The following is a 57,671-nucleotide window of genomic DNA, read 5'->3' as shown; positions in this document are numbered from 1 at the left end:
AAAGCGACTTATTTTACAGCAGGCTATCTTACACAAAGTACACCGACGTCAAAATGTGCTCGCGCTTAATGGCTGAAGCTGCAGGTGTCGATACTTGTAATGCCACTGGCTTCGCGGGGAGTTTAACACCGCTTCGTGTGCCGCCTGAAAAAAGCTATATCGCAACGCTTGGTATGACACTCTTTAACGACACAATTGATACGGGTTTTACTTACAAAAAGCACTCTGAGAAACATCATCCAGGTGGTTTTTTGGCAGGGACTGGGGTAACTGCACTTGAGTATATTCCAGCAGGCTATCAGCTCGACTTTTACCTTGATTATATCTTTAGCGACAGCATCAAAGGCAACCTAGCGATCACCAACTTGACCGATCAGTATAAGGTTTCAACCGGCTCAATCGTTGCGATGCCTGAACCTGGCCAAACCATTTCAATTGGCTTAGAACTCAAACTTTAATAAACACTTACGCGCTGTACTTTTGCTTAAAGACAGCGCTATATTTTTACATCACCTTGGAGCATCAATGACTACCGTTACCTCTGCACCTTCTCGAGCGCAAAACTTAAAACATGCAACTGCAGATACCCACGACAATGTAGACAAATCTATTATGGCGCAAGACCCATTCGCCAATACACAAAGCTATCTCGATTTCTTACGACTACAGTTTTATTTTTTAAAAGATGTGAGCGCCCTATATGAACATCCAGGGTTGTTAGCGCTTATTCCTGATTTGGCCGCGCGTCGCCGCTTAGGTTTGCTTGAACAAGACTTTATCGACCTTGAAACCACCATCCCTGATCCCTATTTAAGGCCAGAAGTAAGCAGCAATACCGATGTCGCTTCGGCACTCGGCTGGCTATATGTAGTCGAGGGCTCAAAGGTAGGTGCAGCCATGCTGGGTAAACAAGTTGGGGCCAAGCTCAATTTTGATGCGCAGCACGGCGCTCGATATCTAGCAGGTCCAGGAGCTGGTCGCGGCAGCGCTTGGCGAGAGCTTGTGCAAATCATAGACTCAATTGAACTAAGCGAAAAGCAAGAACAGGCGCTAATTGAAGGTGCTCGCCAGGCATTCACCCGTTTCCAAGCATTTCAGGCACACGTTTATTCATGATGTTTAAAGCCGCCTTAGCCAACTATAAAAAAATAGCCCTACTGCTATGCGGATACCTATTTGTAGCCCTCGGTGTTATTGGTATTGTTTTGCCCGTCATGCCAACCACTGTATTTTTTATTCTGGCTTTGGCGTGCTTTTCAAAAGCTTCTCCTAAGCTGGCCTTGTGGCTGCTAAATCACCCAAGGTTCGGCGCTTCATTAACGCAATGGAAGCAATATAAGGTTATTCCACTTAAGGCCAAAATCATGGCAACAGTGGGCATGGCTGCAAGTTATGCTTTACTTATTTTGCTCTCCCCAGCGGCTTGGCTGGCCTGTGTAGTTGGCAGTATAAAGATCGCAGTGATGTCTTATATTTATTCCAGACCATCAAAGCGTTACTAAGTAACCTGTGCTTCGGATAATTAATGCCTTTCTAGCAAACAGTTTTAGCGCTAACTGCGTTAAAAACTTCTTATCTAGAGTAACTAAATAGCAAAGTTTCCACCTTGCCTACATGGATGCAGATACCTTGGCGATTGCAGGACGCGTTAGAGGGTGTTATCGACAAGGTTTCTCGCCTCAAAATAGATTACTAAATTCAGCGAATTGGCACTATTTGCAAGCCAAGTTTTACTCTATATTACGCCGTGTTCTAGACGCTTAATTAAACTTGAAACCTGCGCAACACCTTCATTGTTCACAAATAGGCTAAGCGGTTTTCTTCCGTTAAGCCATATCGCTGGATTATTCACAAAGAAGATAACAGAATCCCAATCTCCTTCGAAAAGCGTCAAAGCTTCATCAAGCACCATTATCATCTTATAAAAACGCTGGCTCTGTGAGCGAGAAAACTTATTATTCTGCGCGATTTCTATCAAACTTGATGGTGATATACCCATCGCCTTCGCTAAATCAAACTTATCAAGCTTTAGCGATAAGGCAAGATCGGTAAAAATGGAGAACGGAATACTGTCTTCCAGACGTTTGTTGGGATTCACTTCGCTCGTTAAGCCAATCTCATTTAATATTGTTTGGAAACTATTTGTTGCTGGACTACGATGCTGCATATACACCCCAAATCAAATAATGCGGATGAATATAACAGAAATATTAACAAGCACAACCCATTCTTTAACCAATATTATGCAATAGAACAAACTAAATTACACTTCCGATAATACTAAGATTGTTATTCCAAAGTTTCAATAGCGCATACTATCCATATGTCTTTTAAGAATAAGCAACATGACTAAATATAAAGTTAATTTAGAGAACGCCTCACAATTTAAATCGCTCCACGAGAGTGGCTAGGCGATGCGAGAAGCTACTGAGCGACTCGCTGCCTTTCGCCAAGCTTTGCATCGCCTGAGCATTATCGTTTGCGGTACTTTGCGCATCTAGCATCACCTGCTCAATTTGCTGACAATCCGTCGCTTGGTGATCAGCTGCTTGGCTCACTTCTTCACTTAACTGCGTAACCTGTAAAATAGCGTTGGCAATTTCATCCATGGCACTGGCTAGTGCCTCACTTTGTTTAACACATGAGGCAACATCACGCTGGCCGGAATTGATGGCCTCAGAGGCGGTATGTGTATCTTGTCTCAGTGCTGCGATCATTTGGTTAATTTCGTTGGTCGACTCTTGCGTCCTAGACGCAAGCGTTCTAACCTCATCGGCGACTACAGCAAACCCTCTCCCCTGCTCACCAGCTCGAGCCGCTTCTATTGCTGCGTTTAACGCCAACAGATTGGTTTGCTCAGCGATAGAAACAATGGTGTCCAAGATACTACCGATGTTCTCGCTATGTGTGGTCAACTTGGTCATGCTCTCTACCGCTTCACTCATACGAGTGCTGAGCGATAGAATATGTTGTTTGTTGTCTTGAGTGTATTTACTGACCTCTGTTTTATGCTGGTTAGCGGTATGGATGCTCGCGAGGCTTTCTGACGAACGCTCGGAAACCGCCAAAGCGCTAGCTGAAATACTTTGCGCTAAGCGATTGGCATTATCCATGCGGCGCATTTGCTCGGTCGCATTATTGGCTATTTGTTTACTTTCGCTTAATGATGATTCCGATAGTCCTTCTAACTCATGAACTTGGTTATTGATTGACTCTAGCAAAGCACGAAGATTGTCTTTAACCTGATTGATATTATCAATTAACTGACCAAATTCATCATCACTGCGCTTACTCATTTGTTTCGAAAAGTCTCCAGCAGCAAGGTATTTGAGCATTTTATTCACCGCAGCCAACGGCCCAAGCATTGCTCGGCTGGTTGAAACCGAGATAAACGCACCTAAAGCAATAAAGACAATTACCAATAAAATGGCGGTATTTTGCGCTCGCTCGATAAGGGTTTCAGCATTATTTTGAGAACGATTAAACGCCGCATTAGCGCTTTGCTGCATTTTCTCAAGCTCAGTTAAAATGGCAAACGCATGCTGCTCTGACTGCTTGTATAACATCGCCGCTTGTTGCTGCTGACGCAGTTTCTCTTGTACCGCAACATAAAGATGACCAGGCTCACCCAGCTTTTCTCTGAGCTTAGTCATACCCTCACTAAACTGATTTAACAAATCATCTGCATCCATGCCATAGGCTTGGCGCTTCAAAAACGTTAAGTTATTTTCAATATTATCTAACAAGAACAGCATGTCTTGCTGATGTTGCTCTACTTGCTCGAGGGTTAATCCGCTGATCCGCTGACTGTTGTTTTCCAAGGTAAACAACATGTCGTCAATACGAACGCCGGTGCCGACCATTTCTTCCAACTGCCGTGTTTTGTCTGTCTCGATTAACTCAAGATCCAGCATGGCATTGCTGGCCTGTTCTTTATCCTGTTTCAGTGCTTGATATTGTGATTGGATCCGTTGCTGCGCTTGTACAACATCAGCCTTGGCCTGCAACATTTGTTCTGCGGCACGACTGAGCTGCTCACCCAGCGCCAGAGTTTGCTTTAATGGTGTGACAAATTCAGGCATGGCTTGCGTCAATGACGTTAAGTGTTGCTGACGCTCAACATACAGTTGCTGCTGTGTGGTAAATTGCTGTCGAGCCCGATTAATATCTTGCTCGCTTTCGAGGGTATAAGCTTGGGAAATCAATTTGCTGAGCTTAAGCTGCTCAAGTTGCAAGGCGTCAGCACTGCGCTGAATAGGCAAAGTGACTTGCCCCATATTTTGATTAGCTGACTTTATTTGCGCCAATGCTAAATAGGCAAGCACGCACGCAAGTAACAGCAGCACGCCTAATGCACTAAAGCCTAAAGTAATTTTTTGTTTTATTGTTAGTTTACTTAGCATAATGTCATTGCTCTATTTTGAGTAAACAAACTATGTTACAAACGAGATAAAAAACCAAGTAAATACTCTAAAAATTACCAACATACCTTTTAAAAAGGTAGCCTCAAATTTGCGGTTTTGCTTACTTAGTTTTTGATTTTATTTTTAGTTTTAGCGATCATAACAGTTAGAAGATGTATTATTTAAGAGCATAACAAGATGAGAGAAACCGCAATCAACGAAGCAAAGACCTTATGCCAAAGCCATAAGAGCGCATTTTTATCTACCTTCTCTAACAATCAAAAAGGCTTTCCTTTTTCTTCTATCGCTCAATATGTTTTTCTTGAAGATAATCACTTTTACTTCTTTATTAGTGATATCGCCCAGCACACCAAGAATTTAGCCAAACACCCAGCACTTTCGTTTATGGTGCTTGGTGATGGCGCGGTTGAAGATGTTGAAAATCCGCGAGTTACTATTCTTGGGCATGCACACAAACTACCAAGAGTGGATAGCGAAAACCTGATTGCACAATTCGTAATAAAGCACGAAAAAGCTCAGCAATATGCCATGCTCGGTGATTTTCACCTATGGCGAATTGAAGTGGCTAGGGTTCGATATGTAGGCGGTTTTGGCCGTGCATTTTGGCTAGAAAAGCAGGAGTGGTACTAAACTGCAAAAGCGTGTTCATACTCGCTTTCTCGTCCATGCGGTTGCGATTGATTGGTCATGTCAGCCAAGGTTTTGCGCCAGAAACCGCACGAACTTTCAATCTTATCTTGCATACGCACTTTCCAACGGCCTTTGTATACCGACCAAATGTGTGCCATAAACTCAGTGGCGTAACGCTTTCTGCGCTCGGCAGGAGTAATATAAAGCGCACTGACTTCAAACTCTCGGCGGTTTGAAATACCAATTACGGTAAAGCCAACCAGCTTACCATCTGCATAAAAAAGATAGGCGATATTGGTTGCGCTACACAGTTCAAACGAGCCCACTTGCTTTTGATAATGACTCGCTTCTAGCAAATGTGTAAAAGTCTGCTCACTGTATTTATCAACTCGAATTAACTCTAGTTCAACCACTTTTTTAATCTCCCGCTTGGTGTACGGTTGATCATGCTTAAAGTTTGTGGGCGAATTGTGAAGTTTAAAAAAAACACCAATAAAGTATTTTAACAATTTAATTTTATTTGAATTTTAGCGGCTTGACCTTTAACCAAATTTCCAGCGCAATCACCTTTTCACTTGGCGAGCCTTCATTTTCTTGTGAAATTACTTCCGGATAATGTTCTATTAAGGGCGCATCTTCTGGCTCGTATCCGCTTTGTGGCAGCCACTTGGCGAAAATATCTAATTGGAAACTCAACAAGTCTTTAATTGCTCCACGGTAATCAAAAATTGCGTATATTCCCGCGCTGAGCACATTGAATTTATATGGCCGAGTCACCGCAGATTTTAACTCATCGTTAATCACAATTGCGCCATCGTAACGCGCTTTATCTAGTGGCGTAAAAACGGGATTATCATGACCAAAACCAAACTTTTGTACTTGGCTATAATCCAGTCCGTGTGCACTAGCCCACGCCGCAAGCTGCTGCCAACAGGCGCTTATTCCTTGCAATTGGTAGCCTTGTGACGCGCGTAATGTACATAAGGATAGCTGTGAAATAGAGTGTAGTTTAACCGGCTGAATAACACTGTGTCGCTCAGCTCTTAATGCGTGTATCCGGGTTAGTTGTGTCGTGTTAAGTGTCGGCTCAATGTTATTTTTTGCCACCAGCTTACGTAGTTGTTCTGTTTTTCGCACACTTGAAGGAGTCACACCAAAGTGCTCTTTAAATGCTCGCGAAAAGTTTGCACTGCCAGAAAAACCAAACTGTAGCGCAATATCTGTCACACTGTACTCTTCGGCTAGCAACAGCATATTGGCCGCGCGCTCCAACCTCACGCGATTAGTGTACTGGCTCAAAGATTCACCAATCACAGCTGCAAAAATGCGCTGGAAATGAAACTTAGAAAAATGGCTCAGGCTCGCCGCTTGCTGTAATGAAAGCGGCGACTCTGGATTGCTATGCACCCATTCAATGACAGGTTGTAACCGCCCTAAATATATCTCTTCAGCGCTTAACTTTTGCTCAGTTGATTGATGCAAGCTGTATCTCTCCCGATTGGCTCTTAGCTTGTTGATAGTGCCGCCAACACAGTATAAGTGTTAACCCTGCCGCTATAAAATCGGCCCCTACAAGTGCCATAAATACACCATTTAAGCCAAAGTAGTGCGGTGCAATAACGATTAATGGAACTAGAATAAACATCACCTTCAAGGCGCTGTAAAAACAAGCGCGTTTGGCATCACCTTTTGCTTGATAAAATCCAGATGCTAAAATTACCACGCCAAATAGCGGCATCCCCCAAAGGGCTGAGCGAAAAACGCGCTCTCCTATTTCGAGAAATTCACTCGCTTCGGTAAACAGGCTCAGCCATAGCCTCGGCAATCCCATCAACCCTAGCGTCAATAACAGCACAAATCCTGTCATACCTAAAAAAGCAATACGCGTACACGCTCTTACTCGCCCACTATGTCCTGCCGCTAAGTTATAGCCGACGATAGTTTGAAATGCGATCAACATTGCAATCGCGGGTAGAATTGCGAAATTAATAATACGTCCCAGCATGCCGTGGGCTACTACCCAATTTTCGTTTGCAAAAGACAACAGCTGCCAGTTAACCACCGCAGTTTGCACGCCAAGGCAAAATTGCGTGATTAAGATAGGCATACCGATTGCGAGGATCGGTAGCCAAGCACGAGGTTTCCAACACACCTTAATCGCAAGCAAGTCAGTACGCTTTCTTTTGAGCTGAAGCGCAATAACCAAAGCCCCCAATTGAGCTGCGATTGTCGCATATGCCGCACCTGCAACCCCCAAACCAAATTGCGCGATAAATAGATAATCAAGCAGTATATTGAGTACAGCTGAGACTAATAACAACAGCATCATCAACTGCGGTTTACCCTGACCACGGAACATATCAGCCACAATAGGTAATAAAACTCCGGTAATGGCACAAAAATATAACGGCTGTATGTAGCTAAGCGCATCCTTTACAAAAACCGCTTCCACTTGCAAAAGTGATAAGAGCTCAAGTGGATAAAGCCAACCAAGTACCAAGAATATCACGCTAACTATACCGCCAATTATCAGTCCATGACCGATAACCTCCGCGGCTTTATCCATTTGCTTTGCACCGATTAATCTTGTAATTGTGGCCGCCATACCTGCAGATACCATAGCGGTTAGCGCTATCATTAACACTTGCAGCGGGTAAACCATGGCCACAGCGCCAAATGCCATCTCTGACACATAGCGACTAATAAACCAGCCGTCGACCAAGGCATATAAACCCACAACGAGTAAACCGATACAAATGGGAATACAGGTTCGAATAAACAGCGCTAATATGGGCATCTCGGCGAGCTGCACAAGCCCTAATTGATTTTTATCTTTCATGTAAACTAATCCTCAGTTGCCATAACATGGCAAGGTAAAACTACTTATATGGAGAGGTTACAAATTCCAAACAAAGATAAATATTCAAATATTGCGAAGTTGATGAAATTGACGCACAAAAACCGGCATAACAAAAATCCCGCTACGATAACATTCTTTTACAACTCTATTTTGTTCCTAAGTTAGTATATTTTGTAACCTCTACTTCTTTGATTCACTTTTGAAAGGATTTTACTATGCGTTTAGGATTAACTATTGCAGTTGCAACTATTACCCTACTAACTGGTTGCGGTGGCTCTTCAACTGACTCACAAGACCAAGCACCACCACCCAAAACGGTCACGCCACCACCCACTCCCACAGAAAACAAACTCAATATCACGGCACTGGACCAAAACAATCATGTTTACTCGAGCAACTTGGGTTACACCACGACTTTGGAGCGCGTCTTCAACTTAAAAGACAACAAACTATTAGTGCTCGGAGAAACATCAAGTGTTGAAGAACTAGGTAATAAAGAAGGTTTTTATGCGATCACGAACCTAGATGGCCAAACTTATCAATATGAACAAACGCAAGAAGGATTTGTTGATGCCTGTGTTTTTGACTCAGGAGAATACGCCATAGGCCGATTTAAACGTGAAGATACTGATCAGTTCAGTGTACAACTTGAACGCTACGATGGCTCTGGGACTTTGCTACAAAGTGCTAAAATGAAGGCGTTATCAATGGACGTTAAATATGATATCCCAGCTGATAAGAGTGCTTGGCTTAAAAAGCCATTCACTATTATTCCGACAGACAATCCATTGAGTGAAATTCCATACACGCAAACTAGCATTACATGGTGGCGCTTTAACAATGTAAAATTCTCCTGCCATGACAACAACTTGTACGTCAGTTATAACAACGGAGGTCAAAAGATTGCGAAATACGACGTAAACCTCCAACTTAAGTGGCAAAAGCTGATTGATATTCGTTACTGGGCTAACAGCTCGCGTGCTTCTGAAGCAATTGAAATGGCGCTCTCTGAGAACGGATTCTTATACACAGTGCAAAATATTAGTACTGATGCAATTCCTGCCTACAATCATAAATTTTCGACCAACCATGCGATACCCGATAACACGGATCAAAGTGCGATGCACATGATTGTAAAAACCTTTAATGTAGACGGTGAACAACTCAATGAACAATTTATCAGTGATACTGACTCATCGTTAGTAGAGGATGTTCAAGTACATCAAGACAGTGTATTTGTTGGTGTATCGGCACGTCGCAGCAAAACGGGTAGAACAAGATATTCAAGCGAATGGGATATTGGTTTAGTAAAAGTTTACCATGGTGAAAGGGCTGCCGAGCGTTATTGGTATGACTTAGATAAAGAAGATGTGCTACGTGGAGTAAAGATCAGCAACGGCACATTATTTGTGTACGGCCATACTGGTGGTGTACAAGTGGACACAAATAGCTGGGTTGAACATAGCAAGGCGTTTATTGGGGAAATCAACATTGAAAACCTAGCCGATATTGCTGTTGAAACCACTAGCACCGCACGTTCCGCCAGTTTCCAAGACTTAACCATTCAAAATGGCGTGTTAAGCGCTGTGGGACTTGAGAATGCGCCCATGACACATTCGACCGATATCTCTATGGCGGGTTTGTTGATTAAAAAAACACTTAACGATTAAACCTGACAAGTGGTGGTAACGACCAAATTATCACCACTTATTATTAGCGCGAAAGCAAAGTAATCACAGCTTGAGCCCCTTTATTGTCCGGTAAATTCGCTAAATGCAACTCCCCTTGCTGAATACGAATAAGCTCCCTGCTCAACACCAAGCCGATACCTGAGCCATTTGGTTTAGTGGAATAAAATGGTACGAAAAGGTTATCTGGATTGGCGATACCAGCGCCGTTATCTGCTAGGGTAAAGCGCCAATTTTTTGGTTTATCTAGGGTTAGCGTTATGCCATCATTCCCCGCAGATTGATTTGCTTGCTCAGCATTATTGACAAGGTTGATCATAGCCTGCGTTAGCTGATCTTCATCACAATAAACCAAGCCCTTATTAAGCGCCTTTATCTCAACACCGGGAAATAAAGCTTGCCAGCGCGATACCAGCAACTCTACCTCAATGCTTTGCATATCAACGGGTGGAAGCTGCGCTACTTGTGCGTAGTTTGCAACAAATTGCTGTAAATGTGCGGCACGACTTTCTATTACCCCGAGCATAGTTTGCTGCATCTCAGGTGAAATGATATTGCCATCTTGTTGTAGGGATTGCGCCATTGAGTAGACCGGAGTTAAGGCGTTTCGCACTTCATGGTTAAGCACCGATAGTAGCTTTTGCCATACCTGCTTTTCATTATCTCGCAGCGCTTGCTCCACCGAGAAAAACACCAATAATTGATAGGCTCGCTGCCCCCGATATAGTTTATGAGCCGCAATGCTAAATCGAGAGATGTGCTTCGTATGCTGCCATTGCTCATCTACATACTGAAGCGCCAGAGCTTTAGCATGTGCACCATGTAACACCTGCTCTGGATACACTGTGTTCATGGCATGATTGGCAAAATATACATGATGATGCGCATCAAGTAGCACAATTGGCAGGGTGAGTTCGCTAATAAAATTAAATACAAAAGCTTCATTCTGACCATATTCTTGACGCTTTTGCTGTAATCGCGTGGCAGCTTCTTTGAGCTCGGCCTTGAGCAATTCAACCCGGCCCTTGCGGTATTGCGCTAACTGCCATACACCAAACTCTTCGTTGGTCACACCGTCCAACTGGACAGCCAAATTTTCAAGCACCTGCATTACTGCCCGATAGCCGTAACTCAGTGCGAATACAGAGGGGATCAGCACACCGAGCAACAAAGTGATTGCACTTAACAGCGTAAGCTCAAAATAGTAGATCATCCCAAGCGCGAGCATAGCAAGTGTAATTATAGGTATCGCAAAGCCCACCAGTAACTTGTGCTCAAGTGATGCCAGCTTAGCCATCAAGCTCTGCCTTTGGGCTAATATCATGCTTTTCTAGGCGTCGATAAATTGCAGATTTACTCAAGCCCAAAAACTCTCCAGCGGCCACTACATTGCCATCGAAATGGCGGATCGCTCTTGCAATCATGCGTTTTTCGGCTTCTTCAAGGCTCAAAAGTGGGATCTCTTGCTCTGGTACACCTTCCTCAAGCTCAATATCATCCGCAGTTATCTCAGGCTGAAGTCCTAAGATCACTGCTCGTTCAATGACATGAGATAGCTCACGAATATTGCCAGGCCAGCTGTAACTTAATAATTTGTCTAGCGCCGCAGCAGTTAGCGTGCGCTCCCGTCCGGTATCATTACCATGGCACCTAGTGTGTTTCGTTAAAAAATGGGCAGCTAAGTTTGGCAGCTCTGCTAATCTCGCTCTGAGTGGCGGTACCTTTAGCACCACCGTATTTAAGCGATAAAGTAAGTCCTGACGAAACTGCCCTGCGTTAATCGCTTCTGACAAATCCGTATTAGTGGCAGAAACAATCCGCGCGTTACTGCGGCGTGTTTCAGAATCTCCCACGACTTCATATTCACCCGTTTCGAGCACGCGTAATAGCTTGCCCTGAAGTGACAACGGCAAACTGCCGATTTCATCTAAAAACAAAGTGCCATTTTCAGCCATTTCAAACCGTCCAGTGCGGTTTGCTTTTGCATCGGTAAATGCGCCTTTGCGATGGCCAAATAACTCACTTTCAAATAATTCCGTTGGAATAGCGGCCATATTCACGCTCACAAAAGCGTGCTCAGAGCGACCGCTATTATCATGAATATATTTAGCCAACTGACTTTTTCCGCAGCCATTTTCTCCCAAAATAAGTACGTTGGCATTGGTTTTTGCAACGCGCTGAGCTTGCTGAAATAACTGAGTGGTTGCGTTATTGTCTGTGTGTGGTTCATGTGATGACGATAGCGCTTCAGCACTTTTGGTGTAGCGTCTAACGGTGTTCAGCAGTCGCTGGTTTTGCCAAGGTTTTTCAATGAGGTCACATGCGCCCAACTGCATTGCTTGGACCGCAAGTTCAACCTTGGCCCACGCAGTAATAACAACTACGGGCACACTCATTTGCGCTTGTCTCAGCCAACTAAGAAATTGCAGCCCTTCTTTTCCTGAGGTGGTATCTCTATTGAAGTTCATATCAAGCAAAATAAGCGCAACGGGCTGCTGCGATAGAATAGCTTTAGCTTCATCAGGGTGTGCAGCTTCAAGGCTCATAAAACCATGACTTTGTAGCACTATGGTGGCTGACATTCGCACGTCAGGGTTGTCGTCGATGATTAAAACTGGCGTCATCACTTCCTACTTATATTCTGTTTGGGCTTACGCCCAAACTTTAATGTTTTAATGCTCGCATTGGTGTCGAGTTTATTAACTGTCTCATTGGGTAAATCGCCGTGGCTAACGCAAAAGCCAACATGGTAACAATCACTACAAACAACCAGCTAGATTTTGCCAACAACCAATCTGACGAAACACTCATATAAAATCCCGCAACAACCATAATGGCAGCCAACATCGCCACTAGCATCGGCGCGATGGTATCTGACAATAACAACCGATATAAGCGGTGTCTTTTGGCACCAAGTGCCATTCGCATCCCAAACTCGTAGCGTCTTTGTTGAAAGCTATAGTTAAGCACGCCATATATGCCCACCCCAGATAACAATAAACAAAAACCACAAAGCGCAAAGCTTAGCAATAAAGTCAAACGCTCCAAATAGGTAATGCTTTGATATGTCTTTGTTAAGTTTGAAAAACGCCATATTCCCGCCTGACCATTCACGGTGCTGATGGCATTTTGGATCTGAGCGCGAGTAAGTGATGCTCCCGTCTCCATTTCTATCATAAATGGATAACCCAAAGGCAGCGCAGGTAGCCAAACCGCTTTACCTTGAAGCTCATGATGACGTTTAGGATGGTTGAAGTTTTTTGAAATGCCTACGATTTCAGCAGGTACATCTGGGTTAAAAATAAAATACGTTTCACCAATCACATCACCGCCCGGTTTTAACGCCTGTGCCGCGGCTGAAGAGACAATAGCCTCTTCCTTTTCGCCTCGAATTGCAGCCTCGCTAAACGTGCGTCCTGCAACGAGTTCAAGCCCAGTTAATGCAAAATAATCCGCCCCAACGTTACCTCTAACCATGCTCGGTGTCCATTCACCCGCCATATCCTGCATAGCAACCACAGGGACATCGCTTTGTAATGGACTTTCTCCATGGGCGACGCCTAACACGCCCTGAATGTTAGCCAACGCGAGTTTGAATCCTTCAATATTGGCGTAACGCGCGGGAAATGGAGTGGGATCTGCGGGAATATGCAGCATCACGCTATACATATTGTCCAACTTTGTTCCGAGCGGTCTAAGCAAGGTATCGGCGCTTTTACATAGCACTAAGGTCGCCCCAAGCACCAGCACAGTGGTAAAAAACAGCTGTACCGCAACCAGTGTTTTTGTCGTCGTTGTGCGTACCGCTTTTACGCTACCCTTACCTGACGACTGCATGCTTTGCTTAAGTTGGCTAAAATCAATCATGCGTGAGGTGACAAACGCAAACAATAAAGCTAATAACAGTACGGTTAGGATAGCACTGAGCAGCACCGTGGTATCTAAGCTTAAAGTGTCAATCAGCGGCAAATAACCACTGGTGAGCGATTTAACTAACCTCAGCTCCCACGCGGCGATAAATAACCCCACCAGCACAGCGCTTGACACCAATAACAGCGCTTCTAGTAAGATTCCACGAAACAACAGCTTACGCTTTGCACCGAGCATAGCTTGTAAGGCCAGTTGCTGCTGGATGGTGTGAGCTCGAGAGATAAACAAATTACTTACATTAAAAATTGCGATGAGTACCAAGCATGACACACTCAACAATACGATAATGGCAAGCTTGTCATGTCCCGCCAGTTCTACGTCACGGTAGGAACGTACTATAGGTTCAATATCAAGTAACGCTTCGTCAGCCGATTTCCATTCGCTTTGGTACAGTTTAACAGTTTGATATAGCTGCTCTGCGAGGATATCCTGATCACTACTGGCTGGTAATATCGCCAGTAACTTCAAGTTATTTAGTCTGCTACTCCACGGATGATATTCGCCGCGCTGATCACCAAAAAATCGCTCGTCTTCTGAAAAACTAAGCCACAGCGCCCCATTTCCTTCACTTAAAAAGTAAGGATCAACATGCGTACGTGCAGCAACACCGACAATAGTGTACAGTCTGCCAACAATCCGCAGACTCTCCCCAAGCACCTTGTCATCACCATCGAAGTATTGTTGCCAAAGTTTATAGGAAATAATGACCTCTGGATTTTTCTGGCTAATGCTTTTCGTCGGCGTTAGGTATCGCCCCAGTGCTAGCGGCATTTTCACCATACTAAAATAATCCGAACTTGCAAAAGTCAGCGTAAGCTTTGGCCTGCCAGCTAGATTTTCAACCACATCGGAAAAGCTACTGATCAAAGCTCGCTTTTCATACATGGAGGGACTCTGATACCAGTTCAGCATATTTTGAAAGCTTTGCAGCCCTTCAGACATCCTATCTTGGTATACGTTTTTTTGTTCTACTACCACAAATCTTGATTCATCTTCAATCTCAAGCGGCTTAATAAAAAAGCCACTAAATAGACTCAATGCGACAAAAAAACAGCTTAACGCGAGTGCCAACGTCAGTACTAATGTGATACAAAAATTCGGCACCTGAAGCAAACTTTTAATTGCCAGCCCTAGTTGACGCCGAAATTGCAAAAACCCCATTACACCACCTCCGCAGCACAAATATCACGTTTTGCAACGCTTGATGAAACCTGTACCCCATCTAAAAGCTGAATTTGTCGCTTGGCATAACCTGCATAGCGAATATCGTGCGTCACCATGCAAATGGTTGTGCCTTGTCTGTTTAACTCCCCCAGCAAGGCCATTACCGCATCACCATTTTTAGAATCGAGGTTTCCAGTTGGTTCATCAACTAATAAGATACTTGGCTCGCCTGCAAGCGCACGCGCAATAGCCACTCGCTGCTGCTGTCCACCAGATAGTTGGTTTGGTTTATGTTTTGCTCGGTGGGACATTTCAACTTGCTTAAGTGCGCCCATCACACGGCGCTCAATTTCGTCAGTCGCAAGCGCAGGCTCACGATATTGAAGCGGTAAAGCCACATTATCAAATACCGTTAACCCATCGAGTAGATTAAATGACTGAAAGACAAAACCGATATGCAAATTACGGAGCTCTGCTTGCGTGTCTGCGTCTAGCGTACTGGTTTCTATATCTTGGATGCGATAGCTGCCCGAAGTGATGTCATCTAATAGTCCAAGAATGCTCAATAGAGTGGATTTTCCCGATCCTGACGGACCAGTTATCGCAACGTAATCGCCCCTTTCAATTTCAAGGTTAATGTTGCTAATGGCGTGAGTTTCAACATCCTCGCCAAAGAACACTTTGCTCACTTGATGTAATGCCAAAATTGTCTTGTCCATTTGTTCTTCCTTTACCGATTGAGTGATTTAATTGTTATTTTTTCTAGGTGCTGGTAGTCAGACATTTCTGACACCACCACTTGCTCACCGGATAAACCGCCTTCAAGTACTTCTATGGCATTGCCGGCTAGTTTACCAAACTTAAAACTTTTTTTGATAAGCATGTTGTTTTGTTTATCTAAAACGAATAATTGACTATGAGATTGTGGAGTTACACGCGGTGGCTTAATCAGTGAAAGTGCGGCGGTCTTTTTTGCTGTAAAAATTTGCCCTTCAACAGTCAAAAGTGGGCGAGCATTGCTTGGCAGCTCTCCAAGTAATGTCAGTTCTATCGCAATACGCCCGTCTTGTACGATGGGTACAATGCGGCTAACCTTTGCCTCAACCTGACCAACAAAGGTGTCTATTAGCGCTCGTTGACCTAAGATAATCTCGCTTGCTTCTCGCTCTGGCACCAGTAAGTCGGCTACCAAAGTTCGCTCACTGCCCACCACGGCTAGCGCCTGTCCGCGTGTAATTGCTTGACCTTGACTGACATGTACTTGCTGCAACATGCCGCTGATCCCCGCTGTAACTTGTAATTGCTCCACCGCCTGAAGCGCGACCTGATAGCTCAGCTCATATTCTTTTAATAGCTCTAGCTCAATCTCAATTCTTTGCTTGTGTAAAGCACTGGTTTGGCTAAGTTGCTGCTGAGCAAGTTTTACTCGCTCGCTTAACTGGGCGACCGTTAAGATTGAGCGCTGATGATCTAAGCTTGAAACTATGCCTTGAGTGACTAATTGGCGCTCAGCCTGCTCTCGCAATTTGGCATTTTCAAGCTCACTGCTGAGTAGGGTATTTTGTCCTTTTAATACTAATCGCTCACTTTCTTGGCTTAGCCTTAATGCTTCAACATTGGCTTTTTGCCTAGCGAGTACCAGTCTTTCTCGGTGGAGTTGCTGAGTTAACTCAGGATTGGTTAACTGTAGAATAACGGTGTCTGGCTCTACCCTGCTGCCAGGAAGATGCAGTACGGTTTCAACTTGCGCTGCAAATGCAGTTGTGATCTCTCTACTGATCTTTGAGCGTAATCGGCCATAGCCTTTAACACTAAATTCTATTGTCCCGGATTGAATAGAGGCAAACTTGAGTGTTTCAACATCTAACTGATGCCTGTCCGGTAAGAACAACATACCAAAGAGTATAATTAGGGTGACAGTCACAATTAATCGCCACCTAAAAGCCTTGACAGGTGGTTTTGTCAGAGTCGTTTTAATATCCATCGCTTCACTGTATTAATTTTTTATACGTAAAAGCGACATCTATGCCAAAGTTAACCTATTGATTTATTGTATTTTTTAATTTTTTGTTTGTGTTTCTTTCCCAACAGTGGGACTGTGACAGAGCTTTTCTGGGAATTTTTGAAGTAAATAATGAATTGGAAGTCTAGAAAGTAACTCTTAGTTACGCTTTAACTTGATCATAGTTAGAGGTGTACAACCGATGTAAGCTGCGCACCTATGATAGGTCGCGAAGTTTACAGCAAACTAGAGTGTCTTCCAGATCAAGATATTGTCCCCGCGTCTAACACAACGCTGCACGACATCGCCGATATAGTGTTTTGCGCCTTCAGAGAATTGTTTATCTGCGTAGTAGCAAAACTTTGTTGAGTCGTAAGTTTTTGCTTGTTTGTTATTTACTTCAACATTATTCGCTTCAGCAGCAATTGAAAAAACAGGTGCTAATAGCAAAACTGAAAAAATATATTTTATCATTTTAATTTCCTTTTTATTCAGCCCACAAAGCCTATGGGGTGTTTCATTTACATGTTAAGACGGGTATATCAACCGCAACAGCCAAGCTCTTATTACATTTCAACCTGCTCAGAAATTACCTAAAACAACTTAAAAGCAATAAAAACTGACTAATTTTAAATCGTACCTATTTCAATTCCAATGTCAATTATTTAACACCGACCACCGAATTCTAAAACTCTATAGAAGTCTGTAAGTATGATGCTAATCATATTAGCACTGGCCCTATTGAACTATATTTTATGTCTATATACGTGGAGGTATTCTTAGACTCTAATACTATAATCGCCAAATTGCTTTAAAGGTTTTACTCGCCAAATAGAAAAATAACAGCGGCATCAATACTAACTTCAGTACCAAAAGCGATACCACGTTTAAGAAGTCTATAAAAAGTGACTCAGCAGCATCGAGCATATCGCTAATACCACTAGAAACCGCTTTAATTGCTCGGCTTAGCGTCCCCTCATTGCTACCGTGAAGCTGCTCATTGAGCTTTTCGATTGCGTGTTGATGTTGATCTTTCTCTCTATTGATAAGCGCTATTTGAGTGTCGAGTTTTGTTTTATCGCTGGCCAATCGCTGCTGCTTTTCAATCAATGGTTTTGCCTCTTCACTTTTGGTAAATGTTAGCCACTCGGATAAACTTCGGTTCGCTTGAACCGCTTCAATATCACCTTCCAACGCGGTAATTTCAGCATGTAGCTCGGTCGCTTCACCATGAAGACGGATCTGTTGTTTCGTCAATAGCGCTATTTGCTCACTATGGCTTTGCTTTTGACTGGCGATTTGAGCCTTTATTTTTACACTTTGTGTGCTGGTCTTTGTAGCTTGAGATTGAAAGAGGTCAACACTGCTCGACACCACTTCACTTTGTTTATTTATTTCTTGGTCCAGTAACAGTTGACTAGTGAGACCCGTCGATAGAATTACAAACGGAACCACAAAACGGATCAGTAGCATCGTGGCTAATATTTTAGTCCTTACCGTTTGCCAAAGTCCTAGATAGCAACACACGAAATACCCAATTACGGTGACGGTAAAAGCAACACTGAATAAAATATGAGTGGAAATAGTGTAGAGAATACGTTGTATAAACAAAGAGCCAATGGCTAGTTGCATCACATCAGAAATGTATTCGGCTAAATCATTGATAGGATCGAGTAGCTGCGCAGGCTGAATGCTTGCAACACCAATCCCAACCTCGGCAGATTGCAGCAAAGAAATAGCGCCATTTACCGTACGTGCTGAAGCATAGACAAGCGAAGACTGCAGTAGCGCATCATCAATAAAGGCCATCATGGCGGTATTAAACTCTGGCAACCAACTTATTACCACAAGGATGGCTAACAGAAAATATAACGCTATTTTTCCACTTTTTGTTTGCATATCAGCCTCAGCCTTTTAGCAGTTTTATTAAGCTTTATTCGCTTGCCCTAACACGGTAATAGTGCGCTCAATAAAACGGGTAAGCGCCCGCTCTGGAAGAAAAGGTTGTCGCCCTTCAAGATTAAACTGCGCTAATAAGCGCTTGATCTTAGCATCGTTCTTTATTTGCTCAACCGACTTACCCGCCTGATTCAAAATTTTAACCCGCTCAACCCAAGCGAATGTTTGAATTCTATGTTGTTCGAGTTCTCTTTTCGATGTAGGTTTGCCATGACCTGGCACTATCAACGTATTTTGATCGCCAATCGACAAAATCAAATCGACCGCTTTATTAAAACCCGTTAAGCCCCCGGCATAAAATGTTGGATGCCAGTTTGTGGTGTAAATGTCTCCGGTAAACAAAATATTGCTTGTAGGATGATAGAGGATGTTGTCATTGGCGGTATGTGAAACGGCTTGAGTATGCTTTATCACCCCAAGCTCCTTTAACCCTTGCGGGCCCTCAATAAGTGTAAAACCTTGCTGTTGGAAAAAAGCATTACCACCTGTGTGATCCGAATGGCTATGCGTATTTAGCAGGTATTTTTTCTCGGTCTGAAAGCTATTCTGTATCAAATCATTGAGCTTTGGCAAATCCGCATCTTCAGTTGTAGGGTCAATGATCACCACTCCCCTTTTCGTTGCAAAGATCCCAATGTTTGTGCCATAACTTTTATCTCTGACGACTTTTGCTGTGTCAGATTGATAAAGCACTTCAAACTCACCGCTATAAGTTGGCTGAGCAACAAATAAGCCCAATAAAATGAACGCCATAATAGACCGCATTTCACACTCCTTTATATTATTAGATTGCTCACGTTATAGCCATTATGACTTCTTTACAAGCCTATTGCTCCACCAGCCTATTTTCCTCTCGGTTTGATGGAGCGGCCAGGCTTTTCCTCAAGCGGTTTATCTGGCCATCGGTGTTTTGGATATCGACCACGCATTTCTTTGGCCACCTCAAAATAAGAAGTTTGCCAAAAGTTGCTTAAATCACTGGTGGTTTGGATTGGCCTTTTCGCTGGAGATAGCAGCTCAAATCGCACTGCGACTTGGCCGTTGGCGAGCGTTGGCGACGTCAATTGACCAAACATTTCTTGTAACACCACAGAAACGGTTGGCCCTTGGTGCTCATCGTAGCGGATCGCGACTCGCTTATCGCTTGGCGTAGTGTAAAACTCAGGTGCTTGCGCCTCGAGTTGCTGTTGCTGCTCCCAAGTGAGTGTCGCTTGAAGCAGGTTAAAAATATCCAGTTGCTTCAGTTGTCTGAGAGTGTTTACGCCCGTCAAATAGGGCAATAACCAAGTATCAAGCTGCGCTATCAAACTTGACTCAGATATCTGTGGGAAGGTATTCAAGTGCTCACTTAACCATTTAGCTCGAGCGAGCCAAGCGTGACTTTTTACCGACCAATTGAGCAAACCAAGCCCTTCCGATGTGAGAATATCCTTCACACATTGGGCAAACGCTTCTTTGGGGATCTGACTCAGGTTTTGCTCTTTTAATACCAGAGCATGATATTTAACTTGTTGCCGGCCCTGAATCGCCTCTTTTTTACTATCCAGTTGATACTGCACCACCTCACTCAAATATGGCGCCAGTTGCTCAAGTAATGTGCCCTTTTCGATTGCGCAGCTCAGAAATACCAAGCCATCCTTATTTTTGCCATCCACATCACAAACAATCAAATAGGCCTGACCTTGCAGCGGATCGCCGTCACGTAATGTCACCCCCCGACCATTCGCAAGCAAGTAGCGGTTGTCCCCTAAAGGACGTTTTTGCGCAGCTCTGTCAGGAAAGGCATGGAGCAATAAAGTGGGCACTAAGGTTTGAATATCTACAAGGGTGAATGCTTCACTCTTGAGACTAATTCCCAGTTTGTGTGCAAATGATTTGGCCAATTTTACGGCCTGCTCTGCGGCAGCTCTGTGCAAGCGATATGCTTTGGCGGCACGGGTACGGTCTTGCACAAACTCAATCAACGCCAATACTCGCTCACATATATCGCTTGTGTTGGCTTGTACTACAATATCGCGCTCGCTCAATATTGCCGCCAAAAAACAAGCTAGTTGTTGCGCAATGGGCGTCTCACATCGCAGCAGCATGCTGGCAAGACGAGGCGAAACACCTAGTTGTAGTGCACGTTGCCCAGCAGTTAACACTTTATTATGCGCATCTACCAAGCCAAGCGACTGATTCAATTGACAGGCCACCGAAAAATGTTGCATCGGTGGCGGTGTTAGCCAATTCGCGTCCTTGTATTGTGTCACTCCCCACGCGCTTAGCTCTAACGCCAAGTCAGAAAGGTCAGTGGTGGTTATTTCTTCTGGCTGAAAGTCACTTAAATTATTATGCTCACTTTCGCGCCAAAGACGTAAACAATGGCCCGCTTGTAAACGACCCGCACGCCCTGCACGTTGTGTTGCTGATGCCTTTGAGATCATCACAGTATCGAGCCGCGAAAGACCGCTTTTAACGTCATAGGTTAAGCGTTTTTCAAGGCCAGAATCTATAACCATAGTGATCCCGGCTATAGTCAAACTGGTTTCAGCAATATTGGTCGCAAAAATAATACGTCTTGATGCGCTGGCGCTTTTACTGAGCACCTTTTCTTGTTCAGATAAGGGTAATCCGCCGTACAAAGGCAGAAGCTCAATATTACTTTGTTCAAGCACTTGGCACGCCTCAATACAGCGCTGAATATCAGCCTGCCCGGGGAGAAATACCAATACATCGCCATCGCTTTGTAGAGTGAAAGCATGGCGCAGCGCACTTAACACATGATCTGCCAAGTAACGACTCGCTTTACCGACATATTCAATTTCAACTGGATAAGTTTTACCAGGGCAAGATAACCTTGGTGCGCCATCCAGATAATTCGATAATAGCTCAGTGTCTATCGTTGCAGACATCACTAGTAATTTGAGGTCGTCACGATATGCTTGTTGCACTTCAAACGCGAGCATTAAAGCTAAATCCGCATGAATCGAACGCTCATGAAATTCATCGAAGATAATAAGTGCAACATCACTGAGTTCAGGATCCGCTTGGAGACGGCGAGTCAACACGCCTTCGGTGACGATTTCCAAGCGGGTGTTGGATGAAACACGTTGCTCGTTTCGAATTTGATAGCCGACTCGCTCGCCGACCGATTCTCCCAGTTGTTTGGCTAAATAGGTCGCAATAGATTTTGCTGCCACACGACGTGGCTCAAGCATAATTATTTTTTTACCCGAAAAAATATCAGCTTGCAGTAAACGCAGCGGCACTAAGGTCGATTTACCTGCGCCGGGTTCGGCCTGTAATACCAAACGGTTATCATTGGTTAAGGTGGAAATAATCTCGGGGATGAAGGCTTCAATCGGCAGCAAAACTATAACGCTTTATTATTCTATCTTGCTCAATATGATACACCTAAACTGGATGTCTCCAAACAGCCGAATTCACTTATCGAGTATTACAAGCATAAATAAGATCGGATAGATTTGACCACGTTTTTAATTTGCCAGCTTGTAAGTATGAGCGTAAATTTTGCACCATGTGCTCTGCCGGACTTTGCACTTCCTCGTCTCCAGTGTGCACGCCAACCCAAGCATTACGATGAGATTCCTTCGCTAGATATAAACCTCCGTCGGCTAACTCCAACACGTGCTCCCAGCTAAGCTTGTCTGGTTGCGTTGGATCAAACGGGAATGGAGCAAAACCAATTGAACAAGTACAGTTGATAGTTTGATCGTTCACCACAAACGGATAGCTCTCCACTTGGCGACGGATCCGCTCTGTCACTTCGTGCGCAGCCGCTCTGTCTATATCTGGCATCACTAGCAAAAACTCTTCCCCACCCCAGCGTACTAAAATATCTGACTCTCGAGTACATTGCTTGAGGATGTCAGCAAAGTCTTGCAACACGATATCTCCTGCGGCATGGCCAAAACTGTCATTAATATTTTTAAAGTGATCGATATCAATAATCACAAAAATTAAATCGGCATTCTGTTGCGTTTGCGGAATTTGCCACTTTTTCCTGTACACTTCAATGGTGCCATCAATGACGCTAAAAAAGTGGTGCCGATTACTCAGCCCGGTCAAGCTATCGGTGAAACTGAGGGTTTGCAAACGTTTGTTTCGCTCCGCCAGTTCCTCGGTCCGTTGCGCAACCTGACTTTCTAACAGCTTGGTGTAACGGCGATTTTGCCAGCGCCAATAAAAAACCAGCACTAAAGTAAACACCAGCAAGGCTATCAATAACCAACGTTGCTGGCTTAATCTTGCGTTTTCTATCTGTTGCTGATGCGCCATAATCTGCTTTGCTTGCTGGGCATTGTCTCGTTCAAGCTCGTTCAGTGCCTGCTTTTGTTGCGCAAGAGAATATTGCGCTTCTAGCTTAAGCAGTTTGTTATTACGCTTTTGCAAATTCAGTGACTGCTCCGTAACGGCATAGCGTTTTAAATAACGATGCGCTTGCTGATAATCTCCGAGCTGAGCATAAGCTGAGGCCAGTATCCACTGCAACTGAGATTGAAAAAGTAAAAAACGTGTGCCGAGTGTATCTCTCAGCCCTGCCTGAGCTAAATCAATTGAAGTTGCAAAATCACCACTTTGTAAAGCGACTCTGGCACGCTGCACCGCTGCCATAATCCGCATTCTTTGGTTTTGAACCAAATAACCCGCATTGTCTAACTCATCCAGAATTTGCTTGGCTGGTAAATATTCACCAAGCTGTAAATGAGCCCAAGAACGCGTCAGCTTTAACTGCGCTAGTGTCTCCTGTCGAATACCTGAAATCTCTGGTACAAAAGAAGACTTGAGCGCTAAACGATAAGCGCCCTTATCCATATTCAAGCGCGACTGCCATAAACTGATATCGGCTTTTATCTGAGCATTATCATCAATTTGCTCAGCCAGCAATGAGGCCTTATCCAAATAGCGCTGCGCTAATTCATAGCTCTCTAAGTCAATATCAAGGTGAGCGATGGCGAGATAGGTGTTTGCCTTTAAAAACGTATTGTTATCGGCTTCGGCCAACTGCAACGCTTGTTGGTGCAAGTCCAGACCATCTTCAAAATCACCAAAATGCTGAACTATACTACCTTCTAACAGTAATGCTTTGATTTGCAGCGGCTTATTACCTTGTGCACGCGCTTGTTCTCGCAGCGCTCTGATATCCGGTAATAAAGACAAGTCATAATCTTGTTCAGCCGACATTTGTAGCGCATTTAAATTGCGCTGTATTTGTTCCGATGATTCGTAAGCAAAACCACAAAATGTAATTAGCGCACTTACCAATATGCAAAGCGATACCACAGCTGGCTGCATTAGTCCCCCCCCACCAGCATTTCAGCGTTAGCCACTTGCCAATTCGCCACTTTTTTGTTGATAAAACCAGATTCTGTCAACGCCCGTTTGATCACGCCTCGTCGTTTAAGTATTTTTAACCCTCGATTGAGTGCCGCAAATATTTGCACGCCTTCAGGATGGTTTTTACTGACAACAAAATGCCGAGAGTCTGGCAAGACAACCTTAATATTTTCGATTGGGACATATTCTTTACCTTCAAAATTTAGAGTTAAAGAATCACTCACGCTAAAATTAATCAACATAGTGTCGACGACATCGCTTTCTACCATTGCCAACATGGTTTCCCACGGGCCAATAAAGCTCACCATGTGTAAGTCTGTATTCATCAACGCACGCCAATCCACTTCCCATTGCGGGTTAGATACCACGTTCAGCTGCCGAAGCTGTGAAAGCGGCGTTTGCTGCAGTGCGACATTACGCTTGGTGACGTAAAGCCCAGCTTCGTAATCTCCTACTTCAACAAGCGGATCTGAGATAAATAATGAGCCGCGATAGTCCACGATATTTTCATGCCAAACACTGCGAGCAAGGATTAAACTTTCCCCAGCGATCAGATCGGAAAACTCTAAAATATTCACCGAAGGTTTTGGATTAAATACAACTTTGCGCGTCTCACCACCAAGAAACAAGGCCTGCTGTAGTAACACCATTTCGATGATTTCAATATGCGAACCTTTGGTGGTTGGAAAAAAAGAATCAACGTCTAAAACGTCACGACCAGCAAGAAAGTGCTCATAACGCTGACTGAAATTTTCGCTACTGATAATGTCAACAACCAGCTGATTGCTCCCCCAACAGAGATTGGAAATAAAAAGGAGTGAAAACAGCCACTTCATCTTCATTGTTGAGTAAAGCCTTATTATTAACAGTTATTCAATTCAGTATACTTGAATTTAGCGCGCTCTGTTAACTACTAAACAACATATTCTAATGAATTTGGATTTACTGCTAGCACACAGGTAAGTAGCCAAACTTGAGCCCGAATTTAAGGAACAAAATTACGCTTGACGTAAATGAAAAAAACATTTAGCTTCTAAATTAACAACAAAGCAAAAGGAAATTAAAATGTTAAACATAAAATTAAATAAAAAATCAATTAAACAACTTGCAACTTCTAACCGCCTAGATAATAAAATGACACCTCTAGTGAATGGTGCAAACGGATCTATCTGGGAAGATCCTGTACCAAGCAAACATCACGCATCTTGTGAAAATAAGGGAGGCTGTCATACAGCCATAGGTTGTACCATGTAATGAAGAAAGCTTAGCTACAATCGAAAGCGGCCTTGCGTGTAAAGGCCGTCTTAGTTAAGTACAAATTTGCTTAAGGTTCATACCCTATATTAGGACCAAGCCAACGCTCCGCTTCTTCTAGCGACATAGCTTGACGCGCAGCATAGTCTTCTACTTGATCTCTTTGAATACTCGCAACAGCAAAGTACTTAGAATCTGGATGCGAGAAATACCAACCCGACACCGCTGCTCCCGGCCACATGGCGTATGAGCTAGTCAGCTTCATACCGATACGGTTTTCGACATCTAACAACTGCCAAATTTTTTGTTTCTCGGTGTGTTCAGGGCACGCTGGATACCCTGGCGCTGGACGGATCCCTTGATAGTTTTCACGGATAAGTTCTTCGTTACTTAGCGCTTCATCCGCCGCAAATCCCCAGTGCACTTTACGCACTTGCTCATGTAAGTATTCAGCAAATGCCTCGGCTAAGCGATCTGCGACCGCTTTAATCATGATCTTGTTGTAGTCATCTTGCTTGGCATCAAATGCATCTGCTAAGTCATCTTCTTCAAGACCACCAGTGACGGCAAATGCACCGAAATAATCAGGTATGCCTTTAGGTGCAATATAATCCGACAAACAATAGTTAGGAAAATCGGTTTTTTCGGTTTGCTGACGCAGCTGACATGACGTAACCAAGACTTCGCTGCGCGACTCATCGGTATAAATTTCAATATCATCACCCACGCGGTTAGCAGGGAACAATCCAATCACACCCAGTGGCTGTAAAGTGCCCGCTTGTTCTAACTGATCTAACATGGCATTGGCATCATGAAACAGTTTTTGCGCCTCTTCACCAACTACTTCGTCTTGTAGAATACGTGGATATTTACCGGCCAATGACCAGGTCATAAAAAATGGCGTCCAGTCGATATAATCGCGTAGCGTTTTAATGCTCACGTCTTTAAACTCGGTGATCCCCAACTTATTTGGCACCGGTGGCGTGTAGCTTTGCCAATCAAGTTTTACCGCATTATCGCGCGCACGCGCCAAAGTAACCGGTTTTGAACGTGGTTTTTTACGCGCCTGCTGCTCCCGTACTTTGACGTATTCGTCCGCGGTTTTTGCTAAAAACTCTGGCTTTTGGGTTTTACTTAGCAGACTAGATACCACACCAACCGCCCGACTGGCGTTATTGACGTAAATCACACCTTTGTCGTACTGAGGTTCAATTTTAACCGCCGTATGCGCTTTCGATGTGGTTGCACCACCAATGAGTAGAGGAATATCAAAGCCGCGACGCGTCATTTCTTTCGCAACATGCACCATTTCATCAAGGGATGGCGTAATAAGGCCAGACAGACCAATAACATCAGCGTTTTCGTCAATGGCCGTTTGCAGAATTTTCTCAGCTGGCACCATCACACCCAAGTCCACGACTTCGTAGTTGTTACATTGCAGTACCACGCCCACAATGTTTTTGCCAATGTCGTGTACATCGCCCTTAACCGTGGCCATGATCACTTTACCGTTACTAGAGCCTTCTTCTTTTTCAGCCTCAATGTAAGGGTCAAGATAGGCAACCGCGCGCTTCATCACTCGAGCAGATTTCACCACTTGAGGCAGGAACATTTTGCCCGCGCCAAACAAGTCGCCAACCACGTTCATACCATCCATCAGTGGCCCTTCAATCACTTGAATTGGCTTATCAAACTGTTGCCGACAGGCCTCGGTATCCTCGTCGATAAACTCGGTGATCCCTTTAACTAAGGCGTGCTCCAAGCGTTTTTCAACTGGCCAAGAACGCCACTCTAAATCTTCCTGTTTTTCGGCTTGCGCCATGCCCGAGTATTTAGGCGCGATCTCAACCAATCGTTCGCCAGCACCGGCGTCGGTATTGAGGATCACATCCTCAACGGCATCACGGAGCTCTTTTGGAATATCGTCATACACGGCTAACTGACCGGCATTAACGATCCCCATATCCATGCCTGCTTTAATCGCATGGTAAAGAAACACAGAGTGGATCGCTTCACGCACCGGGTTGTTACCACGAAAAGAGAAAGAAACGTTAGATACACCCCCTGACACTTTACAGTGTGGCAGGTTTTGCTTAATTCTGCGCGTGCCCTCGATAAATTCTACGGCGTAGTTATCGTGTTCTTCGATACCCGTAGCGACCGCGAAAATATTAGGGTCAAAAATAATGTCTTCAGGTGGAAACCCAAGCTCGTCAACCAAGATTTTGTAAGAGCGCTGACAGATCTCAAACTTTCGTTCTGCGGTTTCCGCTTGACCAACTTCATCAAATGCCATCACCACCACAGCAGCACCAAAGCGCTTGATGATTTTGGCTTGGTGGATAAATGGTGCCTCACCCTCTTTTAAGGAGATTGAGTTTACAATGGCTTTACCTTGAATACATTTCAGACCCGCTTCAATGACTTCCCATTTAGACGAGTCGACCATGATGGGGACTTTAGAAATATCCGGCTCTGACGCTATCAGATTAAGAAACTTCACCATCGCAGCTTTTGAGTCCAACATGGCTTCATCCATGTTGATATCGATCACTTGCGCGCCGCTTTCAACCTGCTCTCTGGCAACATCCAGCGCGGTTTCGTAATCTTCTTCTAAAATTAAGCGCTTAAATTTTGCCGATCCCGTTACATTGGTACGTTCACCGACATTGGTAAATACTGCTGTTTGTGTCATGGTGAATTCCTAATTTAAGTTACAGGCTTCAAGACCTGCCAAACGCATCCGCACTTCGATGTTAGGCAAGCTACGCGGCAGGGTTTGCTCAAGGCCTCTCGCGAAGGCGCGAATATGTTCGGGCGTGGTGCCACAGCAGCCGCCAACAATATTGATAAACCCTTCATTGCCCCAATCGATAATCTCTTTTGCCATGTCATCGGCTTCTAGGTCGTATTCACCAAACTCGTTAGGAAGCCCTGCGTTTGGATGTACAGAGGTAAAGGTCTCACAAACCCGTGACAGCTCTTCTACATACTGTCTTAATAAATCTGGGCCTAGCGCGCAGTTAAGGCCAATAGAGATTGGCTTAATATGACGAATGGAGTTATAAAACGCCTCGGTGGTTTGCCCTGATAGCGTGCGACCGGAAGCGTCGGTAATTGTGCCCGAGATCATAACAGGCAGAGTGACGCCCGCTTGCTCGAACGCTTCTTCTACACCGTAAGACGCGGCTTTGGCGTTGAGCGTATCAAAAATCGTTTCAATCAAAATAAGGTGAGCACCGCCTTCAATAAGGGCAAGCGTTGATTCGACATAGGCTGCAACCAACTTGTCAAAAGTGATATTGCGAAAACCAGGGTCGTTTACATCTGGAGAAATCGAACAGGTTTTTGACGTTGGGCCAAGTACACCTGCCACATAGCGAGGCTTGCTGGGATCTTTGGCGGTAAATTCATCACATACCGCACGTGCAAGCTTCGCCGATTCAAGATTAATTTCGCGGCTCAGGCTTGCCATGTCGTAATCTTCCATTGAGATTGTGGTGGCATTAAACGTATTGGTTTCAATGATATCTGCGCCAGCTGCAAGATAATCACGATGGATCTGTTTGATTATCTCGGGCTGAGTCAAACTTAACAAGTCGTTGTTGCCTTTAATAAGGACATGCCAGTCTTTAAAGCGCTCACCGCGATAGTCTTGCTCTTCTAATTTGTGCTTTTGGATCATGGTTCCCATTGCACCATCTAAGATCAGAATACGTTGCTGCATTGCTTGCTTAAGCTGCTCTGCTATTTGCTCACCGTTTACGGCTACATTATTCGGCATAATTGTTAGTCCTTACATCTTGGCTAACTAAGTTAATATCATAAGGTGTGGTTTGGTAAACATAGTAGTTTAACCAGTTTGAGAATAACAAGAATGCATGGCTTTGCCATGTCTTAGATGGACGTTTGCTGGTGTCATTCTCAGGAAAATAGTTCTCAGGCTGCGGTGCGTTGGCCATTTTTTCACAATCGCGAAGGTATTCTTTTTGTAGCGTATCGGCGTCGTATTCAGGATGACCGGTAATATATACTTGGCTACCTGAGTGATTTTTAATTAAGTAAGCGCCCACTTTTTCAGAACCCGCTAATACCACTAGATCTTTACACGCGTTAATTTTATCGACATCAATATGGCCATAGCGTGAGTGTGGCACCAAAAACTCATCATCAAAACCGCGAGTGAGCGCCCCGTGGTCAAAATAACAGTGGTGCTTAAATACGCCGCAAAGTTTGTCATTTTTAAGTGCTCGCTTTAACCCATAATGGTGATACAAACCGGCATGTGCGGCCCAACAGGAGAACAGGGTTGAAGTAACATGGTGCTCAGCCCAATCAAAAAACGCCTGTAATTCCTGCCAATACACCACATCGTCATATTCAAGATGCGCCAGCGGCGCACCGGTGACGATCAAAGCGTCATAATTTTGCTCTTTTACATCCGAAAAATAGCGGTAAAACATATCTAGATGTTGCTCTGAGTTTTCAGAGCTACGGTGGGTGTCTAGTCGCAACAAATCAACGTTCACCTGCAAAGGGGTATTTGCCAGTAATCGGATAAATTGCACCTCAGTCTCCACCTTATTCGGCATCAAGTTTAATATCGCGAGCCGCATTGGGCGGATCTCTTGAGTTGATGCACGACTTTGTGGCATCACGAACACATTTTCATGACGCAATTGGGCAATGGCTGGGAGTTCGTCGGTGACGGTGATTGGCATGCGCTGCTCCAGACTAATCGAATGGCATTATTATGGACAAAAACTGGAAAAATTCAACCTCTAGATGTATGGACGTCTAAACATTTGTGATAATAATTTAATGCCTCACCTCTCACTGACTATTTCAATTTATGTATACTTGCCACCATATTAATAAACACATGAAACTTGAATTTATGATTGGTATTGGCGAAGCGGCAGCGATTGCGGCGGCTGGGGTATGGGCTGGCTCAACTATACTGTATAAACGATTTAGCCATCACCTTAGTCCATTTGAGTTGAACGTCAGCAAAGGCGTCATCGCTTCTGCTTTGATGATCTTGTGTTTGCTCATCGCAGGTGATGCAATGTACCCGACCTTACCCTCGAGCTGGGGCTGGCTGATAGCAAGTGGGGTACTGGGCATAGCGATTGGTGACAGTGCCTACTTTGCCGCACTTAGAAATATAGGTCCCGCTCGCACTTTGGTTATTGAAAGTCTTGCACCTGCCATCGCGGGGATCTTAAACATTGTGCTCCTTGATGTTTATCTCAGCGCATCCGCTTGGCTCGGCATTGCAGTGACAACCGTTGGTGTGATGCTGGCGATTAAGCCAAGTAGAAGCCAGCCAGTATTAGACAAAAAACATTATCTCTTGGGAGTCTGCTTTGCACTCACGGCTGCCATTTGCCAAGCTGCGGGTATGGTGCTTTCCAAAGGTGCGCTAAATAACGAAAGCATTAGTAGTTTGTGGGCGGCACTTATTCGCTTGGGATCCGGCACCCTATTTGTGGCCTTTATTGTTGTTTATTTGAAATCACAAAGCCTGTTTAAAGCACTCACACTTAAACAAATCGACGGTAAAAACTGGTTATTCGTTGCAGTGTTTTTTGGCACCTTTATTGGACTGTGGCTACAGTTGATTTCCGTTAATCATACTGATCCCGCTATCGCACAAACCATCTTTGCAACGGCACCGCTCATGGTGATGACAATTGGACTACTGCGCAGAGAAGCTATTACTAAGTCTATGATGTTTGGAGGCCTAATTGCTTTGGCTGGAGTATTTTTATTGCTAAAGGGATAGCCAATATCACACTTAATATGTGTGCGTATTGGCCTGAGTTTGGGGTTAATTTGCTACCGAAACAGAAACTGTCGCCGGCGCGCTTGTAATATCATAAAGGTTGTTACCCTTAATGCGATATTGGAACGAATCCTGGCCAATGAACCCAGCTTTTGGTGTGTAAGTAATGGAGTAGTCACTGTTAACAGATACTGTACCGTTAGCTGGTGAGCTAAAAATCTCAACACCATAATAATATGGTACGCCACTATCGTTATCTTTAACGTACACATCAACAGGTTGACCAGCAACGGTTTGTGCCAAGTCATCACTCGGATACACATCGTAATTACCACCAAACGCTTGGTCTAAGCTAACTCTTATCTCTCCCCACTCCGATGTTTCTCCAGCAGGATTAACAACGCGAAAAGAAATCGTATCTATCTTTTGGTTACCGTTGTCTTCGCCTGAGAAATAAAGCACCTTACCCTTAAATTTAACCCAACGTCTGTCTAATGTGTTGTATGCAACCGCCTGACCGTATGTAGTGTAAGTTTTGTCATAAAAGCCAATTTGATCGTAGCTTTTGCTACTATCCAATTGAATACGCAGGTCACTATTTGGATAATTCGGATCAGCCACCTCGCCATCGGCAAAGATATTAAATTCCTCTTGAATGTTTAATCCAGCATTGTACTCAAATATGGCTTTATTAAGCTGAGGAGCTGCACTTACCAGTGGTGCAAATAACATGACACCGACGCTAAGTGACTTTAGCCACATCGTATTTAACTTCATTTTTATTTCCTTATGGATTGATTTCCAGCTTCTTCTACTGGGCCTTAATTAGAAACAAGACCATACCAAAAACACATTAAACTAACAATATTAACAAATCGAGACTTGGTCGTACTGGCAAGGTAAAACAACAGCAGCTAGACAGCAACAAAATACAAAAAGTAGTCGACCCGAGATTTATTAAAGGCAGACACGACTTTTTGTTACCACTATATTAATATGTAAAAACAATGTATCCAGACTAATATTTATGCCTTTGCTTGCTTTGCTTTTAGCTTTACTGCTCGTTGTGTTACCGGCGCATGGTTCAGAATGCCCAAGTGCCAATAATGCTAACCTCACAAGCCAAATTTTGTCTTGTAAGCAACATCTTGAAACGCTTGAACCCAACGGTGCTCAAGCTTTTGATGCACACCTTGAGCTTGCTAGCTTGTATCGTCGAGCGGGTGACATAAAGCTCAGCAATCAAATTCTGGATGAGTTGATAGCGTGGAAGTTAACCACACTCCAACGCTTTCAGGTGTTAAGACAAAGTGGTATTAATCGTTACCGCCAGCGCAATTATATTCAAGCGCTGGAGAGCTTCCACGAAGCGCAAACGCTTGCGGCTAAGTTGCAACAAAACGAACTCCTGGGTAAATCGGCAAACGATTTAGCTAATGCTTATCAGGCACTCGGAGATTTAGACACTGCCCTTACTTTATTTTTAGAAAGCTACCAAATAGCGAAAGCAACAAATGATCTGCAGAGGCAAGCGATCACACTTAACAATTTAGGGAATGTATCGAGGGATATTAATCAGTTGGACGATGCCATTCTCTCGTTTCGTCAAGCCCATGCGCTCCACCAGCAAGCTGGCGACCAAGTCAAAGCGAATCACACCTTGCTAAGCATCGCGGAGGTATTTTACAAAAAGCGCGACTACAACAAAGCAACTGAAATCATTGAAGATTTACTTCAACCTTTGACACAAAGTGGCGCCTATACCCAATTGTCTCGAGCCTATTTATTATTGGCCGAAATTGCCATTGCTCAAAATCATATCGCTCAGGCACAACAGCAACTTGCTTCATTTAAACGTACTCGGCAACTAATTCAACACGGTAAAGTGGATCAGCGAGCACTGCTTATTGAAGCCAAACTCAAGCAGCTTGAGGGCGATAACCTAACAGCACAAACGATACTTAAACAGGGGCTTGAAGCACATAATCAGCAAAATAGTCAGCTTACCGAGTTATTTTACATTGCCTTATTGCAGTCTCAATTACAAACACACGCTTATAAAGAAGCGGTAGAGACCGCACAGCGTTATAATGACATGCTTAAAAGTAGTCGTGTACAAAGTGAAAACCTTTATCAATTTCGCCTTCAAAGCGCTAACGTCTTGGCCGCGCCTAAGCACCAAACAGAGACAAGTATTTTGTCTCATGTACTCGTCGGGTTTATCGCATTTGTAGTGGGTGTGCTGGTTACTTACAGCTTTGCTCGCTATACCGCCCGCACCGGCACTCATGGATTGCACGGTGGACATATGAGCATTGACGAACAGGCCGCTAGACAATTGATGGTTGAAGTAATGACACTCACTTTGACGCTTTGGGAGCAAGGTAGTGGCAAAACTCGTGTCGAATTAGCGGAAGAAAGCAAAGTGTGGAAAGTGAATATCGATGATGGCCGCTTGCGAGTGCGTACTCTTGAACGCTATCTTAATATCAAAACGCTGCCCAAAAAGCCGCGTATTCGAAATATTGTTACCACGGCACAATATGTACTCACTCAATGCCAAGAAGACGCTAATCTCGATACCGCGCCTCTTTCTCAAAAAGTTGAACAACTGGAACAAATCTTAGCGTGCTACAACGCTGCTTGATGTCTACAACAAAGGGGCTTCCGCCCCTTCTGGTATTAATAGTCCCTAGTTAACCGTCGCAGTCTCACATAAATAACATGCTAAAGTCACGCCCATACCGGCCTCATATTCTTGGTGATGGCGATCTCCTTTGAATTCAAAAGGTCCTTCGAAGCGTGGATACACTGTCATATCAGGCTTTAAGCTATTACTAAAGCCTTTCATATTTTGATGTAGAGATTGACACATTTTATTACCCATATCATAAGCAAGCCGCCAATCATCAAACTGGCCACAATCTAGTTGTGGTGTAATGCGACCAGAAATACTTTGCTTAGGACTTGTGCAAACATTACTTCCTTCACTGTGTAAATATTTAAAGGTCCCAGCGGTTAATGTCATTTTACCTAATAGGATCGTTTGCCTCTTTGGACATTTCGCCCCATCAGCAACTTCGATCTGCGCTATCATTTCTGGGCTATGGGCTTGTACAAAGCTCGCAATCAAAGTTGCTCCCAATACTATTACTCGTCTCATAACTGTCTCCTTATTGGTTATGACACCGTTACTCGATTGCAAATGTACTCACGCTGAGACTCCAATAACGGCGATAGCAAAATCCTGCCTCAAGCGAATATTGATTGCAGCAAAAGTTACGGGGCAATTGGGTAAATTCGGGTAAAAATATAAGCAGACCTTTGATATTTAAGTTTTTATTTACCACGGCTTGATATCAAAACTTACCTAACCCAATGCGTCCATTTAATATCAAAGGTTTTACCCAAGTTGACCCTAACTGGCCCTACAACCTCCTATTCAATCGCTGAAAAAGTTTCCAACATCACAAGGCAAGTTAACAATGCATGAGGCATGTTGACTCAGCACAACGATGAAGGAATAGAAAAATGAAACAGAGAAATTTCACCCCCAAATTAGTCAGCCTAGTTACCAGCACGTTGTTGCTGGGTAGTATTTCGCTACAAGCCGCAGAAGAATATGGAGAAATGGCACCCTCTCAAGTAAGCCCAGAAGCGTGGCAAGTCATTTCAAACTGGTCTCAAGACCGTGTTTCCTTGCTTGAATATATCTCCGACAACGACGAAGAATATGAATTAGACCGCTATGTCGATAGCTTGATCCGCGACTATCGAGATGGGGAGATGCTAAGCCAAGCAAAAGCATTAGATCAAAACGTATTATCAGCATGGGAAAATGCTTTTACCGAGCAAGCGCCTGAAGACAACTTTTTCTTTACTCGATATCTTATTCAATTTAAACCGACGGTATTCGAAAAATGGACACAACAGCAAAAAGTGCCAACTCTCAGCCAACATTTAGAGCTAAATGCACCACAGCTTTACAGCACTTGGCATAAGGAATACGCAGCGCCTAAACGTAAAGGGCTCTCGGTACTTGAATACGATAGGACGCTACCGTCAGATATTCTTGCCGAATTAAAAGAATTGCTGACTAAAAAACCCATCTTCGGGCCTAAGTCACAATGCTCATGTCAGATGGTGACCCCTTCAACCAGCACAGGCCAAGTGGTCACTAACTACCCATCAACCCAAACGCCTTGGAGCACATCCACCAGCGATGGTAGTGGTTTTTCTAAGCACCATGCTTATGTCAATACCTCAGCCTACGGCGCCTTTCACTCAGCTAAGGGGAAACGTTGGTCAAAAAATAAAGCGCTCAGTTTCGACAACACCTCAGCCCATAACTCGACTGAGTTCCACGTCAAAATGTTGTGTGCAGACACAGGGGGATTTGCATGTAATCAAAGTAATGCCTGTTCGGGCAATTTAGAAGTCAGAGGCACTTATTCAGCTCGCTACCATGTAACTGGGCAAGCTAAAAAAATCTGGTCAAAAGGGACCAACTCACACGCAACCGACGGCGCAAAATTTGCGGTCGATTTGCCAGGAGCTGCACCTGAAGTCATCTTGTTTAATAAAGCCGGTGGCGCAGCCATGGGATATAACACCACATGGAATTTAAACTCCACCATTGGAGTCGTCAAAGCCGCACTTGGCATTACTTCTGCAATCGTCAATGGCAACCCTGGCAGCTTACTTGATGGTCAATTGGCCGATGCGCTTATCACCAACTTGGCAGGCATGATCACGCGTTCAGGTAATCAAGCCAGTGTTACCACCACAATGCGCGCGCGCTTTGATTCGTCCGACGTCAGCCCTTTCTTGTTGCAACCCAATGAGGTGTATCACTTTACCCTTGATTCGAAAGGTCGGGTGCAAGCCAGAGGCTACGGTGGTTATTCGGACAGTCATTACGAATATGGTAGCTCAGGCGCGGTGATGTATGCGGCAAATCACTTTACCTGCGGCAGCAATGTCAATGCTCCAGCACCAACAGGGTTATGGTTCTATTCGTCACAATCCGGTCCTGATAGCGATGCATCGTTACGTAGCGACGTTGAAAACTGGCTCTCTGTACAGCTCAACAAACCCGTTAATGCAGGCCAACGTCAAGGCATCATTCACTAGGTTTTTGTTAAGGGTGGCTAAGCGCTGCCCTACTCCAATAAGGAAAGATTATGAATAAGTTCATCGCCACCACGCTTACCTGCTGGGCTTTGTCTTTGAGTGTTCATGCCTCAGCAGAGTCAGAGCACTACGATACATCAACCCTACCGCTCTTATTTCACGCAGGACAACAAGGTTATCAAGCCCTTTCACCTTGGTATTCTTTTCAATATCAGGACCAAAGGATCACCTTACAAACATGCGCAGAAGATGCCTGCAAACAAACGCTGCAATTTCCCCAGTTAGAGCAAACCGCACCATTCAATAGCGAGACGTATGAGCCCAGCTATCAAGGTGAAGCTGGAAACATGAAAAAGTTAGAGAGTTACTCTCAACTCCAGCTCGGTTATCTAAAAGAAAACAGACTCTATGCCAGCGGCAATCAGCGGCGCTTACTGTTCACGTTACAACTCGCGTCGGGTAAAGCTGAGTTACCCTTTGTTTTTAATGATAACTATGACGAATCTCTGACAAAAGATAAGTCATCCCTTACTCGAAGTTCCCCCTCCTGCGCCAAAGCCTGTAATACCACTTGGCAAGCATTTAGCGTGGATAAATCTGGCCAATATAGTCCGGCTATTTTTGTTCGAGATGAAACCGGAAATTGGCTTATTCAAAGTACTCACGACGCTATTCGCATTGAACTCACCACCTTAATCGGACAATATCAGCCACCGGCGCTGCGTCATCACCACAATGACACCACACAGTCTAGTTATCCGTTGAGTGACGATAGCTTAATCGTCACTCGCCAAGCTGATAGCGTATCTCGTCACATACTTAACCAAACTCAGGTTGTTGGCCTAAGTGATAAGCATTGGTTGCTGCTTCAAAATACCGACCTCACCCTCACGGATACCAACTCAAATATTCAAGCCAAGCGTCCAATCGCACAACTTGAGCTATCACGCCCACTGGCAAGCTACCTTGATAACGATCGCTTATATTTATTGGGGTTATCACCAAGAGACGCTGTGATTAAACCATCGCAGCAAACGATTATGACGCAGTATCCAAAGCTTCATGAAGACGCCCTCGTTGCCACCTCTCTACTAGAACTAGATTTAGAACTACAGGTTATTTCGGCCACAACGGTATTTATTCCTGACACCGAGTTTGCTGATATTCGCATTACTCGCAATGCTTGGGGAATATTGGTTAGCTCCGGCGAAGTTTCGGCACGTTCAACAACACATACATATGAAAGCAATCAATCGGCATCAGCAATGTCTGGCTGCCCGATGATAGCCAATGGCTATGGTTATGGCTTGCTATGCTGGAAGGCGTTAAATAACCCAACACTCACCTATACTCCCAATGCCGCAAGCACAATGATCCCAACGACGGTAGTTGACAACACAACGCCAAATCTAATGAATCAATTAGAAAACAATCAATATGGGATTATTTTTAAAAATGGGGCAACGCCAACCGATCCGGGTGGAGTGTGGACTCATCCAGATAATGTTGCCACCAGTAAGGAAGATTTAGGGTTGGCTGTGGCCATGTACCATTATCGCTGGGGTTCACCTGTCGCGGCGAATATCGTCTACCCATCAGGAGGCCCCGCACATCCTGTGATGTTTAGAAAGGTTGAGTATCAAGCGGCGAATAGCAGTAATTTGCCACATAATGTTTGTAATCATTTTGCTGCCAGCTCAGGTTACCCTGAGTATCAGGCGGCTGATGCTTGTATGACACAGCCAGGTTTTGGCCTATTTAGCCTCGAAGATTTTACCTTCGACCGTTGGCAAGGGGGGAATTATTATCCGAACCAAACAGTCAGTGGGCAGGATAATTCTTGGTTTCCTTGGTATACCAACTTTGTTGGCGATCCACCAGTAACAGAAATCTTTGAGCAGGCCTCGAGTGCTGAAATGCTTGCAAGATTGCAATTTAACCTAGCGCGGTTTGGTAAAATCAACCAAGACACCTATGTTAACGGCACACGCTTTAGCCAAGACACAGTCAACGGCTTCTACCGCTGCAAACACCAATAATCAGCTATGAATAAGGATATTCGTATTCAAGACTCGCAAATAGTTAACAATGCATTAAACTTCATTCAACTGTTCAAAAAGGAATGAAGTCATGCGCATCATCATCGCCATTGCGACGCTCAATTTAATTGCTTGTAGCAGCACGTTTGCAGTCCAACAAGCGAATACCAAAGTATTAGGCGCTTACTCAATGTTCGCGCCTTCAACTACTGAAGCCCCAAATATCTACGCGCGCGTCGTTGTTGACGGCGTGCTCAGCGACGCCAATCAATGCCCAAGCTTGCTCTTTGGTAAAAAATCCATGCCGATGCAGTTGCGAGCAATGCGTCCAGACCAAACACACTTTCCGGTTTCAGTATGTGAAGCAAAAATCTCCCCAAACACGGCTTATACCGTCAGTGATAGCCAGTTCTCGTTAGCGCCTGTGACATTCGATCCGAATAAAATTGCGGTTTTTGGCGATACCGGCTGCAAATCATCAGTTTGCGAAAACAACTCTGCCGCCGAGCCGTTTAAAACCCTCGCAGAGCAAGGGGCAAAGCAACAACCACAATTGTTGCTCCATATGGGGGATTTCAACTATCGAGGCACGGGTGGTGCGATTTCTGGTGATACCTATGCTTATGACGCAGGCGATGGTGGATATGGTGGTACTAGCTGCGGTCTCAACGATACCTACTACAGTCAAAACGCGTTAAATAGCCCAAGACCAGATACATGGAGCAACTGGCAAGCCGACTTTTTTGCCGCAACAACGGATCTTTCAGCAACCGCACCATGGATTTTTGCACGAGGTAATCATGAACTTTGTAGCCGAGCAGGTATTGGCTGGTTTTACTTTTTTGGTCCGGGAGCTAACCTTCCTGATGCCATTGAGCAAAAGCAATGTCCTGCACAGGGGGATTATAATCAACCGCCACAATCTGCAAGTGCCCATATCATTGTGCAAAACTCCTATACCATCAATTTAAAACCGCTCAGTGTGTGGGTAATGGATAGCGCCAATGCCTGTGATGCCAGTGCAGACAATGGCCTAACAAAAGTCTACCAACAGCAATATCAACGACTTAGTGTCAGAAGCGAACTACTCAAAGCCAAACCCATGTGGATTATGAGCCACAGACCCATTTGGGGCGTTGAAGACCCAGCAACCAAAGACACACTAAATGTAATGTTGCAAACCGCGCTGAAGAGCACCAGACAAGGTAAATTGCCTAAACACGTGACTTTATCACTCGCTGGACATATGCATATTTATCAGTCTTCAACCTTTGCTGCCAGTACCGCGCGTCCTGCGCAAATCGTTGTCGGCAATAGCGGCGTCAGTCTCAGTGATACCAATGCCTTTAGCGAATTTGATTATGCACTTGATAGCCAAAACGCACTCGTTAACGAGCAAGGTAAGTTCGGCTTTTTATCAATTAAGCTTGGCAAAGATGGCGCGTGGCAAGGAGAGTTTTTGGATGAAAGTGGTGTCGCTTTTCTAACCTGCAGCAGCGAAACTACAGATAAACAAGCGGTATGTCGCACGAAGTAAGCGCGACTCTTACATTCTTAATCACTGACAACTTGAGTTACTCGCCTTGTATCATCGTGTTTTTGATACCAGGCGAGTAGCAGCAAACGCGAGTCCTGAAATAAACATCACTACTGCTAAACCATAAACGTGGTTAACACTGAGTAATAGCACGCTCGCGATCAATGTGAATATCGCAAAACGTACCGCATACGAATTATTAAACCGTATTATGCCAGCTTAGATTTTACTTAATAAGAACATCACGCCGAATCATTCGAACTGTTCTAGCGTATGCATAAGACTAAACGGATGCTGTAAAAACTCGGCTTGGTAGGTTCTATTGCGAACACTTTCTGGTAGCTGGTTAAACTCCAACTCCGTTTCAACATAATCGAAATAAACGCTGGAGCTTACCGTGTTTAGTGCATTGACGAACCTTAAGACTTCTGACTGATTTTGCACCGCTAAATTCGCAGCAACAAGTCTGGCGAACTCGCCATATTCTTCGGCTTCACATTCTCTTTTTTGGTGAATATAAAAATAAGATAAAACGATACCTCGCTGCTGCGGGGTAATATTAAGACTGTGTAATTGTTTTGGTGTAATAACACGCGCATTTTCGCAAGCCGCTTTTTTATCACCCAGTTGTGTTACGCTATTTAACAGCTCACGAAGCAGCGCCTTTTGAACTGGTGCTAATTGTTCAACTGGATACTCAATAGTCGGCGTAAGATCTACTGACATTATTTCAGCGTTAGTTTGCGGCGCGAACGCAAACAATATCAAAACTAATAGCAGGGGTTTCACAAATATTCCTTTTATCACTCGTGTCCGTGAACTTGCTCCAAGCTTTGAAACAAATTAAAGTTATCTCGAAGAAAATCCGCTTTTAGCGCGGCCGTTTTAACGGTCTCAGGTAAAGCGTTAAACTCAGCCTCAAACTCATTAAAATTTGCGTAACGCCCAGAAGATAGCACGTTCATTGCTTTCACCAGCTTAAGCTCTCTCGGGTTCTTATGCATCACATAATTTATAGCGACTGTCCTTGTAAAAGCGCCAAACTCCGTAGATTCACAGTGATTTTTGTTCAAACCATCAACATAAAAAAGCACAGTGGTGTAGTACTCTACATCCATTTTGAGTGAGTCCAATTGCGATCTTTTCAACACAGTCGCAACGTTGGCACATTCTATCCGTTTGTTGTGTAATCGGTTATAGCCCTTAATTAACTCAGCCATAGCGTGCTGCTCAAGACCTTGTAGCGCTAGGTCATGCAGTAAAGTGGTAAGTTCATTAGGTGGCAGCGGTAGCTGGTTAAGCACATTTTGATAGTCCGGTGTGGCGGACGCTGTACTCATATTTACTATAAAGCCAGCGACCAAAAAAGCAGGGGATAAATTCATTGCAAAATTCCTTTTTGACTGTATTGCCCCCAAGCGTACAGTTCTTGCAATAAATAGACAATGAACAAAAACGTGGCTCACTAGCCACGCTTTGTTAGTTTACAATCTACTAAAAATCATAGCTAAAACTTAAGCTGTAATTTCTCGGCGCGCCATAACGATACTGATCAAAGAAGCCAATTTGGCTGTAGTACTTTTCATCGAAGAGGTTTTCTACGTTGAGTTGTAGCACCATATTGTCTGCCAGTACGTAGTTTGCCATCAAGCTAACCAGTGCATAGGCATCTTGCTCTAGCCTATCGTTGCCCGTTACTGAATAAGTGTCATCCTGCCAGTTCACGCCACCACCAATCGTCAACTCAGGTAAAGCATTCACAAATTGGTAAGTCGTATACAACTTAAATTGCTTTCTTGGGTTATCCGTATTCACTTCAACGCCGTTGGCATCCTCTGCTTTGTATTGTGAATAACCCAAATGCACATCAAAACCGTCAGTCAACTGACCCACCACTTCAAATTCGAAGCCTTTACTGGTTGTGCCTTCAGCAGCATATTGCGCGACTGTATTTACCGAACCTGGAACTATGTATCCAACATCATCTTGAGCTAGATTATCTTGTTCGATTTGGAAAATCGCCAATGTTGTTTGCAGCGTATCATCTAAATAGGTGCTTTTTAGCCCCACTTCGTATGATTTTCCTTTGATTGGATCAAGGAAGTCACCGTTACGGTCTTGGGCATTTTGCGGCTGGAATATTTCTGTGTAACTTGCATACACTCGCTGTGTTGTCGACAAGTCGTACAAGGCGCCAGCGTAAGGTATAAATACGCCATTGTCGCCAAAATCAGTGATGACGCCATAGCTTTCGCCTTCGCGCTGCCAACTCGACAAACGACCACCCGCTATTACTTTAAGCTCATCGCTAAGATTTAGCCTTGTTGCGGCGTAAAACCCTTTTTGCTCGGTATCCATATCTTGAGCAACTGAGGTTTCTGTGCCCCACGTCGGCTCAGGGAAATTGCCGTCCCACTCGTAAAAATTGCCAACTGGCAAAAAGGCATTATCGAGCGCAGCGAAAGTGAGGGTATCGGCACTCTGCTCACTGTAAAGCGCGCCAGTTACGAAATCATGCTCACGACCGGCGAGTTGATAAAAACCTTTAAGCTGGATATCAAAGCTGTCTTGGTTACTTTCACCTGTACTTTTATAAGGCCAAGACGCTAAGCCCTCACCCGTTGTTTTATCCAACGTGCCGAATAAATAGAGCAGCTCTGTATCTTGCTCGTATTTCAGCTTGTTGTAATTGGCAACCAGTTCCCAGCCATTTGCAAAGTTGTGACTAAAGTTCACAAAAGCATTGGTGCCAGTAGTTTGCCACTCTGTCCAATTTGCAGCCGTGGTTTTTTCAACTTCCCAGTCTGTTTTACTTCCATCGGTAAAGAAAGTAGGTAATGCCCCCCAAGTTGGACTGGTAGGGTCGTTACGCTGATAGCTAGCACCAACGCGGATCGTCGAATGCGTGCTTAAATCCGCTTCTAGTACCCCATAAAGCACGGTACTTTCGTCAGAAAAGAGATCTAAATACGAGTCACCTTCTTCATACTTCGCGACCACTCGTCCACGCACACTGCCATCGTTAGTTAATCCATTGGCAACGTCCACCATCACTTCTTTATTGTTCCAGCTTCCCAAAGAGACACTAGCAAACCCTGTGAGGTCGGTGCTATTTGCATGTTTGCGTACTAGGTTAATAGAAGCTGAAGGATCGCCCGCGCCGGTTAATAACCCCGTTGCACCACGCACAAACTCCACGCGCTCATATATCGCAACATCCGCGATGGTTTCACCTGAATCCCCCGCCAAACTCCATGACAAAGGAACGCCGTCAATTTGATAATTGGTAATGTCAAAGCCACGTGACTGCAACGTATTACGAACATTATCAACTTCTTTCGCTGACACCCCAATCGCATTTAATACGGTGTCGGTCAACGTATCGAGCTTTTGCTCTTTGATCCGTGCAGCGGTAATAACGCTAACAGATTGCGGCGTCTCAAGAAGGGATAACCCTAAGCCAGTTGCGGTGTCTATCACTTCATTGACGGTGTATTTTCCCGTCACAACTATTTTTTCAATTTCTTCATTATCTTGCTGTGCTGCTTGCACCTGTAATGCTGACGTGCCGAGCGCTGCCATAACAGCAAATGAGAGCGTTTTGAGAGGCAGAGTGTTCACTGGGTTCATCCTAATATTGTAAAAATTGAAACGATAATAATGCAGATGATAACCATTAGCAATAACATTAAGATGAATTACAACCAGTTTCGAACCCGATTTAAGGAACGTTCCCAAAAACAGTAACCAACTAATTTAAAACAATTTTCCCATAAAAGAAACGAGTAATATAAACCGCTAAACGAATAAAACATGCCATTTAACGCACATCCAAATGAATATAATTGCTATTTACACTTTTAAAAAGATATACTTTATTTACATTTTTGCGCAAATACTCCCTCAGCTTTAATTTGTCGCCGTCATTCAAAAAACTAGGAACACACAATGGCAAAGAAAATAAGCAACAAGTTTTGGTTTCAGTTGCATGGTTGGTTTTCACTGCCAATATGGCTACTGTTTTGCTTTATTTGTATCACAGGTACCATTTCCGTTTTCAGCCATGAACTTACATGGCTTACCAACCCTGATTCTCGGGCACATAACCCCAGTCAAGTAAGTGAGATGTCAGCGGGCTCAGTGTTACGCGCGTTTAAGGATGAGCACCCAAGTGCAGATGTCATGGGGCTCAATGTGAGAGAGCCCTATTTGACCTACGTGGTGATGTTTACCGACGTCGACAAGCCCTATGCGCTTGCATACGTAAACCAGTACACAGGAGCTGTTCAGGAAATAAATGACGGCAATACGTTTATTAACTTTATGCGTTCACTACATGGCTGGCTGCTATTTCCATGGCAAAATGGCTATAGTGTTGGTTACTATTTAGTGGCGTTTATGTCACTGATCCTATTGGGCGCGTTGATCACAGGCCAGGTGGTATACAAAAAGTTTTGGTTAGCGTTTTTTCAGTTTAAGCTGCGTAAATCACAAGGTGGTCGCACCCTTGCCGCTGACATCCATAAACTCAGTGGAGTATGGTCGCTTTGGTTTATGGCCGTAATGAGCCTTACCGGACTGTGGTATTTAACGCAAGCGGTGCTGTGGCATGCTGGTGTTGAACTCGAACATCATGAAACATTAAATGCAGCGAATATACCCAACTCAACAATAAACGCGAATGCAGTAGAGACCAGTGTTGATCTAGCGCTCGCTGAAATCCAACAACAGTACACTGACTTTCGTCCAAGTTACATCATGCTACCTGAGCATAACCGCGATACGCTTAAAATCAGTGGCGCAAACGACTACGTACTCTATGACGATTACAGCATTAATATTGCCTACAACACTTGGAATGATACAGTCGTTCATCATGCAAACCCTGATTCAATGACAGGCTTACAAACGGTTATGCACATCACAGATCCACTGCACTACGGCACCATTGGAGGGATCTGGACAAAAGTCATCTGGTTTATTTTTGGCTGTATTTTATCCGGGATGTCAGTTACCGGATTTATCATGTATCAGCTTCGGACCAAACGCGCGCGTAGCCAAGAACGAAGCAATGCAAGACAACTAAAAGCACAACAAGGGTAAATCGCCATGAATGCAGTCAAACGCTTTATACAACACAATAAATATTGGTTAAATGCTCTATTGCTGGTATTGCCAGCTTGGTTTTATTATCAATCATTACATCCAGAATTTCCCGCTCCATTGGCGGAGCAAACACTTGGAGAGTACAGCATTACACCAATGCCTTTTGACGACAAGCCGCCATACATCCACGATAACTTATACGTCAAAGACTTCTTACTACTGTTCAATAAAGGTGACGTTGAATCTGTGCGCCAAGGCTATCTCAATATCGGCCCCAACGCGATGCCACTTGCACAGCTTATGAAGCATGAGCTCGGGATCCTTCACGGCACAAAACACGGTCAACACGTACATGCTTTAGCAAAGAAAACATTATCAAAAGACGACAGGGTTTGGCTGACGATTGAAACTTGGCAAGGCGAAGTCATCGTCATGAATTGGCCACTGCCAGAGTATTTAATCAAAGAAAGCGCATAGAAAAGGGGCATCTCGCCCCTACTCGATTTGAATTACACTTAAGACTCAATGGAAATCAGGATATTATACCAGTTGTATTAAGTAAATGATCTATCTTGAAGCGGGGAAATAGCTTTAGTAGCACCGCTCTCGCGTCCTGCTACCGCTAAGGTACCTATATCCATATAGGCGGCAAAAATTTTGCTATTTAGTTGTTCTAAATGAGAAATTTTTAACGAAGCTAATATGCTATTTCACCCTTCAAATTGATTAGAGAATTAATTCAATTGGTATTAGTACCCCACCGCAGCGCTATCTGCGCGCCTTGGATCGGAGGAGCCAAATAGACCTTTATCGGTAAGCATGATTGACTGGGTTGAGCCCATCGCATTCTGCTCCGAAAGTGTGTGTCCTTTGTTTTCAAGTAGACGTCGAGTATCCACATTTAAGCTGCGTTCAATACGAATTTCATCTGGTAACCATTGGTGGTGAATACGCGGAGCCACGGTTGCTTCAGCGATATTTAAGCCATGATCAATAACATTCATAATGATTTGTAGCGTGGTGGTGATAATACGCGAGCCACCAGGGCTACCCGTTACCAAAAAGGGTTTACCCTCTTTCATTACAATCGTCGGTGTCATCGAGCTCAACGGGCGCTTCTTGCCTTCAACAGCGTTAGCTTCTCCACCAACCAGACCAAAACCATTTGGTGTGCCGGGCTTTGCCGAGAAATCATCCATTTCGTTGTTAAGTAGAATGCCAGTGCCAGCCGCGACAATACCTGAGCCATAGCTAAAGTTAAGCGTGTAAGTGTTACTCACCGCATTGCCCCACTTATCTACCACAGAATAATGCGTGGTTTGGTTACTCTCATAAGGTAATAATTTACCGGGCTTAACCTCACGGCTTGGCGTCGCTTTGTCTGCGTTTATTTGTTTACTGCGCTGCTTTGCATATTGCTTATCCACCAATGCTTTAACGGGTACGTCGTAGAAATCGGGGTCGCCCAAATATTCACTGCGGTCAGCATACGCACGCTTCATGACCTCAGCCATTAAATGGACGGTAGCAGCGCTATTATGCCCAAGCCCACCAATAGGATATTGCTCCAACATGTTCAGCATCTCTATGATATGCACACCACCAGATGAAGGAGGCGGCATAGAAACTATGTCGTAGCCGCGGTATGTGCCTTTTACCGGCTCACGCTCTACCGCTTTATAGCCTTTTAAATCATCCAGCGACATAATGCCACCAGCTGCTTCTACCGCAGCAACAATTTTCTTTGCTGTCTCGCCCTGATAAAAGCCCGCGCTGCCTTTTTCAGCGATCAGCGCTAAAGAGTGGGCAAGATCTGATTGCACCAGCCATTCATTTGGCTTGTAGCTGCTACCATCTTTTTTATAAAACACAGCCTTAGACGCCGGCACACTCAGCATTCGTTCTTTAATGTAACTATGAGAAAGCGAATTAGCTAAATCAGAGGTCACTTTAATGCCATCTCGCGCCAATTTTATTGCAGGCTGAATAACTTGGTTAAGTGTCATGGTGCCGTATTTTTCGAGTGCTAACTCCATCCCCATAACCGTTCCGGGAACACCCACCGCAAGGCCGTGCTGAAGGCTTAGCTTTGGGTTTACCTCGCCATTTTCATCAATAAAGATATCTTTGTGCGCACGGCTCGGTGCCATTTCGCGATAATCAATCGCGATGGTTTTATTCTCTTTTGCCAGATGCACTAGCATAAAGCCACCACCGCCGATATTTCCGGCCCTTGGCAAAGTCACGGCAAGACTAAAACCTACTGCGACAGCCGCATCAACGGCATTGCCACCTTGCTTTAAAATCTCTACACCAACCTGACTGGCAAGTGCCTCTTGGCTAGATACCATGCCGTGTTCAGCCCATATTGGCTGTGCTGTGGCTTTAGAACTAAATATTGGTGACTCGTCAGCTTGCGCCGTGTTACCAAACGCAACACCCACACACAAGGAAACAGAGCAAGACCACACCAAGGCTGTTAATTTACGCATCTTCATCCCGCTTTTTAATTATTCTCATGTTGCAGTGTTGCATGATTAAAAAGACCAAACAATATCGATGCGTTGGGCGACTGGCAGTGCAAATGTACATTACACCATAGTTGCTGCACTCAAGGCTAAAAAGCAGCTTGTCATCGAGCGTTGAAGTTACACAGGGTTGAAAAAAACATAAATTTAACCTTTAAAAAACATATTTGACAAATAATTTATGTTGGGTACAGTCAATAATGCAGTTTATTTTTTGTACGACAATTCAAGCTTTCACAATAAGGAAAATAAGATGAAATTAACACTAACAAAAAGAAAGATAAAACAACTGAACCATACTGCAGGCTTGGAAAAAGCCCAAACACCAAACATCGCGGGAGGTTATTTAACCGCGGGTTGTGACAGAGAAATAACCGAGTTATGCAACACGAAAGCATTTGGTTCTTGCTATAACTGTAGCTCTCTTCGCTGTTAATACGCTTTCTTACCACCCAAAGGAAATGAAAAATGAAAATTAAACTGAATAAAAAGCCGCTTAAAAACTTAAACAATGCTCAAGCTATTACGCCACAAGCGACCCCCCAAATTGGTGGTGGTGTAAACCGTTTGACTGATTTGGACTGTGTACCGACTAACCGCCACGATTGCCGTACAGGTGCTATCTCTTGTTACGGTGATCACGACTGCGCTTTCACCAATAGACAGTATATGTGCGATTAATTCTTTTTAGGCCCGCACTTGGGCCTATTTTGGAGTCTCAACCCGATCAAAACACCAATCCTAGCTCACGCAACTCGCGCTCAGCTTGCGCCGCATTAAAAAACTGAATGCCATGTAATCCGACCTGCTTTGCACCTTCAACGTTCGCTAAGACATCATCAAGAAAAACACAATCATTTGCCGCCAGTTGGTAGCGCTCCAGTAAGTGAGTAAAAATAGCTTTACCGGGCTTCATGCAGCCAAGCTCAGCAGAAATAATTTCTCCGTCAAAGTGTTGCCAGAAAGTATGACGCGCTTTTAGGTAGCTCACAATCTCATGCACATTGTCGGTGAGGGCATATGCACTATATCCAGCCGCCTTTAGGCGCTGCATCAGTGAAAGCGTGCCATAAAGTGGGATCAGCGATTCTTTGATATAAAAGAACAGTTCGTCAGCTTGCTCAGAGGTTAAGTGACAGGTTTGCATAAAAGCGTGCTTGGTGTCTGCTTCAGTCAGTTCTCCTCGATTAATCGCAAACCAAATCTCACTGTGGAACAACTGCTTAGCTAGACTCTCAACGTCACATTGGTTGCCAAAGGTAAGCCGAACTATCTCCTCTGGTGACCACCTCACAAATACGTTACCGACGTCAAAAATAACGTGTTTAATATTGCCAATTGCCATCCTTGAACCTCTTTAGTTAATTTAAATATGAGCGTTTATTATGCATATCTTTATCACTTACGCACGGCTAATTCGTTAGACTTCATTGAAATAAAATCAATCATGCATTTGTTGTAAATACTCGCTAAAAAAGGTGAGAAAAGCTTTGACTTGACGAGGTTGAAACTGCCTAGATGGATAAATAGCTTGCAGCGCGACTTTATCTGAGTCCGTTGGACTAAATCCCAATGTTTGAGTTGGCAACAACTCCACCAATCGTCCCGCTTTAATATCTTTGTGAACATCCAGCCACGACTTAATAGTGATCCCAAGCCCTTGAATAGCCCAGTTCCGCAATACTTCTCCATCTGAACTCACTAAACAGGTAGGCACGGTTTCAATGATGCTTGCTTGCGTGTCTCTGTCGATAAAATACCAATCGTTTAGCGTCTGTCCTGCTCTTTCCAGTACTAAACAGCGATGTTGCTGTAATGCTTGATAGCAATCTGGTGTACCATACTGTTCGAGATAGTTTGGGGCGGCAACCAGCATTCTGCGGTTGTTTAACAGAGGCCGAGATATCAAGCTGCTATCATTTAAATTACCATAACGAATGGCAATATCAGTGCCAGACTCAACTAATTTGACTAAGCCCTCCCCTAGGCTCAGGTTAACCACCACCTGTGGATGCTGCGTGGCAAACTCCGCAACGGCGGGAACCACGTACTGACGGCCAAAGTCTGAGCTTGCTGCAATTTTGAGTGTGCCTCTCAAATCGGGATCGGCATCTTGCAGTAGTGCCTCCGCCGCCGCGACCTCCTCAATGACTCGCACACAGCCCTGATAAAACCGCTCTCCCGCTTCTGTCAGTTTGATACTTCTGGTGTTTCGAGTAAGTAAACGGGTTTTATAGTGCGCTTCAAGTGCATTGATCCGTGCGGTCATGCTCGCTGGAGAAAGCCCTAATACTCGCCCTGCCGCAGCTAAGCCATCAGAGCGCACCACTTGAACAAAAAGCGCCATATCGTCTGCTTTGCTTTTCATTATTCACCTTTTATGAAAAGTAATTTTATATAAAAGCCAATTATCAAATATTAATAAACAAATAGACTGTTCTCAACGCATAAATCGCTAACACCAATGGAGGTAACACACCATGCAGTTAGATCACTTTTTGTTTAGATCACATGACATGGCAAAAATGGCGACCTTTTTTGAGCAGGTGCTTAGGCTTAAAGAAGGCTTACGTCCACCTTTTCCATTTCCAGGAAAGTGGTTCTATGGCGACCAACAGCAACCTTTCATTCATCTGGTTGAACAATCACCACATACCCAAGCACAGGCTGAATACCTTGGTTCTGCGCAAAACACAAGCATGAGTACTAGCAACATAGATCATATTGCATTTCGTGGTGACGATTACCCCGGCTTAATCGCCCGACTAGAGCATTTTGGCGTTCGCTACGTGGAACGAGATGTCCCTATTAGCAATGAGCATCAGGTTTTTATCTTTGCACCTGAATCTCTAAAAATTGAAGTGCTGTTTCCACGCCACATCAACTCACTTGTCCAATAATTAGGAGAATACTATGTCTGATCCATTGTTATTTACGCAGAAAAAACTCGGTAATTTAATCTTACCAAACCGCATTTTGATGGCACCAATGACCCGCTCTCGAACAACACAACCAGGAGATATTCCAAACCAGTTGATGGCAAAGTACTACGCCCAACGAGCTTCGGCAGGGCTTATCATTAGTGAAGCCACACAAATCTCTTGTCAGGGCAAAGGATATTCATTTACTCCCGGAATTTATACTGCTTCGCAGGTTGCTGGATGGAAAGAAATCACCCATGCAGTCCAACAAAAAGGTGGCCGTATTTTCTGTCAGCTTTGGCATGTTGGTCGTATGTCTCACTCCACTTTTCATGAAGATGGCCAACCCGTCGCCCCCTCAGCACTCGCGCCTGACGCACAAGTGTGGGTAGTCAATGAAAAAGGAGTGGGTGAAATGGTCGATTGCCCAACACCACGTGCACTGGCAACCCAAGAAATACAGAGCATAGTCGAAGATTATGTTCATGCGGCTGAAAATGCCATGATGGCAGGGTTTAATGGCGTTGAGATCCACGCTGGTAACGGCTACTTAATTGACCAGTTTTTACGCCGCAGCTCTAATCAACGTCATGATCAATATGGTGGCTCGAAGGAAAACCGAATTCGCTTTGCGGTTGAAGTTATCACCGCGATTAGCCAAGCAATTGGGCCTGAAAAAGTAGGGATCCGATTAGCGCCTTTTATTACTCAACGTGGCATGCAAGACGAAGAGGCCATTGATACTATCTTGCTCGCCGCGGAGCACTTTAACCGCCTAGGCATTGCCTATGTGCACTTAGCTGAAGCAGACTGGGATGATGCGCCGGTCGTGACGGAGAGTTTTAGGCAAGCACTAAGAAGAAAATTTCACGGCGCCATTATTGTGGCGGGAAATTACGAGCCAGAGCAAGCCGAAGCCCTTATTGAACAAGGCCTAGTCGACTTTGTGGCTTTTGGTCGCAAATTTATCTCCAACCCAGATCTCGTATACCGTCTGATTCATCAATTACCTTTGAGTCCAATCAACCCTGATGCGCCTTTATTTGGTGGTAGCGAGCAGGGCTACACCGACTATGCAGATTTTCAACAATTAAGAGCAAAAGGTGCAATATGAAACCATTATTACTGAACTTATCCCTAGCCTCTATGGCATTACTCGGTGCAACCAATGCAATCTCAGCACCTGAGTTTACACTAGAAAGCCCAGATCTTGTTGCCGAAAAATCTATTCGACCATTTCAATACTGGGATCAATTTGGCTGCGAGGGAAACAGCACACGGCCAACCTTAGTTTGGTCAAATGCACCTAAACAAACCAAGAGCTTTGCGGTGACATTTTACGATCAAGACGCGCCAACCGGCAGCGGATTTTGGCACTGGCAAGTGTATAACCTGCCCAAAGACACCACGAGGCTCGCAGAAACTTTACCAAGCCAAGCCATTGAAGGTAATACGGATTTAGGAAAGCCTGGGTACTTTGGCCCGTGCCCGCCTATTGGTCGCAAGCATAAATACACCTTTACCGTGCATGCGCTAGATGTAGTTACACTCCCCGTGCCAGCTGGTGCAACGGCACCACTTACTGGATTTTTTATCCACCAGCATAGCTTAGCGCAGGCAACACTTTCTGTGTATGCAGGCCCAAGAGCCGCAGGAGAATAACCATGCGTACCACGTTGACCACAAGTATTCGAGCACTACTAACAGCAACCGCCCTGCTTGCAGGCACAGCCCACGGCGCTGAAGTAGAGTCTGGCAATTACTGGCCTGATGATGCTCAACTGGTGATCTCTATCTCCATGCAGTTTGAAGCAACCGCACAAGACCCAAGCGATCCAGGGCCATTTCCTCAGCAAGAAGCAGGCTACCCCGACACCGTCGCTCTTACTTGGTATCAGTATGGCATGAATGAAGGGATCCCACGATTGCTTAAGCTTTGGGATAAGCACAACATCAAAGTGACGTCCCACATGGTAGGAAAAGCTGCAGAGCTCAATCCTGAACTTGCCAAAATGGTGGCTCAAAAGGGGCATGAGATTTCAGGTCATGGACAAAACTGGACACCACAATACTCGATGACACCCGAAGCAGAACGCGCGTCTTATATTCACAGTGCAGACGTGCTTGAAAAGATCACAGGGCAAAGACCACAAGGCTTTAATGCGTTTTGGATGCGCCATTCTGAGCAAACATTAACTATTTTGCAGTCCCTTGGCTTTGTCTATCATATTGATGATTTATCTCGGGATGAGCCTTCGTTTACTCCAGTCAATGGTAAACCCTTCGTGGTGGTGCCTTATACCTTTAGAAATAACGATATCGTGCGCTATGGCGGCAGTTCCGCAATGACAGCAAAAGCCTATTTGCAAGAGTTAAAGGACGAGTTTGACGTGCTTTATGAAGAAGGAAAATCCCATCGCCGGATGATGTCTATCAGCGCACACGACAGGCTCGCAGGCAGCCCTGCTCGCGTAAAAGCACTTGACGACTTTATTCGCTACGCGAAATCGCACCCAAAGGTTAAGTTTATGCGCAAGATAGACATCGCGAAATGGACTCTAAAGCAGCAAGACGTACCAACCAACCCAGAGCGAGTGTTTTAGAGGTGCTCGGTAATGATTAAACATGCTTTAATTTTAGCGCTAAGTGTCAGTGCGACTGTAGCATTAGCAGCACCCAATGAGGGGTTACCCGTAGCAAAGGTTGCGCAAATTTGTGACTCAGTACAATGTCAAATAGCCGCGAATGCCGCATTGCAATACGCTGCTTTTTGGCACAGTGGAGACACTAAGTTTGCGAGACAGGCACTAAGTAACACATTTACTGATATGACATTACCAAGAGGTAGAAAGCAGGGCTTGAAAGGCGTGCTAGAAGCCTCATCAGGATTTCGTCGCGCAGTGCCAGACCTGAAAGCAGAAGTCGAACACTTACTAGTCAGTGGTTCATTTGTCACGGTACGACTACGTTTTTTTGGACACTTCAGCGGCCAATTTGGTGAGCACCAAGGAGCAGATCAAGCCATTGATTTTCGAGCCGTCGATGTTTACTACGTTGATGGTGAGAAAATCACTAAAAATTGGCATCTAGAAGACTACCATACGCTCTTTGAACAAATGCAGATTAACGAATAAACAATTATTGTCATAATACCGAGGCTCCGACTTGGAGCCTATTTAACAAATAGGCTTGTATTCTACACTCCTTTAAATCCGTTGATTGTATACAGTTTTTATCAACAATCTGTTCTAATACGGTCATTAAATTAGGTATTAGCAAAAGTAGATTTATCGCAGTGCAATCAATAAACCAACTTTCTCAACATTTCATTTCCCTGTGTAAAGATAAACGTAAACTCTCAGATCACACCTTGAAAGCATATCAAATTGACTTAAAGCAGTTTATGCAGGCACTTGATGAAAATAAAAGCATTAAAGATATTAGCAAAGTAGACTTATCACAGTTCCATCAATTTCTAGTTGATTCCGAGCTATCAAACACATCAATAAAGCGCAAAATGGCGTGTGTAAGGGCTATGTTCCAGTGGCTTGAGCGAGAGGAATTCATCGAGCTTAATCCTTTTCATAAATTTCAGCTAGACATTAAGCTACCCAAAAGATTACCAAGAAACGTACCACACTCAGACTTGAAACGCTTGCTCAAACAAGCCAGAAAAAACTGTAAAAACTTATGGGTAGAATCATCAAACACATATAGCATCAGTCAAAAGCGCATGCTAAATGAATTTACTTCACTCATCGCGTTAGAACTTATGATTAGCACAGGGATCCGCGTCTCTGAGCTTGCTGGAATTTGTTTAACTGACATCTATATCAACGAAAAGAAGATTAAAATCTTAGGTAAGGGAGCCAGAGAACGGTTTGTGTATCTCACAGATCAAGAAATAGCCAAATTACTCAAGAACTATATTGAAAGCCGCGCTATTTGCGCACCACATTGCGATCATTTACTGATTAATAGCCGCGGGGAACCCGCCTCAACGCAATTCTTACGCAAACTAATCAAAAAACTTAGTCAACAAGCATACACCCAACTCAAAGTCACTCCACACATGCTAAGGCACAGCGCAGCATGCGAACTACTTGAATCAGGCCTCGACATTCGCTTCGTTCAACGGTTGCTCGGACATAGTAGTATCTCAACCACGGAAATTTATACCCATGTTACCGATAATGCTCTGCAAAAGAAGATCACTAAAGCCAATGTAAGGAAACGAATTGCTAGTTAGTAAGGATAACTACTAATTATGATTGAAGAGTGTGATGTAAGAGATAAGTATAATAAGCTTCAGAATATCTGGGATATTTCCGATCAATGGCACTATCACACCTACAGAAGAATTAAACAGTATTTATACGATTATTTAAGCATTGAAGATGGTGTTAAATTATCAGAAAGAGTATTACTGGCTGGCTCTGGAGGTAACTCTTACGGAATATCTGGTGATTTTATTTATCATCTAGATATAGCAGAGAATTTATTGAGTTTTGAGGACAAATCAATAGTAGGCTCTGTGACAAATATTCCTTTTTTTGATGAGTCATTTGATATTGTAATATGTGTAGGTTCGGTACTAAATTATGTTGATGCACATCTTGCTATTAAAGAGCTTAGTCGAGTAACAAAAAAAGGTGGAGCTTTAGTTTTAGAATACGAAACTAGTAATAGTTATGAATTTATATTTACAGACAAGTACAAGGAAAGTGTAACTCCGATCCACACCTTTTATAATGGAGAAAGCGAACATCTTTGGCTTTATTCTATTGATTATATAAACTCAATTTTACACAGTTTTGACTTGTTAGAGAAAAAGAGCAACTCGATACATATCATATCCACACTGCTCTTACGAAGTACAGGCAATCCGAAACTATCTTCCAAACTCTCCAGGTTAGATCATTTTTTTCAAAGGGTTAACATACTAAAAAGAGGTGGATGTAACTTTATGGCTTTCCTTTTAAAATGTCGCTGAAGGTTTTAGATACAACTTTTAGTACCTCCAGTGCACGCGACGAGAACAAAGAAAGAAAAAAGACGAAACTAATGGAAAGAAAACCATAAAAGTAAAAGAAATCATCTTTATCTATTTCTGTTTTTTTAATAAAAAACACTAAAGACAACGCTAATATCAAAAATAAGAAAGTCAATTTCACCGATAGACCTAAATGTTGAGTAGGCTGTGCAGTTGTTGTCTTTACTATACTTTCATATGCTTTATCACTCCCACCTTTAAAATAAACATCATCAACGAGAGAGGTCTTTGCGGTGCTATAAAGCTCTTGAGCTTTTTCCTTGTATAAAATAACTTTATCTTCCTCGTATACTTCAAACCACCTTGAGTAATGTTTAATATACAGCATGTGTAGTAAATCCAATGCGGTTTCTTTCCTTAAACTACAATGAAGAGGCCTAGGATTTAAAAATAAATGTGCAGGAACCTTGCTTTCATGATTGCTAGCTGAAAGCTCTAATTGCCAATAATCAAGATCCAACTCATAAAATCCAATCATGCCTAGTAGCTTTTTCATCAACTCAAAATTATCACTTTGATGATAAGGCTGATCTATCAAGGCTAGCTCTACAACGGAAAAGCTTGAGCTGGGAAATTTACTCTCAATATACTGGGCAAGCTGATCTGCAAACTCAAAAAAGGTATTGTTCTTCCTATATCTTTCATCTATGGATATATAGTCAATAACAACTATATTTTCTTCAACGAAATAGGTTAGTTGAGTATAGCCAATAACTATTTCATTATTTGAAAAAACAAGGACATGGAACTCATCATCAAACTTTTTGTTATAGTTATCTAGCCAATAAGTAATTGTATTAGTTTCCGTTCTAAGTGCAGGGTGTGTGTACCTAGAGTATATCGATAATCCTTCGATATACTTTTGATCTTTAGAGCTCACAACTCTTTCTAATGAATAGTGTGAATTGAGATTCATAATTAGTAGTTATCCTTACATCTTTTTCCATGCCAAATAAAACCAGACCACGGACCAAACTGCAACAAAAAATTACATAAATTCAACAAAAGTGCTGTGCTAACTCATCCCAAAACCACAATTTTTATTTTCGAAACCGCAAAAAGCCTCCTTCCATGCAAGCAGACAAAATAAAAAGTTCAATAATTTCAGTTAATTAAATTTTGGCATGCGACTTGTTATCTACTGAGTAATAACAACCTTCATTCCACCAGAGATATCAACATGGATATACAAGTCGAATATAAAAAGCGCAACAAGGTTAACTGGTTGTGGGCTGTTGGCGGAACCATTTTCGCCGTAGTTATTATATGGCTGCTAATAAAGTCCTCAGCGCAGGCATCTTTGCCCATAGCGAAAACATGGATTGCAGAAGTCCAGCAAGGGGATTTAGAGGTCAGTGTATCTGGATATGGACAGCTTAAATCGAAAACGCCGCGTTTGATAAGTGCCGCAAGCGATGCCACGGTTGAAGAAATTGTGTTGCGCCCGGGTGCACAAGTTAATCCCGACAGCATCATCATGAGGTTACAAGATGCAAATTTGGCCCAATCTTTAAAAGATGCCAAACGCAGTTTGGCGCAATCGCAAGACCAATATCTACAACTCGATATCAATCAACAACGAGAACTGCTGTCTCATCAGGCGGATTTGGAAATTCTGAGATCTGAGTTAGAAAGTGCCGAACTGGAGGTTACCGCTCAAGGAGAATTGGTTGAAGATGGAGTTGTTTCTAAACTCGACTACCAACGCGCGGTACTTACCCATCGCCAGCTGAAACGTCGCATTAATATTGAGCAACAGCGAATATCATAATTGCAGACCTTACACAAAGCCAACCTGCAGCTTGCGCAGTCGAATATTGATGCCTGTAATGAAGTATTTTTATTGGTTCAAGATAGGGTGAATAAGCTCACCGTACGGGCTGGGATCAAAGGGGTATTGCAGCAACTGCCCAGCCCCATCGCAATTTTCGATAACAATACCGCCTTGGTGCATGCCAATGAAGCCTTCTCAAATTGGATTGGCAAACCATGGCAAAGCCAGCGTTTGTTAAAAGCGCATAAGTTTAGCCTTGAGTATCATAGTAGACATTGGCGCTTTAACCACCCTACTCTAGGTGATGAGTGACAGCTTCGCTATAGTGAGCTTACCATTGCAGGCATGCAGGCACACTTGGTGATCCTGACCGATGTGCAAGCGGTTATCAGCCAAGCTCAGCGCGACGCTTGGCAAAAAATGATCAGAGTACTCAGCCACGAGATTCATAATTCTCTCTCGCCGATTAAGTCACTTGCTCAAACCTTGATAGAAATTCCCACCACGCAAGAAAATCAAGTCGATTTTGAACAAGCACAAG

The 57,671-nt window shown here is 43.9% G+C and carries 53 protein-coding genes (2 of these 53 only partly in view); 25 read left to right on the top strand and 28 right to left on the bottom strand.

Annotated features, from left to right (window positions below):
* The 3 genes from NO992_RS13275 to NO992_RS13265 form a co-directional block, all read left to right on the top strand.
* On the top strand, window positions 1–458 hold the 3' portion of the coding sequence (locus NO992_RS13275; protein WP_371377830.1) for a TonB-dependent receptor domain-containing protein. Its footprint begins 2,266 nt before the window's first position; 458 of the gene's 2,724 nt are visible here — the last part of the coding sequence; its start codon lies beyond the left edge, outside the window; its stop codon occupies window positions 456–458.
* A gap of 67 nt (window positions 459–525) precedes the next feature.
* Window positions 526–1,116: a biliverdin-producing heme oxygenase gene (locus tag NO992_RS13270; RefSeq protein WP_371377828.1), complete on the top strand. Its 591-nt coding sequence runs from the start codon at window positions 526–528 to the stop codon at window positions 1,114–1,116.
* Window positions 1,113–1,502 carry a YbaN family protein gene (locus NO992_RS13265; protein WP_371377825.1) on the top strand — a complete coding sequence of 130 codons (390 nt, stop codon included), beginning with the start codon at window positions 1,113–1,115 and terminating at the stop codon, window positions 1,500–1,502. Before NO992_RS13270 ends, NO992_RS13265 begins: the two co-directional genes overlap by 4 nt.
* Window positions 1,503–1,735: 233 nt before the next feature.
* Here NO992_RS13265 and NO992_RS13260 read toward each other — a convergent pair whose 3' ends face one another.
* Together NO992_RS13260 and NO992_RS13255 are read right to left on the bottom strand one after the other, a co-directional pair.
* Window positions 1,736–2,167, bottom strand: a complete 432-nt coding sequence (locus NO992_RS13260; protein ID WP_010369474.1) for an antitoxin Xre/MbcA/ParS toxin-binding domain-containing protein — start codon at window positions 2,165–2,167, stop codon at window positions 1,736–1,738.
* 211 nt (window positions 2,168–2,378) lie between these two features.
* Entirely contained in the window at window positions 2,379–4,403 is a 2,025-nt protein-coding gene (locus tag NO992_RS13255) for a methyl-accepting chemotaxis protein (RefSeq protein WP_371377821.1), read from the bottom strand.
* A 198-nt stretch (window positions 4,404–4,601) separates the two neighbouring features.
* Between NO992_RS13255 and NO992_RS13250 the strand changes: the two genes are divergently transcribed.
* Complete coding sequence (locus NO992_RS13250) at window positions 4,602–5,054, top strand: HugZ family protein (protein WP_371377818.1); 453 nt, start codon at window positions 4,602–4,604, stop codon at window positions 5,052–5,054.
* Here the strand turns inward: NO992_RS13250 and NO992_RS13245 are convergent.
* The 3 genes from NO992_RS13245 to NO992_RS13235 form a co-directional block, all read right to left on the bottom strand.
* The gene (locus NO992_RS13245) at window positions 5,051–5,467 is read right to left on the bottom strand and encodes a GNAT family N-acetyltransferase (protein ID WP_223229711.1); all 417 of its coding nucleotides are present in this window, start codon (window positions 5,465–5,467) and stop codon (window positions 5,051–5,053) included. The genes NO992_RS13250 and NO992_RS13245 overlap by 4 nt on opposite strands.
* A 103-nt stretch (window positions 5,468–5,570) precedes the next feature.
* Window positions 5,571–6,536 carry a GyrI-like domain-containing protein gene (locus NO992_RS13240; protein WP_371377815.1) on the bottom strand — a complete coding sequence of 322 codons (966 nt, stop codon included), beginning with the start codon at window positions 6,534–6,536 and terminating at the stop codon, window positions 5,571–5,573.
* Complete coding sequence (locus tag NO992_RS13235; RefSeq protein ID WP_371377812.1) at window positions 6,520–7,893, bottom strand: MATE family efflux transporter; 1,374 nt, start codon at window positions 7,891–7,893, stop codon at window positions 6,520–6,522. Before NO992_RS13235 ends, NO992_RS13240 begins: the two co-directional genes overlap by 17 nt.
* 236 nt (window positions 7,894–8,129) lie before the next feature.
* On the opposite strand from NO992_RS13235, the gene NO992_RS13230 reads away from it, so the two are divergent.
* Window positions 8,130–9,584 carry a hypothetical protein gene (locus NO992_RS13230; protein ID WP_371377809.1) on the top strand — a complete coding sequence of 485 codons (1,455 nt, stop codon included), beginning with the start codon at window positions 8,130–8,132 and terminating at the stop codon, window positions 9,582–9,584.
* 43 nt (window positions 9,585–9,627) lie between these two features.
* Here the strand turns inward: NO992_RS13230 and NO992_RS13225 are convergent, their stop codons facing one another.
* From NO992_RS13225 to NO992_RS13175, 11 genes are all read right to left on the bottom strand, one after another.
* Complete coding sequence (locus NO992_RS13225) at window positions 9,628–10,899, bottom strand: PAS domain-containing sensor histidine kinase (RefSeq protein ID WP_371377806.1); 1,272 nt, start codon at window positions 10,897–10,899, stop codon at window positions 9,628–9,630.
* Window positions 10,892–12,226 (bottom strand): sigma-54-dependent transcriptional regulator, encoded by a 1,335-nt coding sequence (locus tag NO992_RS13220; protein WP_371377803.1) that lies wholly within the window; start codon window positions 12,224–12,226, stop codon window positions 10,892–10,894. Before NO992_RS13220 ends, NO992_RS13225 begins: the two co-directional genes overlap by 8 nt.
* Before the next feature lie 40 nt (window positions 12,227–12,266).
* Window positions 12,267–14,693, bottom strand: a complete 2,427-nt coding sequence (locus tag NO992_RS13215; protein ID WP_371377801.1) for an ABC transporter permease — start codon at window positions 14,691–14,693, stop codon at window positions 12,267–12,269.
* Entirely contained in the window at window positions 14,693–15,415 is a 723-nt protein-coding gene (locus NO992_RS13210; RefSeq protein ID WP_371377798.1) for an ABC transporter ATP-binding protein, read from the bottom strand. Before NO992_RS13210 ends, NO992_RS13215 begins: the two co-directional genes overlap by 1 nt.
* A gap of 11 nt (window positions 15,416–15,426) precedes the next feature.
* A complete protein-coding gene (locus NO992_RS13205) occupies window positions 15,427–16,620 on the bottom strand; it encodes an efflux RND transporter periplasmic adaptor subunit (protein ID WP_371377795.1) in 1,194 nt (397 codons plus the stop codon).
* A 324-nt stretch (window positions 16,621–16,944) separates the two neighbouring features.
* The gene (locus NO992_RS13200) at window positions 16,945–17,172 is read right to left on the bottom strand and encodes a DUF1496 domain-containing protein (RefSeq protein ID WP_010369505.1); all 228 of its coding nucleotides are present in this window, start codon (window positions 17,170–17,172) and stop codon (window positions 16,945–16,947) included.
* A 318-nt stretch (window positions 17,173–17,490) separates the two neighbouring features.
* Window positions 17,491–18,597, bottom strand: a complete 1,107-nt coding sequence (locus NO992_RS13195) for a hypothetical protein (RefSeq protein WP_371377792.1) — start codon at window positions 18,595–18,597, stop codon at window positions 17,491–17,493.
* A gap of 27 nt (window positions 18,598–18,624) precedes the next feature.
* A complete protein-coding gene (locus tag NO992_RS13190) occupies window positions 18,625–19,422 on the bottom strand; it encodes an MBL fold metallo-hydrolase (protein ID WP_371377789.1) in 798 nt (265 codons plus the stop codon).
* 77 nt (window positions 19,423–19,499) lie between these two features.
* Entirely contained in the window at window positions 19,500–22,010 is a 2,511-nt protein-coding gene (gene hrpB / locus NO992_RS13185) for an ATP-dependent helicase HrpB (protein ID WP_371377786.1), read from the bottom strand.
* Between the two features lie 76 nt (window positions 22,011–22,086).
* On the bottom strand, window positions 22,087–23,955 hold the full coding sequence (locus NO992_RS13180) for a diguanylate cyclase (RefSeq protein ID WP_371377783.1): 1,869 nt from the start codon (window positions 23,953–23,955) through the stop codon (window positions 22,087–22,089).
* Entirely contained in the window at window positions 23,955–24,839 is an 885-nt protein-coding gene (locus NO992_RS13175; protein ID WP_102056404.1) for a hypothetical protein, read from the bottom strand. Before NO992_RS13175 ends, NO992_RS13180 begins: the two co-directional genes overlap by 1 nt.
* Window positions 24,840–25,062: 223 nt before the next feature.
* Here NO992_RS13175 and NO992_RS13170 point away from each other — a divergent pair, with 223 nt between their 5' ends.
* The gene (locus NO992_RS13170; protein WP_371377780.1) at window positions 25,063–25,251 is read left to right on the top strand and encodes a hypothetical protein; all 189 of its coding nucleotides are present in this window, start codon (window positions 25,063–25,065) and stop codon (window positions 25,249–25,251) included.
* A 70-nt stretch (window positions 25,252–25,321) separates the two neighbouring features.
* On the opposite strand, the gene metH is transcribed toward NO992_RS13170, so the two are convergent.
* From metH to metA, 3 genes are read right to left on the bottom strand one after another with little or no spacing between them, the layout of a single operon-like run.
* Window positions 25,322–27,946: a methionine synthase gene (gene metH / locus NO992_RS13165; protein WP_371377777.1), complete on the bottom strand. Its 2,625-nt coding sequence runs from the start codon at window positions 27,944–27,946 to the stop codon at window positions 25,322–25,324.
* A gap of 9 nt (window positions 27,947–27,955) precedes the next feature.
* On the bottom strand, window positions 27,956–29,035 hold the full coding sequence (locus NO992_RS13160; RefSeq protein ID WP_371377773.1) for a homocysteine S-methyltransferase family protein: 1,080 nt from the start codon (window positions 29,033–29,035) through the stop codon (window positions 27,956–27,958).
* Window positions 29,025–29,972 (bottom strand): homoserine O-succinyltransferase, encoded by a 948-nt coding sequence (gene metA / locus NO992_RS13155; protein ID WP_371377770.1) that lies wholly within the window; start codon window positions 29,970–29,972, stop codon window positions 29,025–29,027. The genes NO992_RS13160 and metA overlap by 11 nt, the downstream gene beginning before the upstream one ends.
* A gap of 176 nt (window positions 29,973–30,148) precedes the next feature.
* Between metA and NO992_RS13150 the strand changes: the two genes are divergently transcribed.
* The gene (locus NO992_RS13150; RefSeq protein WP_371377853.1) at window positions 30,149–31,039 is read left to right on the top strand and encodes a DMT family transporter; all 891 of its coding nucleotides are present in this window, start codon (window positions 30,149–30,151) and stop codon (window positions 31,037–31,039) included.
* A gap of 45 nt (window positions 31,040–31,084) precedes the next feature.
* On the opposite strand, the gene NO992_RS13145 is transcribed toward NO992_RS13150, so the two are convergent.
* Entirely contained in the window at window positions 31,085–31,816 is a 732-nt protein-coding gene (locus tag NO992_RS13145) for an Ig-like domain-containing protein (RefSeq protein WP_371377767.1), read from the bottom strand.
* 250 nt (window positions 31,817–32,066) lie between these two features.
* Between NO992_RS13145 and NO992_RS13140 the strand changes: the two genes are divergently transcribed.
* Entirely contained in the window at window positions 32,067–33,686 is a 1,620-nt protein-coding gene (locus NO992_RS13140) for a tetratricopeptide repeat protein (RefSeq protein WP_371377764.1), read from the top strand.
* Between the two features lie 45 nt (window positions 33,687–33,731).
* Here NO992_RS13140 and NO992_RS13135 read toward each other — a convergent pair whose 3' ends face one another.
* Window positions 33,732–34,202, bottom strand: coding sequence for a hypothetical protein (locus NO992_RS13135; protein ID WP_017218979.1), 471 nt, complete (start codon window positions 34,200–34,202; stop codon window positions 33,732–33,734).
* 368 nt (window positions 34,203–34,570) lie between these two features.
* Here NO992_RS13135 and NO992_RS13130 point away from each other — a divergent pair, with 368 nt between their 5' ends.
* From NO992_RS13130 to NO992_RS13120, 3 genes are all read left to right on the top strand, one after another.
* Complete coding sequence (locus tag NO992_RS13130; protein WP_371377761.1) at window positions 34,571–36,172, top strand: hypothetical protein; 1,602 nt, start codon at window positions 34,571–34,573, stop codon at window positions 36,170–36,172.
* 50 nt (window positions 36,173–36,222) lie between these two features.
* The gene (locus NO992_RS13125; RefSeq protein WP_371377758.1) at window positions 36,223–38,211 is read left to right on the top strand and encodes a hypothetical protein; all 1,989 of its coding nucleotides are present in this window, start codon (window positions 36,223–36,225) and stop codon (window positions 38,209–38,211) included.
* Window positions 38,212–38,302: 91 nt separating this feature from the next.
* Window positions 38,303–39,748: a metallophosphoesterase gene (locus NO992_RS13120; RefSeq protein ID WP_371377755.1), complete on the top strand. Its 1,446-nt coding sequence runs from the start codon at window positions 38,303–38,305 to the stop codon at window positions 39,746–39,748.
* Between the two features lie 252 nt (window positions 39,749–40,000).
* Here NO992_RS13120 and NO992_RS13115 read toward each other — a convergent pair whose 3' ends face one another.
* From NO992_RS13115 to NO992_RS13105, 3 genes are all read right to left on the bottom strand, one after another.
* Window positions 40,001–40,537, bottom strand: a complete 537-nt coding sequence (locus NO992_RS13115; RefSeq protein WP_371377752.1) for a hypothetical protein — start codon at window positions 40,535–40,537, stop codon at window positions 40,001–40,003.
* A 14-nt stretch (window positions 40,538–40,551) separates the two neighbouring features.
* A complete protein-coding gene (locus NO992_RS13110) occupies window positions 40,552–41,133 on the bottom strand; it encodes a hypothetical protein (protein WP_371377749.1) in 582 nt (193 codons plus the stop codon).
* Between the two features lie 109 nt (window positions 41,134–41,242).
* Complete coding sequence (locus NO992_RS13105; RefSeq protein WP_371377746.1) at window positions 41,243–43,378, bottom strand: TonB-dependent siderophore receptor; 2,136 nt, start codon at window positions 43,376–43,378, stop codon at window positions 41,243–41,245.
* Between the two features lie 318 nt (window positions 43,379–43,696).
* Between NO992_RS13105 and NO992_RS13100 the strand changes: the two genes are divergently transcribed.
* Window positions 43,697–44,851, top strand: coding sequence for a PepSY-associated TM helix domain-containing protein (locus NO992_RS13100; protein ID WP_371377743.1), 1,155 nt, complete (start codon window positions 43,697–43,699; stop codon window positions 44,849–44,851).
* A gap of 6 nt (window positions 44,852–44,857) precedes the next feature.
* Window positions 44,858–45,331 carry a hypothetical protein gene (locus tag NO992_RS13095; protein WP_371377740.1) on the top strand — a complete coding sequence of 158 codons (474 nt, stop codon included), beginning with the start codon at window positions 44,858–44,860 and terminating at the stop codon, window positions 45,329–45,331.
* A 272-nt stretch (window positions 45,332–45,603) separates the two neighbouring features.
* On the opposite strand, the gene ggt is transcribed toward NO992_RS13095, so the two are convergent.
* Window positions 45,604–47,346, bottom strand: a complete 1,743-nt coding sequence (gene ggt / locus NO992_RS13090; protein ID WP_371377737.1) for a gamma-glutamyltransferase — start codon at window positions 47,344–47,346, stop codon at window positions 45,604–45,606.
* 289 nt (window positions 47,347–47,635) lie between these two features.
* On the opposite strand from ggt, the gene NO992_RS13085 reads away from it, so the two are divergent.
* Both NO992_RS13085 and NO992_RS13080 read left to right on the top strand, forming a co-directional pair.
* Window positions 47,636–47,818: a hypothetical protein gene (locus NO992_RS13085; RefSeq protein WP_371377734.1), complete on the top strand. Its 183-nt coding sequence runs from the start codon at window positions 47,636–47,638 to the stop codon at window positions 47,816–47,818.
* 32 nt (window positions 47,819–47,850) lie between these two features.
* Window positions 47,851–48,063 carry a hypothetical protein gene (locus NO992_RS13080; protein WP_010369567.1) on the top strand — a complete coding sequence of 71 codons (213 nt, stop codon included), beginning with the start codon at window positions 47,851–47,853 and terminating at the stop codon, window positions 48,061–48,063.
* Window positions 48,064–48,109: 46 nt separating this feature from the next.
* Here NO992_RS13080 and NO992_RS13075 read toward each other — a convergent pair whose 3' ends face one another.
* Both NO992_RS13075 and NO992_RS13070 read right to left on the bottom strand, forming a co-directional pair.
* Window positions 48,110–48,727, bottom strand: coding sequence for an HAD family hydrolase (locus tag NO992_RS13075; RefSeq protein WP_371377731.1), 618 nt, complete (start codon window positions 48,725–48,727; stop codon window positions 48,110–48,112).
* Window positions 48,728–48,823: 96 nt separating this feature from the next.
* The gene (locus tag NO992_RS13070) at window positions 48,824–49,750 is read right to left on the bottom strand and encodes a LysR family transcriptional regulator (protein WP_371377728.1); all 927 of its coding nucleotides are present in this window, start codon (window positions 49,748–49,750) and stop codon (window positions 48,824–48,826) included.
* A gap of 112 nt (window positions 49,751–49,862) precedes the next feature.
* Between NO992_RS13070 and NO992_RS13065 the strand changes: the two genes are divergently transcribed.
* The 7 genes from NO992_RS13065 to NO992_RS13035 all read left to right on the top strand — a co-directional run bounded on the left by NO992_RS13065 (window position 49,863) and on the right by NO992_RS13035 (window position 55,296).
* A complete protein-coding gene (locus tag NO992_RS13065; protein WP_371377725.1) occupies window positions 49,863–50,282 on the top strand; it encodes a lactoylglutathione lyase in 420 nt (139 codons plus the stop codon).
* 13 nt (window positions 50,283–50,295) lie between these two features.
* On the top strand, window positions 50,296–51,417 hold the full coding sequence (locus NO992_RS13060) for an alkene reductase (protein ID WP_371377721.1): 1,122 nt from the start codon (window positions 50,296–50,298) through the stop codon (window positions 51,415–51,417).
* Entirely contained in the window at window positions 51,414–51,965 is a 552-nt protein-coding gene (locus NO992_RS13055) for a YbhB/YbcL family Raf kinase inhibitor-like protein (RefSeq protein WP_010369584.1), read from the top strand. Before NO992_RS13060 ends, NO992_RS13055 begins: the two co-directional genes overlap by 4 nt.
* Before the next feature lie 2 nt (window positions 51,966–51,967).
* A complete protein-coding gene (locus NO992_RS13050) occupies window positions 51,968–52,906 on the top strand; it encodes a polysaccharide deacetylase family protein (RefSeq protein WP_371377718.1) in 939 nt (312 codons plus the stop codon).
* Window positions 52,907–52,918: 12 nt separating this feature from the next.
* The gene (locus NO992_RS13045; protein ID WP_371377715.1) at window positions 52,919–53,437 is read left to right on the top strand and encodes an ester cyclase; all 519 of its coding nucleotides are present in this window, start codon (window positions 52,919–52,921) and stop codon (window positions 53,435–53,437) included.
* A gap of 161 nt (window positions 53,438–53,598) precedes the next feature.
* Window positions 53,599–54,552 carry a tyrosine-type recombinase/integrase gene (locus NO992_RS13040; RefSeq protein WP_371377712.1) on the top strand — a complete coding sequence of 318 codons (954 nt, stop codon included), beginning with the start codon at window positions 53,599–53,601 and terminating at the stop codon, window positions 54,550–54,552.
* A gap of 18 nt (window positions 54,553–54,570) precedes the next feature.
* Entirely contained in the window at window positions 54,571–55,296 is a 726-nt protein-coding gene (locus NO992_RS13035; protein WP_371377709.1) for a class I SAM-dependent methyltransferase, read from the top strand.
* On the opposite strand, the gene NO992_RS13030 is transcribed toward NO992_RS13035, so the two are convergent.
* Window positions 55,268–56,272, bottom strand: a complete 1,005-nt coding sequence (locus tag NO992_RS13030; protein ID WP_253107822.1) for a hypothetical protein — start codon at window positions 56,270–56,272, stop codon at window positions 55,268–55,270. The genes NO992_RS13035 and NO992_RS13030 overlap by 29 nt on opposite strands.
* 264 nt (window positions 56,273–56,536) lie before the next feature.
* On the opposite strand from NO992_RS13030, the gene NO992_RS13025 reads away from it, so the two are divergent.
* The 3 genes in view from NO992_RS13025 to NO992_RS13015 are tightly spaced (at most 33 nt apart) and all read left to right on the top strand, a layout consistent with a single transcriptional unit that may run on beyond the window.
* Window positions 56,537–57,127 (top strand): hypothetical protein, encoded by a 591-nt coding sequence (locus tag NO992_RS13025; protein ID WP_371377707.1) that lies wholly within the window; start codon window positions 56,537–56,539, stop codon window positions 57,125–57,127.
* Window positions 57,128–57,442: a hypothetical protein gene (locus NO992_RS13020; protein ID WP_010378419.1), complete on the top strand. Its 315-nt coding sequence runs from the start codon at window positions 57,128–57,130 to the stop codon at window positions 57,440–57,442.
* A gap of 33 nt (window positions 57,443–57,475) precedes the next feature.
* Window positions 57,476–57,671: the 5' portion of a histidine kinase gene (locus tag NO992_RS13015; RefSeq protein ID WP_371377704.1), read on the top strand. The gene runs 47 nt beyond the window's last position; 196 of the gene's 243 nt are visible here — the first part of the coding sequence; its start codon is at window positions 57,476–57,478; its stop codon lies off the right edge, out of view.

It is taken from the genome of Pseudoalteromonas sp. DY56-GL79 (genome assembly GCF_041414765.1).
Classification (GTDB): Bacteria; Pseudomonadota; Gammaproteobacteria; order Enterobacterales; family Alteromonadaceae; genus Pseudoalteromonas; species Pseudoalteromonas piscicida.
This window is presented reverse-complemented; position numbering and strand designations above follow the sequence as displayed.

Excerpts from the sequence above, each read along its gene's own strand:
- NO992_RS13235 (WP_371377812.1), bottom strand. The coding sequence starts at position 7,893 with ATGAAAGATAAAAATCAATTAGGGCTTGTGCAGCTCGCCGAGATGCCC.
- NO992_RS13210 (WP_371377798.1), bottom strand. The coding sequence starts at position 15,415 with ATGGACAAGACAATTTTGGCATTACATCAAGTGAGCAAAGTGTTCTTT.
- NO992_RS13180 (WP_371377783.1), bottom strand. The coding sequence starts at position 23,955 with ATGCAGCCAGCTGTGGTATCGCTTTGCATATTGGTAAGTGCGCTAATT.
- NO992_RS13220 (WP_371377803.1), bottom strand. The coding sequence starts at position 12,226 with ATGACGCCAGTTTTAATCATCGACGACAACCCTGACGTGCGAATGTCA.
- NO992_RS13250 (WP_371377818.1), top strand. The coding sequence starts at position 4,602 with ATGAGAGAAACCGCAATCAACGAAGCAAAGACCTTATGCCAAAGCCAT.
- NO992_RS13080 (WP_010369567.1), top strand. The coding sequence starts at position 47,851 with ATGAAAATTAAACTGAATAAAAAGCCGCTTAAAAACTTAAACAATGCT.
- NO992_RS13025 (WP_371377707.1), top strand. The coding sequence starts at position 56,537 with ATGGATATACAAGTCGAATATAAAAAGCGCAACAAGGTTAACTGGTTG.
- NO992_RS13135 (WP_017218979.1), bottom strand. The coding sequence starts at position 34,202 with ATGAGACGAGTAATAGTATTGGGAGCAACTTTGATTGCGAGCTTTGTA.
- NO992_RS13140 (WP_371377764.1), top strand. The coding sequence starts at position 32,067 with ATGCCTTTGCTTGCTTTGCTTTTAGCTTTACTGCTCGTTGTGTTACCG.
- NO992_RS13195 (WP_371377792.1), bottom strand. The coding sequence starts at position 18,597 with ATGCAAACAAAAAGTGGAAAAATAGCGTTATATTTTCTGTTAGCCATC.
- NO992_RS13075 (WP_371377731.1), bottom strand. The coding sequence starts at position 48,727 with ATGGCAATTGGCAATATTAAACACGTTATTTTTGACGTCGGTAACGTA.
- NO992_RS13035 (WP_371377709.1), top strand. The coding sequence starts at position 54,571 with ATGATTGAAGAGTGTGATGTAAGAGATAAGTATAATAAGCTTCAGAAT.
- NO992_RS13200 (WP_010369505.1), bottom strand. The coding sequence starts at position 17,172 with ATGATAAAATATATTTTTTCAGTTTTGCTATTAGCACCTGTTTTTTCA.
- NO992_RS13120 (WP_371377755.1), top strand. The coding sequence starts at position 38,303 with ATGCGCATCATCATCGCCATTGCGACGCTCAATTTAATTGCTTGTAGC.
- NO992_RS13030 (WP_253107822.1), bottom strand. The coding sequence starts at position 56,272 with ATGAATCTCAATTCACACTATTCATTAGAAAGAGTTGTGAGCTCTAAA.
- NO992_RS13260 (WP_010369474.1), bottom strand. The coding sequence starts at position 2,167 with ATGCAGCATCGTAGTCCAGCAACAAATAGTTTCCAAACAATATTAAAT.
- NO992_RS13270 (WP_371377828.1), top strand. The coding sequence starts at position 526 with ATGACTACCGTTACCTCTGCACCTTCTCGAGCGCAAAACTTAAAACAT.
- NO992_RS13215 (WP_371377801.1), bottom strand. The coding sequence starts at position 14,693 with ATGGGGTTTTTGCAATTTCGGCGTCAACTAGGGCTGGCAATTAAAAGT.
- NO992_RS13065 (WP_371377725.1), top strand. The coding sequence starts at position 49,863 with ATGCAGTTAGATCACTTTTTGTTTAGATCACATGACATGGCAAAAATG.
- metH (WP_371377777.1), bottom strand. The coding sequence starts at position 27,946 with ATGACACAAACAGCAGTATTTACCAATGTCGGTGAACGTACCAATGTA.
- NO992_RS13145 (WP_371377767.1), bottom strand. The coding sequence starts at position 31,816 with ATGAAGTTAAATACGATGTGGCTAAAGTCACTTAGCGTCGGTGTCATG.
- NO992_RS13105 (WP_371377746.1), bottom strand. The coding sequence starts at position 43,378 with ATGAACCCAGTGAACACTCTGCCTCTCAAAACGCTCTCATTTGCTGTT.
- metA (WP_371377770.1), bottom strand. The coding sequence starts at position 29,972 with ATGCCAATCACCGTCACCGACGAACTCCCAGCCATTGCCCAATTGCGT.
- NO992_RS13130 (WP_371377761.1), top strand. The coding sequence starts at position 34,571 with ATGAAACAGAGAAATTTCACCCCCAAATTAGTCAGCCTAGTTACCAGC.
- NO992_RS13265 (WP_371377825.1), top strand. The coding sequence starts at position 1,113 with ATGATGTTTAAAGCCGCCTTAGCCAACTATAAAAAAATAGCCCTACTG.
- NO992_RS13050 (WP_371377718.1), top strand. The coding sequence starts at position 51,968 with ATGCGTACCACGTTGACCACAAGTATTCGAGCACTACTAACAGCAACC.
- NO992_RS13160 (WP_371377773.1), bottom strand. The coding sequence starts at position 29,035 with ATGCCGAATAATGTAGCCGTAAACGGTGAGCAAATAGCAGAGCAGCTT.
- NO992_RS13170 (WP_371377780.1), top strand. The coding sequence starts at position 25,063 with ATGTTAAACATAAAATTAAATAAAAAATCAATTAAACAACTTGCAACT.
- NO992_RS13255 (WP_371377821.1), bottom strand. The coding sequence starts at position 4,403 with ATGCTAAGTAAACTAACAATAAAACAAAAAATTACTTTAGGCTTTAGT.
- NO992_RS13110 (WP_371377749.1), bottom strand. The coding sequence starts at position 41,133 with ATGAATTTATCCCCTGCTTTTTTGGTCGCTGGCTTTATAGTAAATATG.
- NO992_RS13230 (WP_371377809.1), top strand. The coding sequence starts at position 8,130 with ATGCGTTTAGGATTAACTATTGCAGTTGCAACTATTACCCTACTAACT.
- NO992_RS13095 (WP_371377740.1), top strand. The coding sequence starts at position 44,858 with ATGAATGCAGTCAAACGCTTTATACAACACAATAAATATTGGTTAAAT.
- NO992_RS13175 (WP_102056404.1), bottom strand. The coding sequence starts at position 24,839 with ATGAAGATGAAGTGGCTGTTTTCACTCCTTTTTATTTCCAATCTCTGT.
- NO992_RS13085 (WP_371377734.1), top strand. The coding sequence starts at position 47,636 with ATGAAATTAACACTAACAAAAAGAAAGATAAAACAACTGAACCATACT.
- NO992_RS13060 (WP_371377721.1), top strand. The coding sequence starts at position 50,296 with ATGTCTGATCCATTGTTATTTACGCAGAAAAAACTCGGTAATTTAATC.
- NO992_RS13100 (WP_371377743.1), top strand. The coding sequence starts at position 43,697 with ATGGCAAAGAAAATAAGCAACAAGTTTTGGTTTCAGTTGCATGGTTGG.
- NO992_RS13055 (WP_010369584.1), top strand. The coding sequence starts at position 51,414 with ATGAAACCATTATTACTGAACTTATCCCTAGCCTCTATGGCATTACTC.
- NO992_RS13125 (WP_371377758.1), top strand. The coding sequence starts at position 36,223 with ATGAATAAGTTCATCGCCACCACGCTTACCTGCTGGGCTTTGTCTTTG.
- NO992_RS13225 (WP_371377806.1), bottom strand. The coding sequence starts at position 10,899 with ATGGCTAAGCTGGCATCACTTGAGCACAAGTTACTGGTGGGCTTTGCG.
- NO992_RS13070 (WP_371377728.1), bottom strand. The coding sequence starts at position 49,750 with ATGAAAAGCAAAGCAGACGATATGGCGCTTTTTGTTCAAGTGGTGCGC.
- NO992_RS13150 (WP_371377853.1), top strand. The coding sequence starts at position 30,149 with ATGATTGGTATTGGCGAAGCGGCAGCGATTGCGGCGGCTGGGGTATGG.
- NO992_RS13045 (WP_371377715.1), top strand. The coding sequence starts at position 52,919 with ATGATTAAACATGCTTTAATTTTAGCGCTAAGTGTCAGTGCGACTGTA.
- NO992_RS13190 (WP_371377789.1), bottom strand. The coding sequence starts at position 19,422 with ATGCGGTCTATTATGGCGTTCATTTTATTGGGCTTATTTGTTGCTCAG.
- ggt (WP_371377737.1), bottom strand. The coding sequence starts at position 47,346 with ATGCGTAAATTAACAGCCTTGGTGTGGTCTTGCTCTGTTTCCTTGTGT.